Source organism: Collinsella aerofaciens, from assembly GCF_001404695.1.
In the GTDB taxonomy this organism is placed as follows: Bacteria; Actinomycetota; Coriobacteriia; order Coriobacteriales; family Coriobacteriaceae; genus Collinsella; species Collinsella aerofaciens_E.
In genome coordinates this window covers 8,881-66,551 of sequence record NZ_CZAQ01000004.1, presented here as the reverse complement: position 1 = coordinate 66,551, position 57,671 = coordinate 8,881, and the positions used below count along the sequence as shown (strand labels likewise).

General features: G+C 60.2%; 49 protein-coding genes and 6 tRNA genes (1 of these 55 running past the window's edge). 52 read left to right on the top strand and 3 right to left on the bottom strand.

Annotated features, from left to right (window positions below):
- From pheT to AQ996_RS01990, 5 genes are all read left to right on the top strand, one after another.
- Positions 1-1,211, top strand: the final stretch of a protein-coding gene (gene pheT, locus AQ996_RS02010; protein ID WP_055250564.1) for a phenylalanine--tRNA ligase subunit beta. 1,243 nt of this gene lie to the left of the window's left edge; 1,211 of the gene's 2,454 nt are visible here — the last part of the coding sequence; the start codon falls outside the window, past its left edge; it ends in the stop codon at positions 1,209-1,211.
- Between the two features lie 326 nt (positions 1,212-1,537).
- Positions 1,538-2,623 (top strand): cobalt transporter CbiM, encoded by a 1,086-nt coding sequence (cbiM, locus tag AQ996_RS02005; RefSeq protein ID WP_055250562.1) that lies wholly within the window; start codon positions 1,538-1,540, stop codon positions 2,621-2,623.
- The gene (locus AQ996_RS02000; RefSeq protein WP_055250559.1) at positions 2,601-3,437 is read left to right on the top strand and encodes an energy-coupling factor transporter transmembrane component T family protein; all 837 of its coding nucleotides are present in this window, start codon (positions 2,601-2,603) and stop codon (positions 3,435-3,437) included. The genes cbiM and AQ996_RS02000 overlap by 23 nt, the downstream gene beginning before the upstream one ends.
- A 44-nt stretch (positions 3,438-3,481) precedes the next feature.
- A complete protein-coding gene (locus AQ996_RS01995) occupies positions 3,482-4,252 on the top strand; it encodes an energy-coupling factor ABC transporter ATP-binding protein (protein ID WP_253274585.1) in 771 nt (256 codons plus the stop codon).
- An 80-nt stretch (positions 4,253-4,332) separates the two neighbouring features.
- Positions 4,333-5,181 (top strand): hypothetical protein, encoded by an 849-nt coding sequence (locus AQ996_RS01990; RefSeq protein WP_055250557.1) that lies wholly within the window; start codon positions 4,333-4,335, stop codon positions 5,179-5,181.
- Between the two features lie 203 nt (positions 5,182-5,384).
- Here the strand turns inward: AQ996_RS01990 and pyk are convergent, their stop codons facing one another.
- Complete coding sequence (pyk, locus tag AQ996_RS01985; RefSeq protein ID WP_055250555.1) at positions 5,385-6,845, bottom strand: pyruvate kinase; 1,461 nt, start codon at positions 6,843-6,845, stop codon at positions 5,385-5,387.
- Positions 6,846-7,287: 442 nt separating this feature from the next.
- Between pyk and AQ996_RS01980 the strand changes: the two genes are divergently transcribed.
- The 25 genes from AQ996_RS01980 to proC all read left to right on the top strand — a co-directional run bounded on the left by AQ996_RS01980 (position 7,288) and on the right by proC (position 30,841).
- The gene (locus AQ996_RS01980) at positions 7,288-9,969 is read left to right on the top strand and encodes a cation-translocating P-type ATPase (protein WP_055250552.1); all 2,682 of its coding nucleotides are present in this window, start codon (positions 7,288-7,290) and stop codon (positions 9,967-9,969) included.
- 614 nt (positions 9,970-10,583) lie between these two features.
- Entirely contained in the window at positions 10,584-11,537 is a 954-nt protein-coding gene (gene rsgA, locus AQ996_RS01975) for a ribosome small subunit-dependent GTPase A (protein WP_172674589.1), read from the top strand.
- Positions 11,538-11,789: 252 nt separating this feature from the next.
- Positions 11,790-12,449 (top strand): Flp pilus assembly protein CpaB, encoded by a 660-nt coding sequence (cpaB, locus tag AQ996_RS01970; RefSeq protein WP_253274584.1) that lies wholly within the window; start codon positions 11,790-11,792, stop codon positions 12,447-12,449.
- Positions 12,449-14,098 carry a nucleotide-binding protein gene (locus AQ996_RS01965; protein ID WP_055250546.1) on the top strand — a complete coding sequence of 550 codons (1,650 nt, stop codon included), beginning with the start codon at positions 12,449-12,451 and terminating at the stop codon, positions 14,096-14,098. Before cpaB ends, AQ996_RS01965 begins: the two co-directional genes overlap by 1 nt.
- Complete coding sequence (locus AQ996_RS01960) at positions 14,095-15,423, top strand: TadA family conjugal transfer-associated ATPase (RefSeq protein ID WP_148315801.1); 1,329 nt, start codon at positions 14,095-14,097, stop codon at positions 15,421-15,423. Before AQ996_RS01965 ends, AQ996_RS01960 begins: the two co-directional genes overlap by 4 nt.
- On the top strand, positions 15,396-16,322 hold the full coding sequence (locus tag AQ996_RS01955) for a type II secretion system F family protein (protein ID WP_055250544.1): 927 nt from the start codon (positions 15,396-15,398) through the stop codon (positions 16,320-16,322). Before AQ996_RS01960 ends, AQ996_RS01955 begins: the two co-directional genes overlap by 28 nt.
- The gene (locus tag AQ996_RS01950; protein ID WP_055250542.1) at positions 16,319-16,960 is read left to right on the top strand and encodes a type II secretion system F family protein; all 642 of its coding nucleotides are present in this window, start codon (positions 16,319-16,321) and stop codon (positions 16,958-16,960) included. The genes AQ996_RS01955 and AQ996_RS01950 overlap by 4 nt, the downstream gene beginning before the upstream one ends.
- A 10-nt stretch (positions 16,961-16,970) precedes the next feature.
- Entirely contained in the window at positions 16,971-17,204 is a 234-nt protein-coding gene (locus AQ996_RS01945) for a hypothetical protein (RefSeq protein WP_117628991.1), read from the top strand.
- On the top strand, positions 17,168-17,731 hold the full coding sequence (locus tag AQ996_RS09735) for a hypothetical protein (RefSeq protein WP_148315800.1): 564 nt from the start codon (positions 17,168-17,170) through the stop codon (positions 17,729-17,731). The genes AQ996_RS01945 and AQ996_RS09735 overlap by 37 nt, the downstream gene beginning before the upstream one ends.
- A gap of 1 nt (position 17,732) precedes the next feature.
- The gene (locus AQ996_RS09905; protein WP_055250538.1) at positions 17,733-17,951 is read left to right on the top strand and encodes a hypothetical protein; all 219 of its coding nucleotides are present in this window, start codon (positions 17,733-17,735) and stop codon (positions 17,949-17,951) included.
- The gene (locus AQ996_RS01930) at positions 17,926-18,423 is read left to right on the top strand and encodes a TadE/TadG family type IV pilus assembly protein (RefSeq protein ID WP_231501542.1); all 498 of its coding nucleotides are present in this window, start codon (positions 17,926-17,928) and stop codon (positions 18,421-18,423) included. Before AQ996_RS09905 ends, AQ996_RS01930 begins: the two co-directional genes overlap by 26 nt.
- Positions 18,424-18,487: 64 nt before the next feature.
- Positions 18,488-20,548 (top strand): hypothetical protein, encoded by a 2,061-nt coding sequence (locus AQ996_RS01925; protein WP_055250536.1) that lies wholly within the window; start codon positions 18,488-18,490, stop codon positions 20,546-20,548.
- Positions 20,548-21,024, top strand: coding sequence for a TadE/TadG family type IV pilus assembly protein (locus AQ996_RS01920; RefSeq protein ID WP_055250534.1), 477 nt, complete (start codon positions 20,548-20,550; stop codon positions 21,022-21,024). Before AQ996_RS01925 ends, AQ996_RS01920 begins: the two co-directional genes overlap by 1 nt.
- Positions 21,021-21,380: a DUF192 domain-containing protein gene (locus AQ996_RS01915; RefSeq protein WP_055250533.1), complete on the top strand. Its 360-nt coding sequence runs from the start codon at positions 21,021-21,023 to the stop codon at positions 21,378-21,380. The genes AQ996_RS01920 and AQ996_RS01915 overlap by 4 nt, the downstream gene beginning before the upstream one ends.
- Positions 21,381-21,704: 324 nt before the next feature.
- Complete coding sequence (locus AQ996_RS01905) at positions 21,705-21,989, top strand: ATP-binding protein (RefSeq protein ID WP_035137167.1); 285 nt, start codon at positions 21,705-21,707, stop codon at positions 21,987-21,989.
- Between the two features lie 123 nt (positions 21,990-22,112).
- Positions 22,113-22,185: transfer RNA gene (locus tag AQ996_RS01900), tRNA-Phe, on the top strand.
- Positions 22,186-22,667: 482 nt separating this feature from the next.
- On the top strand, positions 22,668-23,729 hold the full coding sequence (locus AQ996_RS01895) for a glycoside hydrolase family 5 protein (protein WP_055250529.1): 1,062 nt from the start codon (positions 22,668-22,670) through the stop codon (positions 23,727-23,729).
- Between the two features lie 6 nt (positions 23,730-23,735).
- Complete coding sequence (gene rsmI / locus AQ996_RS01890; RefSeq protein WP_055250527.1) at positions 23,736-24,614, top strand: 16S rRNA (cytidine(1402)-2'-O)-methyltransferase; 879 nt, start codon at positions 23,736-23,738, stop codon at positions 24,612-24,614.
- A 69-nt stretch (positions 24,615-24,683) separates the two neighbouring features.
- A complete protein-coding gene (metG, locus tag AQ996_RS01885) occupies positions 24,684-26,285 on the top strand; it encodes a methionine--tRNA ligase (protein ID WP_055250526.1) in 1,602 nt (533 codons plus the stop codon).
- 110 nt (positions 26,286-26,395) lie between these two features.
- Positions 26,396-27,256, top strand: a complete 861-nt coding sequence (gene rsmA, locus AQ996_RS01880) for a 16S rRNA (adenine(1518)-N(6)/adenine(1519)-N(6))-dimethyltransferase RsmA (protein ID WP_055250524.1) — start codon at positions 26,396-26,398, stop codon at positions 27,254-27,256.
- Entirely contained in the window at positions 27,246-28,163 is a 918-nt protein-coding gene (locus tag AQ996_RS01875) for a TatD family hydrolase (RefSeq protein ID WP_055250523.1), read from the top strand. The genes rsmA and AQ996_RS01875 overlap by 11 nt, the downstream gene beginning before the upstream one ends.
- Positions 28,164-28,206: 43 nt before the next feature.
- Positions 28,207-28,293 (top strand) — tRNA-Leu (locus AQ996_RS01870).
- Between the two features lie 288 nt (positions 28,294-28,581).
- Entirely contained in the window at positions 28,582-29,520 is a 939-nt protein-coding gene (locus AQ996_RS01865; RefSeq protein ID WP_055250521.1) for an SPFH domain-containing protein, read from the top strand.
- Between the two features lie 6 nt (positions 29,521-29,526).
- Entirely contained in the window at positions 29,527-29,997 is a 471-nt protein-coding gene (gene rlmH / locus AQ996_RS01860; RefSeq protein ID WP_035136824.1) for a 23S rRNA (pseudouridine(1915)-N(3))-methyltransferase RlmH, read from the top strand.
- 73 nt (positions 29,998-30,070) lie between these two features.
- Positions 30,071-30,841, top strand: a complete 771-nt coding sequence (gene proC / locus AQ996_RS01855) for a pyrroline-5-carboxylate reductase (RefSeq protein ID WP_055250520.1) — start codon at positions 30,071-30,073, stop codon at positions 30,839-30,841.
- A gap of 157 nt (positions 30,842-30,998) precedes the next feature.
- Here the strand turns inward: proC and AQ996_RS09900 are convergent, their stop codons facing one another.
- Complete coding sequence (locus AQ996_RS09900) at positions 30,999-31,172, bottom strand: DUF6724 family protein (protein ID WP_172674585.1); 174 nt, start codon at positions 31,170-31,172, stop codon at positions 30,999-31,001.
- 111 nt (positions 31,173-31,283) lie between these two features.
- Here AQ996_RS09900 and serS point away from each other — a divergent pair, with 111 nt between their 5' ends.
- From serS to AQ996_RS01820, 7 genes are all read left to right on the top strand, one after another.
- A complete protein-coding gene (gene serS, locus AQ996_RS01850) occupies positions 31,284-32,567 on the top strand; it encodes a serine--tRNA ligase (RefSeq protein ID WP_055250518.1) in 1,284 nt (427 codons plus the stop codon).
- 170 nt (positions 32,568-32,737) lie between these two features.
- Positions 32,738-33,115 carry a hypothetical protein gene (locus AQ996_RS01845; protein WP_055250516.1) on the top strand — a complete coding sequence of 126 codons (378 nt, stop codon included), beginning with the start codon at positions 32,738-32,740 and terminating at the stop codon, positions 33,113-33,115.
- Positions 33,116-33,192: 77 nt separating this feature from the next.
- Positions 33,193-33,269 (top strand) — tRNA-Arg (locus AQ996_RS01840).
- 354 nt (positions 33,270-33,623) lie between these two features.
- Positions 33,624-33,700 (top strand) — tRNA-Arg (locus tag AQ996_RS01835).
- 188 nt (positions 33,701-33,888) lie between these two features.
- Positions 33,889-33,965, top strand: a tRNA-Arg gene (locus tag AQ996_RS01830).
- Between the two features lie 354 nt (positions 33,966-34,319).
- Positions 34,320-36,761 carry a tetratricopeptide repeat protein gene (locus AQ996_RS01825; RefSeq protein ID WP_055250514.1) on the top strand — a complete coding sequence of 814 codons (2,442 nt, stop codon included), beginning with the start codon at positions 34,320-34,322 and terminating at the stop codon, positions 36,759-36,761.
- Between the two features lie 94 nt (positions 36,762-36,855).
- Positions 36,856-36,946 (top strand) — tRNA-Ser (locus AQ996_RS01820).
- 132 nt (positions 36,947-37,078) lie between these two features.
- Here AQ996_RS01820 and AQ996_RS01815 read toward each other — a convergent pair.
- Positions 37,079-38,419 carry a D-alanyl-D-alanine carboxypeptidase family protein gene (locus tag AQ996_RS01815; protein ID WP_055250512.1) on the bottom strand — a complete coding sequence of 447 codons (1,341 nt, stop codon included), beginning with the start codon at positions 38,417-38,419 and terminating at the stop codon, positions 37,079-37,081.
- 197 nt (positions 38,420-38,616) lie between these two features.
- Between AQ996_RS01815 and AQ996_RS01810 the strand changes: the two genes are divergently transcribed.
- The 15 genes from AQ996_RS01810 to AQ996_RS01740 form a co-directional block, all read left to right on the top strand.
- Entirely contained in the window at positions 38,617-39,312 is a 696-nt protein-coding gene (locus AQ996_RS01810; protein WP_055250511.1) for a response regulator transcription factor, read from the top strand.
- A gap of 25 nt (positions 39,313-39,337) precedes the next feature.
- Entirely contained in the window at positions 39,338-40,576 is a 1,239-nt protein-coding gene (locus AQ996_RS01805) for a sensor histidine kinase (RefSeq protein WP_055250509.1), read from the top strand.
- A 103-nt stretch (positions 40,577-40,679) separates the two neighbouring features.
- Positions 40,680-41,555, top strand: a complete 876-nt coding sequence (gene pstB, locus AQ996_RS01800) for a phosphate ABC transporter ATP-binding protein PstB (protein WP_216594985.1) — start codon at positions 40,680-40,682, stop codon at positions 41,553-41,555.
- A 64-nt stretch (positions 41,556-41,619) separates the two neighbouring features.
- The gene (locus tag AQ996_RS01795; protein WP_055250507.1) at positions 41,620-42,348 is read left to right on the top strand and encodes a response regulator transcription factor; all 729 of its coding nucleotides are present in this window, start codon (positions 41,620-41,622) and stop codon (positions 42,346-42,348) included.
- Positions 42,349-42,351: 3 nt separating this feature from the next.
- Positions 42,352-43,776, top strand: coding sequence for a sensor histidine kinase (locus AQ996_RS01790; protein WP_055250505.1), 1,425 nt, complete (start codon positions 42,352-42,354; stop codon positions 43,774-43,776).
- A 195-nt stretch (positions 43,777-43,971) separates the two neighbouring features.
- On the top strand, positions 43,972-44,628 hold the full coding sequence (locus tag AQ996_RS01785) for a YveK family protein (protein ID WP_055250503.1): 657 nt from the start codon (positions 43,972-43,974) through the stop codon (positions 44,626-44,628).
- Positions 44,629-44,630: 2 nt separating this feature from the next.
- Positions 44,631-45,368, top strand: a complete 738-nt coding sequence (locus AQ996_RS01780; protein WP_055250501.1) for a CpsD/CapB family tyrosine-protein kinase — start codon at positions 44,631-44,633, stop codon at positions 45,366-45,368.
- A gap of 17 nt (positions 45,369-45,385) precedes the next feature.
- Positions 45,386-46,036 (top strand): tyrosine-protein phosphatase, encoded by a 651-nt coding sequence (locus AQ996_RS01775; RefSeq protein WP_055250497.1) that lies wholly within the window; start codon positions 45,386-45,388, stop codon positions 46,034-46,036.
- Between the two features lie 39 nt (positions 46,037-46,075).
- Complete coding sequence (locus AQ996_RS01770) at positions 46,076-46,576, top strand: GNAT family N-acetyltransferase (RefSeq protein ID WP_055250496.1); 501 nt, start codon at positions 46,076-46,078, stop codon at positions 46,574-46,576.
- 202 nt (positions 46,577-46,778) lie between these two features.
- Positions 46,779-48,803 carry a molecular chaperone HtpG gene (htpG, locus tag AQ996_RS01765; protein ID WP_055250494.1) on the top strand — a complete coding sequence of 675 codons (2,025 nt, stop codon included), beginning with the start codon at positions 46,779-46,781 and terminating at the stop codon, positions 48,801-48,803.
- Positions 48,804-49,286: 483 nt separating this feature from the next.
- On the top strand, positions 49,287-52,061 hold the full coding sequence (locus AQ996_RS01760; RefSeq protein WP_253274583.1) for a YhgE/Pip domain-containing protein: 2,775 nt from the start codon (positions 49,287-49,289) through the stop codon (positions 52,059-52,061).
- The gene (locus AQ996_RS01755; protein WP_055250490.1) at positions 52,062-54,251 is read left to right on the top strand and encodes a YhgE/Pip domain-containing protein; all 2,190 of its coding nucleotides are present in this window, start codon (positions 52,062-52,064) and stop codon (positions 54,249-54,251) included. It abuts the gene before it with no gap.
- A 333-nt stretch (positions 54,252-54,584) separates the two neighbouring features.
- Complete coding sequence (locus AQ996_RS01750) at positions 54,585-55,568, top strand: DMT family transporter (protein ID WP_055250488.1); 984 nt, start codon at positions 54,585-54,587, stop codon at positions 55,566-55,568.
- 116 nt (positions 55,569-55,684) lie between these two features.
- Complete coding sequence (locus AQ996_RS01745) at positions 55,685-56,983, top strand: M20 family metallopeptidase (RefSeq protein ID WP_082435478.1); 1,299 nt, start codon at positions 55,685-55,687, stop codon at positions 56,981-56,983.
- 92 nt (positions 56,984-57,075) lie between these two features.
- A partial coding sequence (locus tag AQ996_RS01740; protein ID WP_148315802.1) for an MFS transporter occupies positions 57,076-57,671 on the top strand: 596 nt, incomplete at its 3' end.

Below are 57,671 nucleotides of genomic sequence, written 5' to 3'. Positions count from 1 at the left end.
AGACCATCGACAGCATCAAGCTGCGCCTGGCCCGCGTGCACGCCATCTGCGGCGCCGACATCGAGCCCGACTTTATCGAGCGCTCGCTCACCCGCCTGGGCTGCACCGTCGAGCGCGACGGCGAGGACTTTATGGTTACCCCGCCGAGCTTCCGTCCCGACCTGCCGCGTGAGATCGACCTGATCGAGGAGGTCCTGCGCCTGTGGGGCATGGGTCGCGTCACGGCGACCATCCCGGCTGCCAAGAACCACATCGGCGGCCTGACCCGCGAGCAGAAGCTCACCCGCAAGGTCGGCGAGATCCTGCGCGCCTGCGGCCTCAATGAGACCACGACCTTTGGCTTTGCCGCCCCGGGCGACCTGGAGAAGATTGGCATGTCCACCGAAGGCCGCGGCTGCCCCGTGGTGCTCATGAACCCGCTGGTGGCCGAGCAGACCGAGATGCGCCGCTCGCTGCTGCCGGGTCTGCTGCAGTCTGTGGCCTACAACGAGGCCCACGGCACGCCTAACGTGCATCTGTACGAGGTCGGCAGCCTGTTCCACGGTCGCGAGAACGCCAGCCTGCCCAAGGAGACCAAGTCCGTGGCGGGTGTGCTCTCGGGCCAGTGGAGCGAGCAGTCCTGGAACATGAAGTACCGCAAGCTGCGTTTCTTCTTTGGCAAGGGCATTGTCGAGGAGCTGCTCGCCCAGCTGCGCATCGAGAAGGTTCGCTTCCGTCCCGTCGAGGGCGAGGGCTACGCCTTTTTGCAGCCGGGTCGTGCGGCCGAGGTTCTGTCCGGCGGAACCGTGCTGGGCTGGGTCGGCGAGATTCACCCCGAGGCGCGCGAGGCGATGGGCATCGATGAGGTCGTCGTTGCCTTTGAGCTCGACTTGGACAAGCTGATCAAGGGCGCCCGCAACCAGGAGAACTATCGCGAGTTCTCGCAGTACCCGGCTGTTGAGCATGACCTTGCCATTGTGGTCGACAACTCCGTGACCTGTGAGGATCTTGAGCGCCGCATTACCAGCGCCGGCGGCAAGCTGCTCGAGGGCGTGCGCCTGTTCGACGTCTACCGCGATCCGGTCCGCATCGGCAAGGGCAAGAAGTCCATGGCCTTTGCGCTTACGTATCGCTCCGACGACCACACGCTCACCAGCGAAGAGGTCGAGAAGGCGCACCAGAAGATCGTCACCAAGGTGTGCAAGGGCGTAAACGGCGAGGTCCGCTCGTAATCTTTGCTGTTCGGAACCCGCCCCCTGCGGGGTTTTCACGGCAACGTCCTCGCCACTTCGCGGCTGCGGGATGTTGCCTTAGAAAACCCCTCTCGGGGGCGGGTTCCTGCGTTAACCTTGTTGCGAGCGGATCGCACCTTCTTCCGGGTGACCGGAAAGTTGGGAGTGCATGGGCCCTTTATTGGGCGGTGCGTGGACCTGGGCTAATAACGTACGTATTGCAAGGGCGTGCTGCGTTGTGGGCGGTGCGCCTTTTTGTTAGTATGCAGAGTCGGTGTTACGGATTGTTGGAAACGTAACACACAACGTTCTGATTGAGAGGGCTCATGCATATTCCCGATAATTATCTGTCCCCGCAGACCGATGCCGTTATGGCGGTGGCGATGGTCCCCGTTTGGGTCCATTGCATCAAAAAGGTACGCGCCACGCTCGATCGCGAGCACATGGCGTTCCTGGGCATTTGCGCCGCATTCTCCTTTTTGCTCATGATGTTCAACGTGCCGCTGCCTGGCGGCACCACTGGTCACGCTGTTGGTGGCGCGCTCATCGCGCTGCTGCTAGGCCCCGAGGCTGCTGCCATTGCAGTCTCGGTCGCACTCGCACTGCAGGCGCTGCTGTTTGGCGACGGCGGCATCCTGTCCTTTGGCGCCAACTGCTTTAACATGGCTTTCGTGCTGCCGTTTGCCGCTGCTATCGTATTCCGTGCGCTCAACAGCCGTTTGCACGACAAGAGCTGGGGCACCTCGGTTTCGGCCATCGTAAGCGGCTGGGTCGGCCTGTGCCTGGCGGCCCTGTGCGCGGCGGTCGAGTTTGGTATTCAGCCCATGCTCTTTACTAACGCTTCGGGCGCGCCGTTGTACTGCCCCTTCCCGCTGTCCATTGCCATTCCGGCCATGATGATTCCGCATATGTTGGTTGCCGGCGTGGTCGAGGGCGTGGCGACGGCCGCCATCTACGGTTTCATTAAGAAGACGGCGCCGAGCGTTATCGTCGGGCCCGAGGCCGTCGATGGCCAGCTTGCTGCCGAGGGCACTGCTGCCAAGAAGACCTCGCTGATCCCCACGCTCATCCTGGTCGCCGTGCTTGTCGTGGCCACGCCGCTGGGCCTGTTGGCCACGGGTGACGCCTGGGGCGAGTGGGACGCTGAGGGCGCCGCGACCGCCGTCCAGGAGGCTGGCGACGACAGCCTGCAGGCTTCGGTCGGCCTTGACACCCCGACCTTTGCCGACGCTCTGCCCACGGGCGATTATCTGCAGGCCTATTCCGAGGAGCAGGGCCTTGGCTTTGCCGGTCAGGCTGCCATGTATATCCTGTCCGGCGTGATTGGCGTGGCGGTGCTCACCATCGCATTCCGTCTGATCTCGCTGACGGTCAAGGAAAGCGGTGCTCATGGCAATAGCCGAGCTGCCTAGCTGGCTTGCGGTCGAGCAGCGTTACGAGCCCGCGGGGGCTCGGCATCGTGTAATGCAAAAGAATGTCCTGCACCTGGCGAGCCTGCTTGAGCGGGTTCGCCTGGGTGGAGGCGCGAACGAGGGCGGGTCGATGGTCGACCGCGCCCTTTCTTGCGTTTCGGCTCCGGTGCGCCTGGTGGGGATGTTCGTCTGCGTTCTGTGCGTGTGCCTGACGCAGAGCCCGCTGTACCTCATGTTGATGGCGGCGACCGCGTTGGTGCTGGTCGCGGTGCGCCCTGTACGCGGGCTGCGCGCGACCTTTGTGCCGGCGTTGGCTACCGCGGGGTTTGCCGTGGTTCTGGCACTACCTGCCCTGCTGCTGGGCGCTTCCGCTACGGACGCCATGCTCAAAATTGCGCTCAAGACGTTCATTAACGTGTCGTTCGTGCTGGGCGTTTCGTGGACACTCACCTGGAGTCGCATGTCGGCGGCGCTTAAGATGCTGCGCCTGCCCGACGAGGTCATCTTTACCTTTGATATGGCACTCAAGCATATCGAGGTGCTGGGACGCACGGCGCACGATCTGTGCGAATCGGTCATGCTGCGCAGCGTTGGCCGTGCGCCTGAGGGGTTTTCGCGTACCGATTCGATCGCGGGTATCATGGGCATGACCTTTATAAAGGCGATGGAGTGCAGCCACGCGATGGACGAGGCTATGCTCTGCCGCGGCTTTGCCGGTGCGTACCCGGCGCCCGGGCGGAGCGGCTTTGGCTGGCGCGACGCGGTTTATGCGGCCGTCGTGGTGCTGCTCGCCGTGTTGTGCGCGGTGCTGTAGCGCGGGCGGCCGAGCCGTCGATATGGATAGGGAAGGGCGACATTTTGACGATCGATATGAATAGTGCGGCGGGCACGAACGGTGCGGGCGGCGCCGAGGTCGCGCCGCTCATCGAGCTGCGCGACGTGGTGTTCTCCTATGCTGGGCATACGGTTGTCGATGGTGTGTCGCTGCAGGTCGATCGTGGTGAACTCGTTGCCCTACTCGGTCCCAACGGCTGCGGTAAGACGACGATTATGCGCCTTATCAACGGTCTTGAACTAGCGGACGCGGGTGCGTACCTGTTTGACGGGCACGTGATCGATGCGGCATATCTCAAGGATTCCGCAGCCACTCAGCGTTTTCATCAGCGCGTGGGCTTTGTGTTCCAGAATGCCGACGCCCAGCTGTTCTGCGCTACGGTGGGCGAGGAAGTTGCTTTTGGCCCCGCGCAGATGGGGCTGCCGACAGACGAGCTCGAGCGCCGCGTCCGCGATGCTATGGAGCTGTTCCAGGTTGCCGATCTGGTCGATGCCTCGCCCTATCAGCTTTCGGGCGGGCAAAAGAAGCGCGTTGCGCTGGCTGCGGTCGTGTCGATGAACCCCGATATCCTAGTGCTCGATGAGCCCACCAACGGGCTCGATGAGGACTCGTGCGACATCGTAGTCAACTTTTTGCTGGCCTACGTTGCTGCCGGTAAGACGGTTTTGATGAGTACGCACCATCAAGATTTGGTGCGCCGCTTGGGGGCCCGTGCCATCTATATCGATCGATATCACCATGTGGTCGAGGCGCCTTCGCCGTCGTATGGAACCGAGAGCGGTGCTGCGGAATAGTTGCTGCGTAGAGGATGCGTAGCCGCCCGCGCGGCTTTGCCGTGATGGTATAGTTATCCAGGTTTTTTATGGGGGTGGCTATGCCAAGCTGGAACATTCATATCGCTCAAACGGAGCGCTTGCTGACACGTGCTAGCGTGCTTGCCGATAGCGTGCGCGACCGCAATGCCTTTTTGTTTGGCTGCGTGGTTCCGGACATCTTTGTGGGCTACATGGTTCCCGGCATTGCCGATCCCATCCCGTACCGCATCACGCACTTTGCTAAGCCCGAGCCTATCCCCAAACCACGCGAGCACGAGTTCTGGGATACCTATGTGACGCCGCTGCTTAAAGGCGCACCCGCGGGCGAACCTGCTGAGGCTACCTCGATTGTCGAGGAGCGCGAGCGACTGAACCGCGTGCACTATCCTCAGCGCTACAGGGATGCCGAGCCGGTTGTCGGTCCAGGCGCCTGTGAGTTCTCGCTTGCGTCCGAAGATGTGGCGCAGTCGCTGCTCGATTTAACGCTGGGCGTCTGGTCGCATCTGGTGGCCGATACCGTATGGAATACGCGCGTGAATCAGTACCTGGAGGCGCACGGCGGCAAGCCGTGCGAGGAATTCCGCATTAAAAAGCAAGGTGACTTTGACTGGTTTGGCAAGACGCTGGGCATTGTTTCGATTCCGCGCGCGACCGATCGCCTGTATACTGCGGCGACGCGTTTTGGGCAGTATCCCATCCATAAGGAGTATGTGCTCAAGACCATCGGCGTCATGCACGAGATCGTGCGCGAAAACCCCGGTGAGCCCGATCATCCGCCATACCGCCTTCTGACCGAGGAGTTCTTCGACGCAACGTTTACCGAGGTCATCGAGCTAACCGAGGCGGGATTTGCAGCTCGCGTTGCTGCTTCTGACGTTCCCGCAGTCCCCCTGATCGCTAGCTGCTAGCCGGCCGGCTTAACGGTGAACAGTTCATCCCAATTGACCAACAGCTCCCGTCGCAGGGCATCTTCGGTGGTACGCTCGACATCGGAAAGGTTCGCGACTGAACACAAATCGATGATGCGGCATACGAAGACGGTCTAAAAAAGGGCCCGGAAGGCAAAGCCTTCCGGGCCCTTTTTCTGTGCAAACATGCTTGCAAGTACGACTTAACGCACCTGAGCGACGTAAGCGACGTTGGTCGAGGAGACCTTGTCCTCGAGCTGGACGCTCATGCGGGGATCGCCGGCGGTAGCGACGGTCAAATCGCCGGCCTCGACGTAGCCGAGCTCCTTAGCGGTCTCGATCGCCTTGACGATCGTGCCGTTGACGGTGCCCTGGGTAATCTCGGCCTGGTGCGGGATAACGCCCCAGTACATGATCATCTGCTGGACGGCCCACTCGTGGCGGGAGAACGCGCAGATTGGCATGTTGGGACGGAAGTGCGAGATCAGGCGAGCAGTACGACCGGTGGTCGTCGGCACGGTGATGCACTTGGCGCCAACGGTGGTAGCCATGTTCACAGCGGACATACCCACAACGTTGTTGACGACGCGGGTGCCGTGAGCATCGGCCGGAACCTCGAGCGGAGCGTGGGCCGGGAGGTACTTCTCGGTCTCGAGAGCGATGCTGGCCTGCATCTTAACGGCCTCAACCGGGTACTTACCGGCAGCGGACTCGCCAGAGAGCATAACGGCGTCGGTGCCGTCGTAGATGGCGTTAGCAACGTCGGCAACCTCGGCGCGCGTCGGGCGCGGGTTCTGCTGCATGGAGTCGAGCATCTGCGTAGCGGTGATGACGGGCTTGTAGGCCGCGTTGCACTTGGCGATGATCTCCTTCTGGATGTGCGGAACGAGCTCGGGCTTGATCTCGATGCCCAGGTCGCCGCGGGCGACCATGATGCCGTCGGAAGCCTCGAGGATCTCGTCGAAGTTCTCGACGCCCAGGGCGCACTCGATCTTCGGGAAGATCGTCACGTGCTCGCCACCGTTCTCGCGGCAAAGCTCGCGGATGCCGCGGACGGACTCGCCGTCACGGATGAAGGAGGCTGCAATGTAGTCGATGTTCTCGGTCAGGCCAAAGAGGATGTCCTGACGATCGCGCTCGGTGATGGCGGGCAGCGAGATGTTGACGTTGGGCATGTTGACGCCCTTGCGCTCGCCGATCAGGCCATCGTTCTTGACGACGCAGGTCATGTCCTGGCCGTCGACGGACTCGACCTCGAGGGCAACCAGACCGTCGTCGATCAGGATGAGGGAGCCCTTCTCGACCTCGGAGGGCAGAGCCAGGTAGTCGAGGGAGATGTGCTCAGCGGTGCCGTGGAAATCCTCGGACGTGGGCTGAGCGGTGACGACAATCTTGTCGCCGGTCTTGACGGCAACCTTCTTGCCGTCGACCAGAAGGCCGGTGCGGACCTCGGGGCCCTTGGTGTCGAGCAGGATGCCGACGGGCAGACCGAGCTCCTTGGAAATACGACGGACGCGCTCGATGCGACCGTGGTGCTCGTCGTAGGAGCCGTGCGAGAAGTTAAAACGGGCGACGTTCATGCCCGCCTTGATCATCTCGCGGATGGTCTCGTCGCTATCGCAGGCGGGACCCATGGTGCATACAATCTTAGTGCGCTTGTACATTCAGACCTCCATCTGACATCGTCTTGCGCTGATAGATAAACCATAAGAAATAAAACCGTGTTGATTATAACGAAATGCCGACCGAATACCCCATAAAATCGACCGTATGCCGAATTAGAAGTTCATTTTTTGCGGTAAAAACGGTATATGCAAAAACTTTACCAACCGTTCTAACCGCTGCTATCTGGGCGATATTTCAGTTTGACGATGCGCCGAAGAAAAAACGTTTTATCAATCTTGAGCATCACACTGTCTGCACTGTTGCACCCGAGCCGTGTTTCCAATTGGAATGTTTTGGCTAGACGCGCCGCTTTGGGGTACCATAGCTCCACTATCAACTGCCGCTCAGCACGGCAGCCTTGATGAGCCCTTGCCCTTCTCCTGGGAATTATGATCGGGCATCAATCTGCTGAGTGGCCCGAATCCCAGGAGGGGACTCTATATGCAAAAGGAATACCTGTCCGCCGCGGCGGAGGTGCTCAGCGACCAAGGTGTCGATGAGAACCTCGGCCTGAGCAACGGCGAGGCGTCATCGCGCCTCGCCAAGACAGGCCCTAACAAGCTCGAGGAAGCCGAGAAGACACCGTTGTGGAAGCGCTTCTTTGAGCAGATGGCCGACCCCATGGTCATCATGCTGATCGTTGCCGCCGTTATCAGCGCGCTCACGGGCATGGTCAAGGGCGAGCCCGACTTTGCCGATGTCGCCATCATCATGTTCGTCGTTATCGTCAACTCGGTGCTGGGCGTGGTCCAGGAAGCCAAGAGCGAGGAGGCTCTCGAGGCCCTGCAGGAGATGAGCGCGGCGCAGTCCAAGGTTCTGCGCGACGGCAAGCTCGTGCATCTGCCGAGCGCCGAGCTCGTGCCCGGCGACGTGATCATGCTCGAGGCGGGCGACTCCGTTCCGGCCGACTGCCGCGTGCTCGAGAGCGCCACGATGAAGATCGAAGAGGCCGCGCTCACCGGCGAGTCCGTGCCCGTCGAGAAGCATGCCAACGTGATCGAGCTCGCCGCCGGCACCGACGACGTGCCGCTCGGCGACCGCAAGAACATGTGCTACATGGGCTCCACCGTGGTGTACGGCCGCGGTCGCGCCGTCGTGGTCGGCACCGGCATGAACACCGAGATGGGCAAGATTGCCGGCGCCCTGGCCGAGGCCAAGGAAGAGCTCACGCCGCTGCAGGTGAAGCTCGCCGAGCTCAGCCGCATCCTCACCATCATGGTTATCGTCATCTGCGTCGTGATCTTTGGTGTCGACATCGTCCGCCACGGCGTGGGCAACGTCCTTACCGACCCAACTGCCCTGCTCGACACCTTTATGGTCGCCGTCTCGCTCGCCGTCGCCGCCATCCCCGAGGGCTTGGTCGCCGTCGTGACTATCGTCCTTTCGCTCGGCGTGACCAAGATGGCCAAGCGCCAGGCGATTATCCGCAAGCTTTCTGCTGTCGAGACACTCGGCTGCACGCAGACCATCTGCTCGGACAAGACCGGCACGCTTACCCAGAACAAGATGACCGTCGTCAAGCACGAGCTCGCTGCGCCTAAGGAGAAGTTCCTGGCCGGTATGGCCCTTTGCTCCGATGCCCAGTGGGACGAGGAGCTGGGCGAGGCCGTGGGCGAGCCGACCGAGTGCGCGCTCGTCAACGACGCCGGCAAGGCTGGCCTCACCGGCCTGACTGCCGAGCATCCGCGCGTGGGCGAGGCCCCGTTCGACTCGGGCCGCAAGATGATGTCCGTGATCGTCGAGACCCTGGATGGCGAGTACGAGCAGTACACCAAGGGCGCGCCCGACGTGGTGATCGGCCTGTGCACCCATATCTACGAGGGCGAAAAGGTCGTCCCGCTGACCGAGGAGCGTCGCGCCGAGCTCGTGGCCGCCAACAAGGCCATGGCCGACGAGGCTCTGCGCGTGCTGGCGCTGGCAAGCCGCACCTACACCGAGGTCCCGAGCGACTGCAGCCCCGCTGCGCTCGAGCACGACCTGGTCTTCTGCGGCCTGTCCGGCATGATTGACCCTGTCCGCCCCGAGGTCGCCGACGCCATCCGCGAGGCGCACGATGCCGGTATCCGCACCGTCATGATCACGGGCGACCACATCGACACCGCCGTGGCCATCGCCAAGCAGCTGGGCATCGTCACCGATCGCAGCCATGCCATCACCGGTGCCGACCTCGATCGCATGAGCGACGAGGAGCTCGACGCGCACATCGAGGACTACGGCGTGTACGCCCGCGTCCAACCCGAGCACAAGACACGCATCGTCGAGGCTTGGAAGTCGCGCGACCAGATCGTGGCCATGACGGGCGACGGCGTCAACGACGCCCCGTCCATCAAGCGCGCCGACATCGGCGTGGGCATGGGCATTACTGGTACCGACGTCACCAAGAACGTCGCCGACATGGTGCTCGCCGACGATAACTTTGCCACCATCATCGGTGCCTGCGAAGAGGGCCGTCGCATCTACGACAACATCCGCAAGGTCATCCAGTTCCTGCTTTCGGCCAACCTTGCCGAGGTGTTCTCGGTGTTTATCGCCACGCTCATCGGCTTTACCATCTTCCAGCCGGTGCAGCTGCTGTGGGTGAACCTGGTCACCGACTGCTTCCCCGCGCTCGCGCTGGGCATGGAGGATGCCGAGGGCGACATCATGAAGCGCAAGCCGCGCAACGCCAAGGACGGTGTCTTTGCCGGACATATGGGTCTGGACTGTGTGGTCCAGGGCCTAATCATCACCGTGCTGGTGCTGGCGAGCTTCTTTGTGGGCGTGTACTTTGACATGGGCTACATCCATATCGCCGATATGATCGCCGGCAATGCCGACGAGGAAGGCGTGATGATGGCGTTCATCACGCTCAACATGGTTGAGATTTTCCACTGCTTCAATATGCGCAGCCGTCGTGCGTCGCTGTTCACCATGAAGAAGCAGAACAAGTGGCTGTGGGCTTCCGCCGCGCTGGCGCTGGTGCTGACGGTGATCGTAACCGTGCAGCCGACGCTTGCCGAGATGTTCTTTGGCCCCGTGACGCTTGAGCTCAAGGGCGTTCTTGCCGCGCTGGGCCTGGCCTTCCTGATCATCCCGCTGATGGAGATCTACAAGGCGATCATGCGCGCGGTCGAGAAGGAGTAAGTTAACCTGTCCGGGCCCGCCCCTGCGTGTTTTCTTCTTCGCTGGTCCTCGCGCTTCGCGCTGCGGGATCGCTCAGAAGAAAACACTCCCGGGGTGGGCCCTACGGTATCCTTACTGGCTTTTCTCCCGCGCGGATGAAAAAGGGCTGAGGGAAAGAAGGTGAGCGGCCGAGCAATTGCTCGGCCGCTCGTTTTGAATAAAGGATGTGCCCTTTGGAAACCCCTCTCGGCGGGCGGGCCCTGCGGTGACGTTGCTGACTTTTCTCCCGTGTGGATGATAAAGGCTGAGGGAAAGTGTGTGAGTCGGTCGAGCATTTGCTCGACCGACTCTTTTTTGTGGGAAAATACCTGCTCAGTTGTGATTTGTGGTGCTGGGAGGCGCTTGTGGGCAAGGCTAAGGCTAAAGCGAAGAAAAAGACGACGGGGGCGCGGGCTAAGCGCGATCGTCGTCGGAAGCTCGCGACCGAGGCTCCCGCGTCTGCCGAGGAGCTGCTGGCGAGCGTGCCGGGACTCGACGCGCTGCAGGACGTTCCGGCGTTCGATGACCTGCCGGTCGATGAAGCTCAGCAGGCTGCCTTTGATGATTTCTGCGCACATGCCGAGGAGCCCGAGCAGATGCAGCTTGGCGCCGTGGTGCGCTTGGATCGTGGGTTTCCGCTGGTGGCGACTGCCGACGATACCTTCCGCGCCGAGCATGCCGTGGGATTTGCCAAGTCGCGCGGTGGGGACGAGGTCCTGCTGCCTGCCGTGGGCGATCGTGTGGCGGTGCGCCGCGCTCCCGGGCACGATATGGGCGTGATTGAATGCGTACTGCCGCGCCGTACGAGCTTTGAGCGTTGGCGCGGCCGTGCCCGCGGAGAGCGTCAGGTGCTCTGCTCCAACGTGGATAGCGTGCTAATCGTGCAGGCGCTCGGTGCCGGCGAGGTGCTGCTCGACCGTGTGGCGCGCTCGCTGGTGTTGGCGCTCGACTGCGATGCCGAGCCGGTGGTGGTGCTCACCAAGGCTGACCGCTGCGATGCCGGGGAGCTCGAGCGCGATCTGGACCGCGTGCGCCGTCTGGTGGGTCCGGACGTGCGCGTGATCGTGACGTCTTCTGCCGAGGGCCGCGGTCTGGACGAGGTCCGTGCCTGCGTGCCTGCCGGGAGCTGCGCCATGATTCTGGGCGAGTCGGGTGCCGGCAAGTCGACGCTGCTCAATGCACTGCTGGGCCACGATACGTTGGCGACCGGCGGTGTGCGCGAACGCGACGATCAGGGTCGTCACACTACCGTCGCGCGCGTGATGGTGGCACTGCCGGGCGACGCCGGCGTGATCGCCGATGCCCCGGGCCTGCGCAGCCTGCCGCTCGTGGGTCACGAGCGGGGTCTAGCGCGCGCTTTCCCCGAGATTGTCGAGGCATCGCGCGCGTGCCGGTTTGGCGATTGCACGCATACCCATGAGCCGGGCTGCGCCGTTCGCGAGGCCGAGGACGCCGGGCAGATCGATAGCCTGCGTCTGGAAACGTTCCAAAACCTGGCGTCATCCATGCGCGTGAGCGCTCAAATGCTCGATCCCGATGTCCATCTGTAATTGATTTTTCCTATGACAGCCGTCTCCCAACTGTTCGGGAGACGGCTTTTTTGCTGCGGAAAAGCTTCGAAACATACAGTTTGCTGACGTGCTGACCAAAACCTTGCCACGAGCTTGACGGGCTGGTCAGTTTTTGGTCAGCGATTGGTTTGACATCGAAAACCAAGATCGCGATTGCGCCGCTTTGCACTCTGACCGCCCAGACAATGGTGGTACGGGCATTCGCCCGGCACTGCCATGAGAGGAGCGGCCGTGAACAAGAGCAAGCGCATCGCCATCAGTCTGGTCGCGGGCGTGCTCGCTGCTCTGCTCTGCATGGTTTACGGCTCGTCGATCCGCTCGCAAGCCGAACAGGTCCAGGCTGAGACCTTGGCCAAGTACGGTGGCGATCGCGTCGAGGTATGCGTCGCGGCGCGCGATATCGATGTGGGCGAGACCCTCGATGAGACCAATGTCATAACCCAGGAATGGCTGACGAGCCTGCTGCCGCGTGATGCGGCGACCGAGCTGCGCCAGGTGCGCGGCGACGTGACGACTTCGCGTATTCCCAAAAACGCCGTGATCTGCAATGTCTACACCAAGGCCGAGAGCCACAAGCTTGAGGTGCCTAAGGGCAAGGTTGCCGTTTCGGTGGCGGTCGATGCCGAGCACTCGGTCGGCGGTGCTACGGGCGTGGGCAGCTACGTGGATGTGTATGTGCAAAAAGACGGCGTAACCGATCGACTGTGCGGCGCGCACGTGATCGATACCAGTGAGGATTCCGGTGCCACGCGCGAGGGCAGGATCGAATGGGTGACGCTGGCGGCTGACCCCGAAGACGTCAAGGAACTGCTGGGCGCCTCGGGCAAGGGAACGGTCAGCTTGACGATTCCCGCCACGGCGCGCGGCAAAAAGAGCGGAGGCGACGAGTGATGAAGGCGATCTGGCTTGCGTGCTGCGCGTGCGGCGATTACGGGCTGTTGCAGCGGGAAGTCGAGGGCCGTGACGCGGGTGCACAGGTGCTTCGCGTTGGTGACCTGGACGGGCTGGTTTCCATGGCGCGGGCGTTTCCGTCGCGCCGCGGGGCTGCCATCATCGCGGCGTCTCTGTTTGATACCGAAGATGTGCGCAAGACTGTTGCGCGCCTGACGGCCGAAGGCCGCGTGAGTCGCGTGGTCGTGTTGATAGAAGCGCTCGATCCGTCGGATATCGAGGGGCTGTTTCGCGCGGGGGCGACCGAGGTCATCGCTGCGCACAGTATATGCGGCAACGGGCGCGCGGGCGAGGGAGCGGTTGATTCCGATCGGCGCATGACGATTGAGCCCGATGCTTTTGTTGATAGGGAACCCGGGGCGCCTCGCGCTACAAGAGGCCCGCGTGTTGATGATTATGGAAAAGCGGAAGCCGAGCATGGTCGGCGCCCCCGGAACCCCCTTGTATACGATGACGCTGGAGGGCCGGCGCAGCATGCTGGCGACTCCCCGGCTGTAGATATGGGATACGTGCACGGCGTGAATCTGGCGGATGAACTCGACGAAGTTGAGGGCTTTGCCGGGTGCGGCGAGTTGTCGCTGATGCAGCATGAGCAGATTGCACAGAACGAGCCTGCCTCGCAGACCGAACAAGCTGCCATGTCGGCTTGGACGCAGCGTGTGGTTGCGGCGGGGGAGACGGGGACGCTGTCACCGACGCCCGCCCCGCCGCCTCCGATGCCGCCGGCAGACGCTGCCGCTCCGCCGCATCGAGCTCCGGTCATCTGCGCCATTTCGGGTTCGGGCGGTTGCGGCAAGTCGACGATCGTTGCCACCATGGCACACGCATCGTCGCTGTTGGGCTTGCGTGCCGCCGTGCTCGACCTGGACCTGATGTTTGGAAACCTTTACGACTTGTTAGGCGTCGATGCCCCGCGCGATATGGCGACACTTATCGAGCCGTCGGCGGCGGGCGCGCTCACCGAGCCGGATATCGTAGCCACATCGATGCGCGTGGCGCCGGGCGTTACGCTCTGGGGTCCCGTTGCGGCTCCCGAGCAAGCCGAGCTCATGGCACGTCCGGTGGAGCTACTGCTTGATGTTCTGCGTCGCGAATCCGACGTGGTCTTTATCGATACCTCGGTCTTTTGGGGCGACGCCGTGGCGGCTGCGGTGGCAGCGAGCGACCGTTGCCTGGTCGTTGGCGATGCGGCGGTGTCGTCCGCGACATCGGCGTCGCGCGTCATTGAACTGGCAAGTCGAGTAGGTGTGCCGCGCACGCGCATGAGCGCCGTGTTCAACCGGTTCGGTGCGCGCGGGGCAGACGAGGACGTCGCCATGCGCTTTGAGATTGCCTGTGCGTTGAGCTCCAAGATTCGTATCGCCGATGGCGGGCAGGATCTCGCCGCGCTCATGGCGTTTGGGCGCGCTGACGAGGCGGTGGGGCAGACCAGCGCTTTTGCGACCAGCATGCGCGAGGCCACGCGCGAGATGCTCGTGGAACTGGGGTGCGCCGTCGGCCCTTGGAGCGATATGGTCGCCGACCGTGCAACGCGTACTGAACGCCCGCGTATCCGCCTTCCCTGGTCGCGCGAGGGTGATCAGCGATGAGCCTGCAAACGAGGATTAAGGCTGCCGGCGCTGCAGCGGCGGCAGCGCCTGTAGATGCGGGGCGTCGCCGCGCGGTGAAACGACGCACCAAGCGCGCCGTGATGGACCGCATAGGTTACGACGAAGTGGCGCGTATCAGCGCCTATATCGACCCGGCACTTGCCCGCTCGGAATTGCGTCCTGCGGTGGAGGCGGCGCTCAATGTTGAGGAGTCGACCGATCTCGCGACGCCCGAGCGCGAGACCATCATCGACGAGATCTTGGATGACGTGGTGGGCTTGGGGCCGTTGCAGCCGCTCATCGAGGACGACACCGTTACCGAGATCATGATCAACGGCTGCCGCTCGGCTTTCTTTGAACGCGGCGGCGTCTTGTACCCCATCAAGCATGCGTTTGAGGATGATGAGCAGATCCGTGTGCTTATCGACCGCATTATCTCGCCACTTGGCCGCCGTATCGACGAGCGCAGCCCCATCGTCAACGCCCGCCTCAAAACGGGCTATCGCGTCAACGCGGTGATTCCGCCTGTGGCGATTGACGGACCGATTCTCACCATCCGAAAGTTCTCGGACCGTATCTGCTCGCTGGACGAGCTCGTGGGGTTGGGATCGCTGCCGCTTTGGTATGCGCAGCTGCTGTCGTGTGCGGTGTCGCTGCGACAGGACCTGGCGGTTGCGGGAGGCACGGGATCTGGTAAGACCACCCTGCTCAACGCGTTGTCATGTGAGATTTCCACCGGCGAGCGCATCGTGACGATCGAGGACTCTGCCGAGCTCAAGTTTGCGCATCATCCGCACGTGGTGCGCTTAGAGGCGCGCGAGGCTTCAATTGAGGGCGAGGGCGCGGTGACGATCCGCGACCTGGTAACTAATGCCCTACGCATGCGCCCCGACCGCATCGTGGTGGGCGAGGTGCGCGGTGCCGAGTGCTGCGACATGTTGCAGGCCATGAACACGGGCCACGACGGGTCGCTCACCACACTTCATGCGGGTTCAGAACAGGAGACCGTGGTGCGTCTGACGTTGCTTGCACGTTATGGCATCGATCTGCCGAGCGAGCTCATCGAGGAGCAGATTGCCATGGCGCTCGACGGCATCGTGATGTCCGAGCGCCACGCCGATGGCAGGCGTTTCGTCTCCTCGTATTCGGGGGTGCGACGCGCCGCATCGGGTGGCGTAGAGCTCGAGCGCTATGTGACGTTCGATGCCGCCGAGCGCACCTGGACGCTTGACCGCGAGCCGCCGTTTATTGCAGAAGGCCTGCGGTCGGGGACGCTCACACAAGAGGAGGTGGACGAATGGAGATCACTGTGCCCCTCGTCGTAGGGGGCTTGGCAGGGCTTTCTGTCGCGACGGCGTGCGGTGTGGAACCTCGTGTGCCGCAGGTACCGCCGGCGGAGCTGGCACGTCAGGCGCTCGAGACGGTGGCAGAGAAGCTGCCGCGTGAGCTGGTGGAAAACGATCTGCTGAAAAAGATCGCCCGTTCGTGGGCATCGCTGGCTCCGGCGCATCGCCTTGGCCTCGTGATCGAAGATGCTTCGGGATGTTTGGCGTTTCTGCTGCTATCGAGCGGTGTCTGCTGCGTTTTACTAACGATGGTGTCGTTATCGCCCCTCGGATTTGCCTTGGGACTTGTTGCTCCGTTTGCCGTTGGTGCCGCTTGGGATGGCTTTGAGAGCCGGCGCGAGCAACACGATGCAGAAGAGGCAATGCCCGAGGCGTTTACCGCACTTTCCATGTCGCTTGCCTCGGGACATTCGCTGGCCCAGGGCATGCGCTTTGTGGGCGCTCATGCGCAAGAGCCAGTGCATACCGAGTTTTTGCGGGTGGCGGCGGCGATCGATTGCGGCATCTCGGCGACCGACGCGCTCGATGACTTGCTCGTGCGTATCGACGCCCCCGGTCTTTCGCTTGTGACCTTGGCGCTTAAGGTGTCTCAGCGCACCGGCGCTCCGCTTGCCGACTTACTGTCCGAGGCGTCGAGCATGGTGGGGGAGCGCATCGAGCTCAAGCGCCGCCTGGATGTTAAGACGTCGCAGGCTCGCATGTCTGCGCATATGGTCGCGGCGATGCCGGCGGGCATGTGCGCGGTGTTGGCGCTGCTTTCGGCAGATTTTCGTCGCGGTCTTGCGACGCCCGCCGGCGCGGGCGCTGTGGTGCTGGGTCTTGCCCTCAACGCCGTTGCCCTGGTGGTTATCCGGCGCATTATGCGGGTGGAGCTATGAGCGCCCCGGTTGCAGTTGCGGCTTGCCTGTGCGCCCTGAGTGTATTTGTCGCGACGGGTTTGGATCGGGCGGATGCACGCAAGATCGCAGGGGCCTGCAAGCGCGAGGCGGTGCTGGTCGCTGCCGCGGGTCGCTCGGTGGTCGATGCTCTGACCGCGCGAGTGAAGGGCGCGGTTGGAGCGGGCGGCCCGGCGCGAGTGTCGCTCGGCGAAGTTTCCGAGATGATCGATGTTGTGCGCTTGGGTCTTTCGGCCGGTCTTTCGTTTGATGCGGCGCTTGAGATTTTCTGCGCCAACCGCCGGTCAGTGCTGGCTCTTCGCCTTGAGCGCGCCTGCATGGCGTGGCAGGTGGGCGTGGGCACGCGTGAGGACGAGTTGTTGGCCGCCGCGCGCGACCTGGACGTGCGAGCGCTCGAGACCTTTGCCATCACGGTGGGGCAGGCGCTCGCCCTGGGTGCCCCACTTGCCGAGACGCTGGCCGCTCAAAGTCGCGAGATCCGTGCGGCTCATCGCGCCGCGGTCGAGCGCGAGATCGAGCGTGCGCCCGTCAAGCTGCTGATTCCCACCGGCACGCTCATCTTGCCGGCGTTGCTTCTGTCCATATTGGGCCCGCTGCTGGGAGCAGGCGGGATGATGTAGGGAGGAATACATGAACACGATGACTGACACTGCTGGCAAGGTGCAGGGCTGGGCGTTTTGCCGGGCGGCACATGTTCGTCAGCGCGCCAAGGAACTATTGCAGGAGGAGAGTGCGCAGGGTACCACCGAGTATGCCATCTTGGTCGGCGTGCTCGTGGTGATCGCGATTATCGCCATCGTCGCATTTAAGGGCAAGGTCCAAGATCTATGGAACGCTATCAGCGAGGGCATCAACAGCCTGTAGAGGGCGAGCGCCCCGTCGGGGTGCTGCTGGTGTTTGCTTGCCTGACCGTGGCGATAGCGGCGGTGCTTTGGGGGCTTAACGCCGCGCGGCAGCAGCGTCCTGGGACCGCCTCCGATTTGGGCTCAGATTCGGCGGTGGCGTCTCAAAAAGATGAGATGCGAGATGCGGACGATTCGGATGTCGCTGTCACGGCGCAAACCTTTCTGCGGACGCTCGACAAGCGGTCTGGCACTGCGACGGATTCGCCTGGGGGCAACGCGATTGTGGTCCGGCTTGCATGGTCCGAGGACCGACCGATGACCGAAGCGGCGGCGGATATGCTGCGTTCCTATCGCGAGGTACCCACGGCGCAACTTGCTCTGAGCGGCTATCTCGACATCAAGGGAAACGTGTGGGGCGCCATCGTGCGTGACGGACGCGGCTGGGTCGATATGGTGACGGTTGCTGTGGATACTGGCGATGCTTCGTGTCGTCTGCGCGCCGTGCGCCTGGTCCCGCAAACAATAAGCTCAAAGGAGGGGTCGTGAAATGCATGGCGTTCTGCGTGAGGAGGTTGCCCAAGCGACTGTGGAATACGCCATCGTCACGGTGGCGCTGTTATCGATCGTGCTGGCGATTGCGGGGCTTTGGCGTGCTGGCACCGATGGGCGCTTGGCGGCGCTGGTCGAGCGGGCGGCGTCTCACGGCGTCACCTCGACATCGGTTGTCGACGCTGCTGCGGGTGCTGAGGACATCGCGCTGTATTGATATCGCGCGCGAGGACCGGGCGCAGTCTACGGTCGAGGCCGCTTTTTTGCTGCCGACGTTTCTGACGCTCATCCTTCTCGCACTGCAACCGGTGTGTCTGCTCTATACGCGCGCGGTCATGGAGTCTGCCGCCGCCGAGACCGCGCGGCTCATGACCACGACGACGGCGGAGGACGACGATCTTAAGGAGTTCACCCGCCGCCGACTTGCCGCAGTGCCCAACGTTTCGATCTTTCATGCCGGCGGGCCGTTGTCGTGGGATATCGAGCTTGGCCGGGTCGGTGCGGGTGGCGCCTCGTCCGTGTCCGTTTCCGGCGAGGTCAAGCCGTTGCCTGTGATCGGTGCGTTTGTGCAGGCTATGGGTGGTACCGCCGAGGGCGGCTACGTTGAGCTCAAGGTCGATGTCTCGTATCAATCGCGTCCCGAATGGCTGGAGGGAGATTATGATTCGTGGATTGCTGCATGGGATTAAGCGTTTCTGGTCTAGACGCGTTTTGACGCACCGTCCGAGCTGCCATCGCAAGCGAGGCGGCTTTATGGGTCGAGCCGGTGTCGATCTGTTTATCGAAGACGGTGCCTATACCACGCTTTCTTCTGCCGTGGTCATCCTAGTGGTGCTCACATTGTTGTTTTCGTCGACCGCGGCGATATGGAGCATGTCGCGTGCCGGGGACACCCAGGTGGCGGCTGATAGCGGCGCGCTGGCGGGTGCCAACGTGGTGTCGTCCTATCACACGGCTGCCACGGTGGTTGATGCGAGTATCTTGAGTCTGGGGCTGGCGGGGTTTGCCACGATCGGGACGGGCCTGGTCGCCATCCTCATCCCGGGTGCCGAGCCGGTTGCCGGCAATATGGTCGACACCGGGATCGAGATCATTAAAACGCGCAACAAGTTTGCCAAAAGCGCATCGGAAGGCTTACAGAAAATCGAGACGGCTCTGCCGTATCTGATCGCCGCGCGTGCCACGCAGGCGGTGTCGGCGCAGGATACCGATAGTGTGACCTATACCGGTACGGCGCTTGCCGTGCCCAGGACATCCGAGTCGGACTTCGCTGCGATCAAAGGGTCAGAGATCTCGACCGATACCATTAAAGACACATCAGATGATTTAGAGCGTGCGGCCGAGGAGCTGCGGAAGGCTTCTGAGGACACGGCGAAGGCTAAAGAGCGTGCTTGGCTGGCGGATTGTGGTGGGTCTGACAAGGGCTCGGTCGGCAGCTGTTCTTGCATGTGGGAGCGCGCGAAAAGCCTAACGGATCTTTCCGGTGTTCAAAATCCGCATTACTCATCGAGCGTTACGTGGGAGCCTCAAGTTGCCCTTGATCGCGCGAAGGACTACTACCATTGGCGTCTGACAAATGAGAAGCCCCAGGGCTCGAGTGTCGAGATGAAGGCAGAGTCTGCGGCGCGTAAGGCGTTTTATACCTATGCGAACGCGGAGGTCGATCGGGCATATATAACCGAGAACGGAGACAGGGTTTCCTCCTATATTCCGCTGCTGCCGCGCAACTCTGATGAGGTTCGGGCGACGGAACTCTATACCGATGCGGTGTGGCCGACTAGCGTGAACGATGACAAGGCGTATCTGCATTACGGGACGACCTGCCCTAACTATAAGAAAGGGACGCCGAGCGGATTTGCTTCGGTTGCCGATTACGATGGACAGGATAAATGCAGCAAATGCCATTTTGGCGTTTTGTCGCTTGGTGCTGTTGCGGCGCCTTCAACCTCTATCGAAAACGGCTTCGAGTATCACTTTGACAAGTTTAAAGACGCCCTGGAGGACTACGTCGACTGTCGCAACAAGGAGCTCGAGCTCGAGCGTCAGACCGAGGACGAAGCCGACCGTGCGGGCAATGCGTTTGACCAGGCCATTAAAGCGCTTTCGGGCGAGCGTCCGCGTATCGCTCCGCCCGGTCGCAACGGCGTGGTTGCCTTTGCGGTTTCGGGTGCCATCTCGAGCCCCGATGAGCTCAACTCTTCGTTTAACACGGCAGTCAGGCTTGGCGATCGCGGTGCCATCTCTGCCGCGGTGCTGGCGCCCGATGAGGCGACGGCGCAAAACAACGTGCTTTCGCGATTTTTCTCGACATTGAAGGAACGCTCGGGCGGCGTTGCCGGCGTGCTCGACGGCGTCATGGATGTTTGGGGACGGCTGCTCGTAGGATACGGTGATATCCAAGGTTCGGCCGACGAACTTATGGACGAGATGATTGAAGGCCTAGGAGGGGGCAGCGGCGCGTTGGGCTCCATTGCATCGTGGCTCGGCGATACCGTTTCGGCATCCGTGGCGGCGCTGGGTTTGGAACCGTGCGACTTGCGCCTGCGAAAGCCGGTGCTGACCGATTCCGCCAACGTCATTAAGAGTCCGGGGTCTGACATTGCTGGTCTCTCTCAAGCGCAAGACAAGCTGCGAAGTATTCCGTTGGGCGTGACCGATCCCAAGGCGCTTTGCGAGGCGTTGGAATATCAAGTCGAACGCACCATCAGCGGTACGGTGCTCACACTTGCGGAGATTCCTCTGCCCGGCGGCGGCTCCATCCCGCTTACCGTCGATGTCGCCACGCTGGTTGGCGCTCTGGGCGGTGGGTCGTAATGAGTATCCGCATGCGTCTGCGCGAGGAGCGCGCCCAAGCGACGGTGGAGATGGCAGTGGTTACGCCCGTTTTGCTGGTGCTGGCACTCATCGTATACAACGTCATGATCTTTGCCAGCGCTGTCGCGCGCTTCGACCGCGTGGTGCCCGACATCGTGTTGGCGCACGCCGTGGCGTCGGAGGGGGAGGGCGACGAAAGCTCTGCCGATGCCTCGGCGACGGTTCAGACTCAAATTCTGAATGCCATGAAAGGCTATGACTTGCAGATCGAAGTGTCGAGCGAGCAAGGCGCGGAGGCATCGGATGGTGGCCTGCTCTCCCTATCCGGTACGTTTAGGACCTACACCTGCACCATGCACTATGAGCCGTGGCCGACTTCTCTCAGCATCGCTGGCGTTCCGCTGGGGGCGCCGACAACGTTGTCGCACGAGCGCGCGGTGACGGTCGATCCATGGCGCCCGGGGGTGGTCATGTGACCGCGGTCTCGTCCTACATCGCCTACGCGCGGGCACTCAATAGGCTGGGCTGGACGCCGGCCGAGTTTGCGGTGGCGGAGTCGTTTGTCATGCGCCTGCGCGGCATGCTGGGACGGCGTCCGGTTGCCGCCAACGGCCTGCCGCTCGTCATGGCGTTTCCACGCTGCTCTTCGGTCCACACGTGTTTTATGGCCTATCCCATCGACATCGCCTTCATCGATCGCGACGGCAATATCCTCGCGCGCTACGAAAACGTATGTCCCTGGCGTATGTGTTCCTACCCCGGCGCCTGGGCCGCACTAGAACGCTCTTCAATCATTGTTTCGACCCCTGCTCTCCAACGCGTGCCGACTTAAGAATTGGCGACAGCGGACTTTCGTCATACGAAATTGGGTAAGATGGAGGAGAAGATGCATGGATGTTGAGATCCAACCCAACGCTAAAAAGCACCTGACAGAAAAGCAGGTGCTTAGCGCTCGGCTTGCGGTTACTGAGCGAATTCGTCGCGAGTCGAAGGACGAGCCGCCGAGATGGCTTGCGATTGGATGGCTCCCAGACGGACGAAGCGTGGAGCTTGTCGCGGTCGAGCTTGTCCGTGGGTGGCTTATCATTCATGCCTTGTCTCCAGTCCAGAAGAAATTTTGGCAGGAGATTGAATGGGCTCGGCAAAGGGGTCGATGATGGGCAAGACGTATACGGCCGCTAATGGTCAGGTTGTAACGGATGAAATGATTGACGCGTGGTGCGAGTCGTACGAGCGCGGAGAGTTTCCGGATGGCGAACACACCGTTGGTGGGATCGTGCATGGACGGCCCCCACTCTCAGGTGAGGGGACGGCAACGCTGTCGGTCAAGATTCCTCTGGGAATGAAGGAGGCCATTCGTCGACGGGCGGCTGCCGAGGGGATGACTCCAAGTGAGTTTGCCCGTGCGGCTCTGAGCGAAAAACTTCTTGCTGCCGGCTGATGCCTCTGACGTGCCGATTTAAAGAACCGAGGCTGTGCTCAAAAACTTTTTTAAAATTCTCGGTTGACCGGAACGCGTCCTTGGTTATACTAATCAAGCCTTGAAACAAGGCGCACCTCAAATGGCTGGGTAGCTCAGTTGGTAGAGCAGAGGACTGAAAATCCTCGTGTCAGGGGTTCGATTCCCTTCCCCGCCACCTTGAATTGACTAGGACCTCTGCAAAGGGGTCCTTTTCTTTTATGCAGCCCCCACATGGAATCGAACCCCGTGAGGGCGCGGAGCTGAGTAAACGCGTAAGCGTTTGCCAGCGCAGCTCGCAAGGCGCGTAAGCGCCGCAGCGGTCCGTCCGCGCAGCGCGCGGACGCGATTCCCTTCCCCGCCACCTTGAATTGACTAGGACCTCTGCAAAGGGGTCCTTTTCTTTTATGTAGGGTTCTGCGGAAACTGCGTCCCAGAATAAGGGCTCAGAACGGGACACACTTTCCGGTGCCTGCCTCCGGCGCGCGTACACACCTCGTCGCACCATTCCGAGCCCGCTCGCCCCAGACATTCCTCCCACTTTCGCGTCACTTTACAGACCGTTCGGTCGCCTGTCCGCACACGCGGGTATACTCAAAACGATACTTATCCTATGCAATACGATGCGGGTTCGACCTGCATGATCCGAAGGGGGCAGTGATGGAGAGGATACTCGGCGTTAATCTCTCTGGCTGGTTTATTCCCGAGCCTTGGGTGACCCCGTCGCTGTACGCGGCGACCGGTGCATCCAACGCGGCCGAGCTACAGGAGGCCATGGGTACCGCCGCCTATAACGAGCGCATGCGCCGCCATTACGAGACGTTTGTGAGCGAGGACGATTTTCGCCGCATGGCGCAGATTGGCCTCAATGCCGTGCGTCTGCCGGTGCCCTGGTATGCCTTTGGCTCACAGGGGTCCGATGCGTCCTACATCTCGGTTGTCGACTACATTGACCGTGCAATTGAGTGGGCTGCCAAGTACGACATCCGCGTGCTGCTCGATCTGGCAACCGTGCCCGGTGGCCAGGGCGATTCCAACGATTCGCCCACCACGCCGGAGGCTGTTGCCGAGTGGCATTCGTCCACCAACGGCCGTCATGTCGCACTCGACGTGCTCGAGCGCTTGGCCGATCGCTATGGCGAGGCCGAGAGCCTGCTGGGCATTGAGCTGCTGGACACGCCGCAGATGAGCGTTCGCAAGAGCCTCTTCACCATGACGGATGGCATTCCCGCTCACTACCTGCGCAATTTCTATCGCGATGCCTACGAGCTCGTCCGTTCGTATATGCCCGAGGATAAGATCGTCGTCTTCTCGTCGTCGGGGCATCCCAGCGAGTGGAAGCATTTTATGCGCGGCGCCAAGTACAAGAACGTCTACATGGACCTTCACCTGTACCATTACCGCGACGAGTATGCGCTCGACATCACGAGCCCTCGCGGGCTGACGACGGCGATTTCGCGTAACAAGCGCGAGCTTAAAGAAGCGATTTCGACTGGGTTCCCCGTGCTGGTGGGCGAATGGTCGGGCGCGGCGATCTTTGCCAACTCGTCGGTTACGCCCGAGGGCCGCAATGCCTACGAGCGCGTGTTTATCGCCAACCAGCTGGCTTCGTTTGCGCCGGCTGCCGGTTGGTTCTTCCAAACGTGGAAGACCGAGAAGCGCATTGCAGCATGGGACGCCCGCGCGGCGCTCGGTACGCTCGAGCGCGGCATGATTGAATAGGTTGATATGACGCAAAACAGCGCCCATACGGGCAAACTCTATGTGGTCGGCACGCCCATCGGCAACCTGGGTGACCTGTCCCCGCGCGTTGGCGAGGCCTTTGCCGCTGCCGATGTCATCTGCTGCGAAGACACGCGTGTGACGTCAAAGCTGCTGATGCACCTGGGCATTTCCAAGCCGCTTGTCCGTTGCGACGAGAATGTGATCGCTAGCCGCGCTGCCGGCCTGGTCGACCGTCTGCTGGCGGGGGAGACCCTCGCCTTTGCCTCGGACGCCGGCATGCCGAGCGTGTCCGATCCCGGCCAGGCGCTGGTCGAGGCGGCGCGTGAGGCCGATTTGCCCGTCGAAGTTATTCCCGGGCCCTCTGCTTGCGTCACGGCGCTTGTTTCGTCCGGCATTCCCTGCGAGCATTTTTTCTTCGAGGGCTTTTTGGGCCGAAAGCACGGCGACCGTGTGCGCCGTTTGCAGCGCCTTGCCGTGGTGCCCGGCGCACTCATCTTCTACGAGTCTCCACATCGCATCGTGGCGACGCTCGAGGCCGTGGCGGAGGTCTTTCCCCAGCGTGAGGTTGCCGTCTGCCGCGAACTCACCAAGCTGCACGAGGAGGTCTTGCGCGGGCCCGCTGACCAGCTTGCCGAGGAGCTGCGTGCTCGCGGCGAGGTAAAGGGCGAGATTGCGCTGGTCATCGCGCCGCCGAGCGAGGATGAGGAGGCCGGCATCGCGCCGGTTGGCGCTGCGGTAGCGGATCCCGACGAGGCCCTGCGCGAGGATATCCGCGCCGCGCTCGAGGAGGGGGAGCCCGCGTCTGCGGTGGCCAAGCGCCTGTCTCAGAAGTATTCGCGCCGCAAGCGCGATGTCTATGCCATGGTGCTCGATATGCAATAGATGGAGGATATCCAGCCCTTGCGCTAGAATCATCCCCTGTATGCAACGTTTTTCTGGAGGACAAACCCCATGGATCAAAGCAAGCCTTCGTTCTTTATCACGACGCCCATCTACTACGTCAACGCCGATCCGCACCTGGGAACGGCTTATTCCACCATCATCGCCGACGTTCAGGCTCGCTATCGCCGCTCCGCCGGCTATAACGTCAAGTTCCTGACTGGCATGGACGAGCACGGCGAGAAGGTCGCCGAGGCCGCGGCCAAGCACGGCATGACGCCGCAGGAATGGACCGACAGCCAGGCCCCGCACTTCAAGGAGCTTTGGAGCAAGCTCGAGATTTCCAACGACGACTTCATCCGCACCACTGAGCCGCGCCAGCATCATGCCGTGCAGTACCTGTGGGAGCGCATGAAGGAGTCCGGTTACCTGTATAAGGGCAGCTACGACGGCTGGTATTGCGTGCCTGACGAGACCTACTTCACCGATACACAGGTTCAGAAGGGCGACGAGGAGTACGGCAGCGTCGGCCAGCACCTGTGCCCCGACTGCCACCGTCCGCTTGAGCGCGTGCAGGAGGAGTCCTACTTCTTTAAGCTTTCCGCCTTCCAGGACAAGCTGCTCAAGCTCTATGACGAGCACCCCGACTTTGTCGAGCCTGCGTTCCGCATGAACGAGGTGCGCAGCTTTGTCGAGGGCGGCCTTAACGACCTTTCCGTGAGCCGCACGAGCTTTGACTGGGGCATTCAGGTCCCGTTTGACGAGGGCCACGTGACCTACGTGTGGTTCGATGCGCTGCTCAACTATATGACGGCCGTCGGCTACGGTGTCGACACCGACGAGGCGCGTGCCGAGCTGGCCTATCGCTGGCCCGCGCAGTTCCACATCGTGGGTAAGGACATCATCCGCTTCCACTGCGTCATTTGGCCCGCCATGCTCATGGCCATCGGCGAGGCCCTGCCCGAGCACGTCTTTGCCCACGGCTTCCTGACCGTGCGCAATGCCGAGACCGGCAAGGCCGAGAAGATGTCCAAGAGCCGCGGCAACGCCATCGCTCCGCAGGACGTTATCGACATGCTAGGCGTCGAGGGCTATCGCTACTACTTTATGACCGACGTCGTCCCCGGCACCGACGGCGCCATCAGCTTCGATCGCATGGAGCAGGTCTACAACGCCGACCTGGCCAACAGCTGGGGCAACCTTATCTCGCGTTCGCTCAACATGAGCGGCAAGTACTTTGACGGTTGCGCGCCCGCTAAGCCCGCATCGTTCGATGCGTTCGATAACCCGCTGGCAAAGATCGCCGATGGCCTGGTCGAGCGCTACATGGCCAAGATGGACGTGCTCGATTACGGTGGAGCCAAGGACGAGGTCATGGAGCTCATCCATGCCGCCAACCACTACATCGAGGACTCCGAGCCCTGGGCGCTTGCCAAGGACGAGGCCAAGGCTGACGAGCTGGCGTTTGTGATCTACAACCTGCTCGAGGCCATCCGCATCGCCGCTCACCTGCTGATGCCGCTCATGCCCCAGACCTCTGCCGAGGCCCTGCGCCGCCTGTCCTGCGAGGACGAGGCCGCGAGCGACGACCTCAAGGGCATTTGCGCTTGGGGTCTGCTTGCCGGCGGTCAGCCCGTCGAGAAGGGCGAGCCGCTGTTCCCGCGTCTGGCGTAGAGACCGCGCGAGCGCCATATCGGCAATTTGCTGTTTAGCTGTAAGGGCATGGCCGCCACGGTCCATGCCCTTTTGTTTCAAGACGCCGCTATCATGCTAAGGAGGCAACCATGACAACTTCGCCTTTGGCAAACCCCACGGCCACCAGGGAGCTGCTGGAGGAGTTTGGCCTTGCGACCAAGCATCGCCTGGGCCAGAACTTTCTAATCGACAACCATGTGATCGAGCGTATCTGCGAGCTTGCCGAGCTTGCAGGTGACGAGCGCGTACTCGAGGTGGGTCCGGGTTGCGGTACGTTGACACTTGCGTTGCTGCAGGAAGCGGCGTGCGTTACGTCCATTGAGGCCGATCCTGAGCTCGAACCGGTGCTCGACGCCCACGCCGCCGACTATGCCAACTTCCGCTTTATCATGGGCGACGCGCTTAAGGTTGGCCCGGAGCAGATTGAGCAGGCCGCCGGCGGCGAGCCCACGGTATTTGTCGCGAACTTGCCCTATAACGTGGCGGCGACGATCATTTTGCAATTTTTCCAGACGATGCCGGCGCTCAAGCGCGCCGTCGTCATGGTGCAAAAGGAGGTTGCCGATCGCATTGCCGCAGTGCCGGGCAACAAGACCTATGGCGGCTATACGGCAAAGCTTGGCCTGTATGCGCAGGTGACGGGTCGCTTTGAGGTGCCGCCGCGTTGCTTTATGCCGGCGCCGCACGTGGACTCGGCCGTCGTGCGCATCGACCGCGTTGACGGCGTGGTGCCCGAGGGACTCGATCGCGAATTTGTGGCCCGCGTGATTGATGCTGCATTTGCTCAGCGTCGCAAGACCATCCGCAATTCCATGAGCGCCAACGGCTTTGCCAAGGACGTGCTCGATGCCGCCTTTGAGGCTTGCGGTATCGCGCCGACCACGCGCGCCGAGACGCTCGGCGTCGCCGACTTTGTGTGCCTGGCTCGGGAGCTTTCCCATGACGCTTAATGCCGAACGTGTGACGTTTACCAAGAAAAAGAAGACGGTTGCTTGTCCCGTGCCCTTGGCACCGCTTGCCGACACACATGCGCATCTGCTTTCGTTCTGGGGCAAGGATGTGCCCGAGACACTCGTGCGTGCCAAGGCGGCGGGCATCGACCTGTTGGTGACGGTCTTCGACCCCATTGCCGATAAGCGCAGCGTGACGGACTATAGCGACTGGCTGACGCGCGAGATTCTGCCGATGCAGGATATCCCGCAGATTAAATATCTTGCCGGCGTGCATCCGTATGGTGCGCCGGACTATACCGATGACATTCACGCGCAGGTCGTTGCCGCACTCGATGATCCCTTATGCGCCGGTATTGGCGAAATCGGCCTGGACTACCACATGGACTATGACGACGACATCGCGCCGGCGCCCCACAGCGTGCAGATTGATTGCATGGCACGTCAGCTCGAAGTCGCCGTGCGCTGCAATGTGCCGGTGGAGTTGCACCTGCGGCACGAGGACTCGGATGGGGAGCGCACCTCGCATATGGATGCGTACAACGTGCTTCGTGAGGTGGGCGTGCCCCAGGCCGGTTGTGTGCTGCACTGTTTTGGTGAGGACCGCGCCACGATGGAGCGCTTTGTGGAGCTGGGCTGCTATATCGCCTATGGTGGTGCGGCCACCTTTAAGCGCAACGACGACGTGCGCGAGGCATTTGCGGCGACCCCGCTCGACCGCATTTTGTTCGAGACGGATTGCCCGTATATGGCTCCGGAGCCCATCCGCGGTCTTGAATGCGAGCCCGCAATGATCTCCATTACGGCAAACGCGCTGGTTAACGACCGTGTCGATCGCACTGGTGAGGACGCCGAGACAATCGCGCAAGCCGCTTGGGAAAATGCCTGCAAACTTTTTCAAAAATAGTTCTTGCGTTCGTGGTGGCGCTCCGTTATTCTAATTTCTGCACGCGGGCGTGGCGGAATTGGCAGACGCGTACGGTTCAGGTCCGTATGGGGGCAACCCCATGAAGGTTCAAGTCCTTTCGCCCGCACCATTGATTGAAAGAGCTCCCAGCAATGGGAGCTTTTTTGTTATGGGCTCACCGCAGGGACTTGAACCTGTGAAGGAGCGAGCGTCAAGAAAACGCGGAGCGTTTTTAGCGAGCTGGCGAGTCCGCCGGCAGGCGGGCGAAGCCGGTGCGGATCCGCGAAGCGGATACGCGGACGTCCTTTCGCCCGCACCATTGATTGAAAGAGCTCCCAGCAATGGGAGCTTTTTTGTTATGCACGATCTCCTTGGACGGGTATCCTAATGCCAACGTGTGCCTATCAGAGGAGAGACCATGCTATTTTCCGGTATCATCGCCGCCCTTACCAGCCTTTTGATTCCCATCATCATCCTGTTGTTGCTGCTCCCCAACGCCTGCTACGTCGTTGAGCAGCAGCACGCTGTGATCATCGAGCGCTTGGGTAAGTTCAATCGTATCGTCAACGCGGGCTTCCACGTGAAGGTGCCCGTGATTGACCGCAAGGCCGCCACGGTGAGTCTGCGCACCATGAAAAATGGTTTTGGCATCGACGTTAAGACCCAGGACAACGTGACCATTGGCCTTGAGGTCTCCGCTCAGTACCACGTGAGCTATGACATGGGCGCCGGCCCGGCAGATTCGGGCATCTACAAGAGCTACTATATGCTGCAGGAGCCCGTCGACCAGATGCGCGACTTCATCACCGACGCCCTGCGCTCCTCCATCCCCGTCTACACACTCGATGAGGTCTTTGCCAAGAAGGATGACATCGCCAAGGATGTCAACGCTACCGTTTCCGAGCAGATGGCCGCCTACGGCTTCACCCTCGTGTCGACGCTCATCACTAAAATCGCACTGCCGACCGAGGTCGAGAACTCCATGAACGACATCAATGCCGCCCAGCGCAAGCGCGCTGCGGCACAGGAGCTCGCCGAGGCCGACCGCATCAAGCGCGTCACCGAGGCGACCGCCGAGGCCGAGGCTATGGAAAAGGCGGGCGAGGGCATCGCCAACCAGCGCAAGGCCATCGCGCTGGGTATCAAAGATTCGCTCGAGATCATCCAGGAGACGGGTGTCGGCAATGACGAGGCCAACCAACTGTTCATGTTTACGCAGTGGTCCGAGATGATGACGGAGTTCGCTCGCACGGGTAAAACCTCGACGGTCGTGCTGCCGAGCGACTTTTCGCAGTCGGCCTCGATGTTCGAGCAGATGCTGGCCGCCGGCAAAGTTCAAAACGATTCGAAGGAGTAGACGCGCGTGAAATACACCGTCGTTTGCGTCGGTAAGCTCAAGGAGCGCTTTTGGAAGGACGCGTGCGCTGAGTACACCAAGCGCCTAGGTGCCTATGCCAAGGTGGATATCCGCGAGGTAGCCGATATCGATCCGGCTAAGGCAGGCGGCGTGGATGCCGCGCGCGACAAGGAGGGCGCGGCGATTCTTGCGGCCTTGCCGTCTCGAGCGCATGTGATCCTGCTGGCTATCGAGGGCAAGGAGCGTTCGAGTGAGGAGCTCTCGGCGAGGCTCGACGATCTTATGCTGCGAGGCAGCAGCGACATTGCCTTTGTAATCGGCGGTTCGGACGGCGTGAGTGATGAGGTGCGCGCCCGCGCCGACGAGATGCTCAGCTTTGGACGCATTACCTTGCCGCATAACCTGGCGCGTGTGGTGCTGCTAGAGCAGATTTACCGCGCCTGCAAGATCAGCCGCGGCGAGCCGTATCACAAATAGGTCGGCAATACGAAACAATGACGTGGGACAATACCTTTCGTTTTGAGGAATGTGGCTGAAAGGACTATGTGATATGAAGATTGGATTTGTCGGTTTTGGCAATATGGCGAGCGCTATGGCAGATGGCTGGATCGCTGCCGGTGTAGCTGCGAGCGATATGTGCGCCTGTGCGGGTCGCTACGACGCGCTGGTTGAGCGCTGTGAGGTGCGTGGGATGGCCGCTTGCCACGGTGCCGCTGAGGTTGTCGCCGCATCCGATATCGTGGTTGCTGCGGTCAAGCCGTACATGATCGAGAAGGTATTCGCCCCGCTCAAGGATGCTCTTGCCAAAAAGGTCGTTCTGTCGGTTGCCTGGACCTGGGACAGTGCCAAGTGGGAGCAGGTCCTGCCGGGCGTCGCGCATATCTCGACGGTGCCCAACACGCCGGTTTCGGTGGGCGAGGGTGTCATCGCCTGCGAGAAGTCCTCTACGCTCAACGGCGAGCAGCGTGCTGTTGTGCTCGACCTGCTCGGTAAGCTTGGCGCTGTCGTCGAGCTCGATACGAGCCTGCTGTTTGTGGGCGGCACCGTGGGCGGTTGCGCTCCGGCATTCGTCGCCATGGCGATCGAGGCCCTGGGCGATGCGGCGGTCAAGCACGGTATCCCGCGTGCCGATGCCTATCGCATTGTGAGCCAGATGGTGCTGGGTACGGCAAAGCTGCAGCTTGCAACTGGCCAGCATCCTGCGGCGATGAAGGATGCCGTGTGCTCGCCCGGCGGTGCCACCATCAAGGGCGTCGTTGCGCTCGAGGACGCCGGCATGCGCAGCGCCCTAGTCAAGGCAATCGACGCAACTCTCCAGTAAAACCTGCTATTTAGGGACAGGTCTATTTTGACAGGTTTTTCCTGCGGTTTTGTCCTTTTAGCGAAAAGCGCCCCGCAACTGGTTCAATTCCAGTTGGGGGGCGCTTGCGTTTGCCCAGATAAAACCGACCAAAATAAACCTGTCCCTTTTTGGCGAGTTAGTCCCAGAAGCTGTCTTCATCGTCCTCGGACTTGGGGCCGCGGTCGACATACATCTTATGGGTGCGCTTCTCCATTACAAAGGCAAGAATCGCAAACAGCAGGATGCCGCCGGCGAAAAGGATGGCAAAACCGGTGCGGGTGCCAAACAAAAAGGAAAAAACTGCGTCCATTGGGTGCCTTCTTGCGTAGTTGAGTTGGGTCGTAAACGCTCATAAGTATATACTTGCCCATACATGTACAAGGTTGCAACCTAAATGGAATGTATATCGCCGGAGGATCTAATGCTTGATATCAAGTTTGTTCGCGAGAACCCCGATGCCATCGATGTCGCCATGGCTAACCGCCAGACGTCTTGGGATCGCGAGAAGTTCTTTGAGCTCGATGACGAGCGCCGTGCCGTCATCACCGAGGTCGAGGAGCTTCAAGCCACGCGCAACGCCGAGTCCAAGAAGATCGGCGCCCTGATGAAGGAGGGCAAGAAGGACGAGGCCGAGGCTGCCAAGGAGGCCGTGCGCGCCGTCAACGAAAAGATTGATGGTCTGGCCGAGCGCCGTACCGCTCTTGAGCAGGAGCAGTACGACTTTATGGCTCACCTGCCCAACATCCCTTGCGAGGCCACGCCGTACGGCAAGGACGAGGACGAGAACATCGAGCGCCGCCGCTGGGGCACCCCGCGTGAGTTCGACTTTGACTTTAAGCCGCACTGGGATCTGGGCACTGATCTGGACATCCTCGACTTCGAGCGTGGCAACAAGCTCTCCGGCAGCCGCTTCACCGTTCTCGGTGGCGCCGGCGCCCGCCTGGAGCGCGCTCTTATCAACTTCTTCCTGGACACGCACACGAGCCGTGGCTTCAAGGAGTGGTGGCCGCCCATCGTCGTCAAGCGTCAGACCATGTTCGGCACGGGCCAGCTGCCCAAGTTCGAGGACGACGCCTATCACGTCTCGGGCGACAACTTCCTGATCCCCACCGCCGAGGTCGTGCTCACCAACCTGCACGCCGGTGAGGTCCTCGACGCCGACACCCTGCCACGCCGCTACACCGCCTTCACCCCCTGCTTCCGCGAGGAGGCCGGTTCCGCCGGTCGCGACACCCGCGGCATCATCCGTCAGCACGAGTTCGACAAGGTCGAGATGGTCAAGTTTGCCAAGCCGGAGGAGTCCGACGAGGAGCTCGAGAGCATGACCGCCGAGGCCGAGTACCTGCTGCAGCAGCTGGGCCTTCCGTATCGCGTGATTAGCCTGTGCACCGGCGACTTGGGCTTCTCCGCCCGTCAGACCTACGACGTCGAGGTCTGGCTGCCGAGCTACAACGCCTACAAGGAGATCAGCTCCTGCTCCAACTGCGGCGACTTCCAGGCCCGTCGCGCCAACATCAAGTATCGCGACCCCGAGAACTTCAAGGGCACGCGCTACCTGCACACCCTCAATGGTTCCGGTCTGCCGGCTGGCCGCACCATGGCCGCCATTCTGGAGAACTACCAGAACGCTGACGGCACCATCACGATCCCCGAGGTTCTGCGTCCTTACATGGGCGGCCTCGAGAAGATCGAGCCGGTCGCGTAGCTTGGCTGCATAAGCGATTTGCAAGGGCGCTCCTTTCGGGGCGCCCTTTTTGCGCACGGCCATACCATGCCATGCGGACAGCTCGACAGAAAACACACGAACATGCGTTCTGTATACAGTCATCTACCTGCTATGCTTTTACTAGATACGAGCGAGAGAAAGGGGATGCGATGGAACTGTTTGACGAACGGGTGGTTCTGTTTGAGAGCGATGAAGGTGGGGAGCGCCTGACAGTAACGTGTGAGCCATCGGGTATGGGCGGTTTGGTGGTGCGGCAGACGAGCGAGGGGCCGTTGACCCAATGGTGCTTTGAGGAATCGCCACATGTAGTCGAGACCTTTGTGACGCACGAGGGGCTTGTGGCCCTGGAGCATTTCTATGGGGTCCGGACATCTAACCAGGTTGCTCGCATGTTGAGCATCTCGTTTGCCGATTATGATTGTGCCCAGCGGGTGAGATCGCTCCTGAGGGAACTTGATGCTAAGTTTGACGTGATCGAAAAGCCAATCGATCGTACGGGGAACGGCGGTATATGCGGAGCAGCATGACAAAACTGCGTTCCACAAAAAAGTTTGAGATTGTGCTTGACTCCAATAAGCTAAAGTGGTTTTATATGTCTTGCGCTGCGGCGTTACCTCAGCTGGATAGAGGGTCTGACTACGAATCAGAACGTCATAGGTTCGAATCCTATACGCCGCACCAATTGAACTTGAAGCCTCCGGCAACGGGGGCTTTTCTTTTTTGGAGACCAGACAGGGATTCGAACCTCGGTCGAGGCGCGAGCGTGAAGCGGACGCGGAGCGTCCGTAGCGAGCGGGCGAGCACGCCGGCAGGCGGGCGAAGCCGGCGCGGATCCGCGGAGCGGATGCGCGGAATCCTATACGCCGCACCAATTGAAATTGAAAGCCTCCGGCAACGGGGGCTTTTCTTTTATGGAAACCTGGCATGGATTCGAACCTCGGTCGAGGCGCGAACAGCTTAATTATCACTTCATAAAATTTTTTCTAATTGTCGCTTGACCCATCGGGGGCTCGCGTGCATAATAATCCGTGCGTTGCGGCGTTACCTCAGCTGGATAGAGGGTCTGACTACGAATCAGAACGTCATAGGTTCGAATCCTATACGCCGCACCAACTGAGTTTTAAAGCCTCCGGTAACGGAGGCTTTTCTTATATGTCGACATACTTGAGAAGTTGCTTTTGCCGTGTTTGAAAGTATCGAGTCGATCGACTGCGTCAAATGAGTAAAAATCAAATTCAATAACTTTTTTTGAAAAATGCTTGACGATTATTCAGTCCATGTGCATAATAAACAACAAGTCGCGGCGTTACCTCAGCTGGATAGAGGGTCTGACTACGAATCAGAACGTCATAGGTTCGAATCCTATACGCCGCACCATTTGAGCTTAAAGCCTCCGGTAACGGGGGCTTTTCTTTTATGGAAACCTGGCATGGATTCGAACCTCGGCCGAGGCGCGAGCGTCAAGAAAACGCGGAGCGTTTTTAGCGAGCGGGCGAGCGCGCCGGCAGGCGGGCGAAGCCGGTGCGGATCCGCGCAGCGGATGCGCGGAATCCTATACGCCGCACCAATTGAAATTGAAAGCCTCCGGCAACGGGGGCTTTTCTTTTGCGCCAGCTTGAGTGCTTTCGTCCAAAGGGACGATTTCCTGTCGACTCGTGTAAGATTCCGAGTAGATGTCGCGACTTATTCGCGACCACTCCTTCTCTCAACGACTGATCAGGGTGATATTTCGTGGCAGAGCGTCCGACATACAAGCTCAGGTTTCTCGATCCCAAGAAGCGCTTTCCGGCGATGCCCGAGCAGCCAGCGGGACGCTCGTATGGCGTGGTCTGGAAGCTCTTTGGCGAGGATCAGCATGAATCTTGTTATGTCGTCGAATTCGTTGGCAAAAGTCATGTGTCGCTTTTGGGCTACGTAAGCGTTTCGGGTGAGGTGTACAAGGTGGACCGCCCCGTTAGCGAGGCTCCGCTGCCCAACGATCCCGACATGGAACTCGTCCTTGACGAGTCGGACTCCGGTATTGGTGAGATTGTGGTTCGGGGAGCCAACGGCACAATGCGCGCGTGCGCGCGAACCGTCGGCTCTCCCGAAGGTCCCATGCGCGAACAGTCCGATCACGAGACATGGAATTCGGCCCGCTCCCTTCCTTACGGCGAGTTCATGGCATCGATGTTCCTGCGCTACGTGATATTCGCTGACTCCGAAAATACCATTGCGAGCACGGTGGACGCCGACGGACTCGACGAGGGTATGCAAAACGTTGCCGACAAGATCAAGCTCGTAAAGTTGCCCGAGCCGGTCGAGGTGTTTTTGGGCTTTAACACGGCGCCGCTCCCCGATGCTATCGAGACGCTGCTTTACCGCGTTGACCATGCCGAGAATCCGAGCGGTATCGAGCGCTATGCCGCCGCCCTTATGAGCGAAATTGACTTGCCCCGCCTGCGCACCATCGCCGCCAAGTCCGAGATGAGCCTGGCTCGCATCGATCGCTCAAAGCTTTTCTATCTCAATTTTGATCGCAGTCTGCTGGACCAGGACGAGATTGACACGCTGCTCGCCATCGAGTGCCGTCTCAACCGCCTCTCCGGCATCCTTGAGCACATCGGGGCTGGATTGGTCCCCGCGGCCTCGTCGCCGAGCCTTGAGGGCTGCGCGCTCTTTGATTCGTGGCATATCGCTAAGACGACCAACGATGTTCCCCGACTGCTCGATACGGCCTCGAGCGATAACCCGTGGGCAAAGCCGGGAACGGTTTCGTGCCAGCCGGGCGGAGAGTGGGACGTGCGCACCCGCTTCGCGCGTATTGTCGAGGCGCTCAACGTGGTCACGCGGCTCGACTATACCTATCGGGCAAACGTTGCCGAGGGGATTATGCTCGTTCGGTTTGGGCAGTCTGTCGTTGATGCCATGCCGCAACGTGAATACGACGCTCAAGATGACGCCTGGCACGAGCTGGACGAGGACACGCGCACGATCTGGGCCGCGGAGCACGATGCGCGCGTGGCGCTCACGCTTGCGGCAGCGTGTTTTGCCGCGGGCACCCGCATCACGCGCTGCTATGTGCAGATTGCTGCTCCCGACAGTGAGCAGGGCGAGTGCGTTGTCGCAACGTATTTCTTTGGGCGCGCGGCCTATCTGGCCGATTGCGTGCCTGTCGCCAAGGATCTTGAGAGCATGGACATGGACGATATGCCGTGCAAGCGTGTGCTTGAGGCGTATGAGTCAACCGCTCCGGAGACGATTGAGCCGGCGGAGGTTCATGCTCGTCCGCGTGATGACCATCGCATGCTGCCGCCGGCGCTGCGCGATCTGCTGCTTGCCGATACGGCTGACGAGCTGGAGGTCATGGAAGAGGACGACGACCCATACGTGGCCCGTGTTGTTGAATTGCGCGAGCAGGCAAAAGTCGACCGTACAGGTGCTTTTGAAGGCTTTTCCCGTCTTGTCGAGGAGTTGGAGGCCAAGTGCGCCGTCGCCGAGCTTTTGGCGACAGGTCCGGTTCAAACGCAGTTTTGCGATAACCAGCTGGTGCGCATGGTGCTACCGGTGTTGGAAGAAGACCGCTCTGTGCGAATCCTTCGTGCGCCCGATGCGCTGTACTTTGCCCAGCACGAGATCTGCAGCTTTTACGCCGAGCAAGAGGACTTTGAACGAGCACTGCCCGAGGTGCGCCATCTTTACGATCTGGCGCGCTCGTCCATGCAGTCGCACTTTGCGCTCATCAACGTGCTTGCGCGTCTGGAGCGCTTTGACGAGATTATCGAGGTGGCGCGCCACGGCCTACGTATTGCCAGCGATCGTTCTGCAATCGGCTACCTGTTCTATCGCTTGGCGTTTGCCTATTGGAATTGCGATCAGCTCGACATGGCGCTGGCTTGTTACCGTCTGGTGCCGCGCGGCGAGGAGTCGGGCAGCAGCGCGCTGGAAGAAATGCAGGGCCTTATGAACGAGATGGGTGTCAGCGAGCCTCCGACGTTCGAGGAAGCGATCGAGACCATCCGCAAGGCCGGGCTCGAGCTACCGCCGGTGCCCGCTGTGACCAACCAGCTGGCGGATGCTGCCGTGCAGCTGGTCGACAACGGCTTCTTTTTCCTGGCGCGTGGCTGCATCTTCCAAATGTGGCGCACCATGGGCAACGATGAGCTCGGCTCCCTCAATCGCTCGCTGGGGTAGTAGCGAAAACTGCAAGGAGGAAAGGCCACTGGACAATTAGAAAATTCCCTCTTGCCCAACTTCGACTGTTTGGTTACTATAGAACGGCTGTTACGGAGAGCTGACCGAGAGGCCGAAGGTGCTCGCCTGCTAAGCGAGTATGCCCCAAAAGGGCATCTGGGGTTCGAATCCCCAGCTCTCCGCCAGTACGAATTTGAAGAAGGGTCCCATTTGGGGCCCTTTTTATTATCAAGAATGGCGGCTGGGGATTCGAACCCTCAAAAAAAAGAGGCATCCTTTCGGACGCCTCCTTTTAATGGGCTTATTATTCTTGCGCACTACACCTTGGGCGCCTTGGCGACGGTCTCGCTTTCTGCCGTGAGCGGGCGGTTGTCGATGCGACGGCCCAAGCGATCGAGCTTTACGAGTAGCCATTCAATGGGATTCGGCCCTGCGCCTTCCTCGTCGGCAACCAGGTCCATGACGGCGATCTTGGTGCCGTCCTGCTTGAGCGTAACGCTGCCCACCTTGTCGCCCACATGCACCGTGCCCGAAAGATCGTCGTAGCTAACCTTTTCGGTCACCTCGCCGGCAAGGGAAAACACGGTCGCTTGCGCCGTAGGATCGGCGAGTGTGGCGTCGATCGTCTTGTCCGTCCAGTCGGTTTGGCCAATGCGCGCCATAAGCGGGTTGCCGTTGGCGGTCTTTTCCTGCGTGTTGGCGATTGCGACCGTCACCTTGTGACCGTAGTACCAATTGGCAAGGGTTGCGGTATCGGTAAAGCGCTGGTCGGTGGTGGTGGAGTTCAAAACGACGGTGTAGATCTCGTCGCCGTCGCGGTTGTAGGCGCTCGTAAAGCAATAGCCCGCGTCGTCGGTGGTGCCGGTCTTGCCACCGATGTTGCCATCTTGGCCCAGCAAATAGTTATGCGTGTCCATGGAATGCGAATGGTCGGCGCCGTCGGCGCCCGTGACCTCGATCCAGGAATCCTCGCTCGCTACGACCTCGCGGATCGTGTCGTTTTTCATGGCCTCCTGCATCATCAGCGCTACGTCGTGTGCGGTTGAGTGCATATCGCCAGCCCACTCATCAAAGTCCAGACCATGCGGGTTTTCAAAAAGCGTGCCGGTGCAACCGAGCTTCTTAGCGCGCTCGTTCATGGCTTTCACAAATGTTGCCTCGGCGTCTTTGGTCTTAGGGTCGATCTTCTTGCCCACATATTCGGCGAGCACGATGGCGGCGTCGTTGCCCGAGGGAATCATCAGGCCGCGCAGTGCCTGCTTCACGGTGAGCTCGTCGCCTTCGAGTAGGCCGGCTGTTGAATTGCCCACGGTGGCTGCGGCGTTGCTCACCGTGACCTTCTCGTCCATCTTGCAATTCTCGACGGTTAGGATTGCGGTCATGACCTTGGTGATCGAGGCAATCTTGACCTGCTCATCGGCGCCGCGGGCATAGTAGACGGTGCCGTCTTTGCCCATGACGAGGGCATTGGTCGCATCGATATCGGGCAGGTTTTCGGCCGTGATGCCGCGCGCATCGGCGGTTTTGCCGCAAACATTGTCGGTCGTGAGTACTTGGGCGCCGGCGACGGTGGGCACGCCAGCGGCAAGGGCGATAGCGCAGACAAAGCCGGCGGCAAGCTGGGCTGAGCGCTTTGCAAAAGAGGTGAGGGACTTCACGGATTTCGCTTTCGACGGGATGGTCTCTTCTGGAACTAGAGTATATCGTTTGCCGGCGTCGGCGATCATCGCGTGCGTGCGTGGCCCACATCCGCGCCCGAACGGGCACAAGGGTGCTTAAGGCCGACTTAATCACCCACGCTTGTTGTGTGTGGCGTGCGTCGCCTCGGGCATAATGGAGCGCGAGAGGAGCACGCATGAACGAGCGCATTTTGGTAGTTGATGACGAGAAGGCCATCGCCGACTTGGTTGGTATCTACCTTACAAAAGAGGGCTTTGATGTCCAGATTGCCTATAGCGGGGCCGATGCTGCCAAGGCAATCCTGGAGCAGGAGTTCGATCTGGCACTGTTGGATGTCATGCTGCCCGATATCGATGGCTTTGAGCTACTGCGTACGATCCGTTCCAGCCATACCTATCCTGTGATCATGCTGACGGCGCGCGATGCCCAGCAAGACAAGATCGAGGGCCTTTCGCTTGGCGCGGACGATTACGTGGTTAAGCCGTTCCGTCCGCTGGAGCTCATCGCGCGCGTGCACGCTCAGCTTCGCCGCTACACCAGCTACGGTAGCCGCGCGCAGGCGGCCGAGTCGCCGACCATCCAGCTCGACGGCCTGGAGATCAACCGCGATGCTCGTTCCGTAACGGTGGACGGTGCACCGGTGCGCTTCACGCCCATCGAGTATTCCATCTTGCTGTATCTGGTTGAGCATCGCGGCAGCGTGGTAGCCGTGGAGGATCTGTTCCGCGCGGTGTGGAACGAGGATTTTATGCCCGGCTCCAACAATACGGTGATGGTGCACATTCGCCACCTGCGCGAAAAGATTGGCGACGACGCTCAAAAGCCGCGCTTTATCAAAAACGTCTGGGGCGTCGGCTACATAATCGAATAGCGCCTTTGATGGTGGGGAAGTGGATATGACAAAAGACGATAGGCAGGCATTCGAGGTGCCCGATCGACTCTTTGAATACGTACGGGCAGTCGTCGACAACCGCGCGCTTGCGACGGTGCTGCTCTTTTTGCTGAGCCTGCTGCTGATTGGCATCGACAACATCGCCGGAGTCTTAGCGGTGCTGCTTGTCGGCTTTTTGCTGATCGATCGATTCGAAATCGTGCGCCGTTGCGTGGTGATTGGCGGTGCCGCGTGGGCCATGATGTTGGCGATTGGCGCCATGGCGCTCGGCGGCATCGAAGGGCCAGTGCTGTTCGATGCCGGCTTTGTATTCAACATGCTTGGCTTTGTGCTGGCGCTTGCCGTGTGCGTGCTGTTCTTTTGCGGCCGCGCCCTGTACTACCATGGCTACGAGCAGGGCGAGCAGCATGCCGATTGTGTGCTGGCCGCTCGTATTCAAGATCGCCTGATCGATCACCCCGACACCTGGGACAACATCGACGGCGACTTCCTGGAGGTCGAGGGCGCACTCAACCGTGTGCGCGATCGCGAGCGCAAGGTGCAGCAGGCCTTGCGTGACGAGTCTCATCGCAAGGACGATCTGGTCACGTACTTGGCACATGACCTACGCACCCCGCTTGCCAGTGTGGTGGGCTATCTTTCGCTGCTTCAAGAGGCTCCTGAGCTGCCGGTTGAGCAACGTGCGCACTTTACGGGCGTGGCGCTCGACAAGGCGCGCCGGCTCGATGCGCTCATCGAAGAGTTCTTCGATATCACGCGCTTTGACTTCCACGATATCGTGCTCACGCGCGGCTATGTTGATCTGGGGTTGCTGCTGGCTCAGGTGGCTGACGAGTTCTATCCCATCCTCAACGAGCAGCATAAGGAAGCCCAGGTTGATATTCGCGAGGACCTGACGGTGCTCGTGGATGGCGACAAGATGGCCCGCGTGTTCAACAACATCATGAAAAACGCCGTCGCCTATAGCTATGAGGGCTCGACTATCACGATTGAGGCCAGGCGCCAAGACGATGGCGGCGTGCGCGTGCACTTTATCAATCAGGGCGATCCTATCCCTGCGGCTAAGCTCAAGGTGATCTTTGAGAAGTTCTATCGCCTGGATGCGGCGCGTGCGACCAATCGCGGTGGTGCCGGCCTGGGCCTTGCTATTGCCAAGGAGATCATCGCGGCACACGGCGGTACCGTTGCATGTGAATCGACGCCCGAACACACGATATTCACCATCGAGCTGCCCGCCGCATAGCCAGTGTGCCCTTACAAACACTTGACAATGTGCTCACGTGCGTATGAGCCGCGATTCCTACTATCGATACTGCTGAATTGATATCGATATGGAGGTGTGCGGTATGACGGCTGCTGCGGCTGTGGAGCCCACGGAGCTTGAAGAACTCATGGAAGCGCAGGCCGAGGCCGCGCATGAGCGCGAGGTTGGGGATGCGACTCGCCCCACGGCAGAGGATCTTGCCGCCTCGCCGACGCGCATCGACGTCGAGGGCCTCGACCTGTTCTATGGCGATCACCATGCGCTCAAGGACGTGAATATCAAGATCCGCGACAAGCAGATCACTTCGTTCATCGGGCCTTCGGGCTGCGGAAAGTCCACGTTGCTGCGCTGCTTTAACCGCATGAACGACGGCATCAAGGATTGCCGCATCGAGGGCAAGATTGCGCTCGATGGTCAAGATATCCTGGGCGATTGCGACATCTGCCGTTTGCGCCAGCGCGTGGGCATGGTGTTCCAACGCCCCAACCCATTTCCCATGAGCATCTACGACAACGTCGCCTACGGTCCTCGCGGTATGGGTGTGCGCGACCGCGCCGTGCTCGATGAGCTGGTCGAGGACTCCCTGCGTCGCGCTGCCCTGTGGGACGAGGTCAAGGACAAGCTCAAAGAGTCGGGCCTGGGTCTTTCGGGTGGACAGCAGCAGCGCCTGTGCATCGCCCGCGCACTTGCCGTGCAGCCCGACATTCTGCTGATGGACGAGCCGACCTCGGCACTCGACCCTGTGTCGACGTTGGTGGTGGAGCAGCTGGCCTGCGAGCTCAAGGAGACCTGCACGCTGGTGGTCGTTACGCACAACATGCAGCAGGCTGCGCGCATCTCCGACTCGGTCGCGTTCTTTTTGCTGGGCGAGCTGGTGGAGCATGCGCCCACCGCTCAGCTCTTCAAAAACCCGACCGATCCGCGCACGGCGGATTATTTGACGGGCCGTTTTGGCTGATACCATCTAGTGCAGGTGCCTTTAGGGTTAAGATGCGGTCATGCCGGCCGCAGAGGGGTTCAACATGATCTATTACGTCGAGGACGATGACAACATCAGGGATTTGACGGTCTACGCGCTGCGCAAGCAGGGGATCGAGGCCGAGGGCTTTTCGTGTGATGGCGAGTTTAAGGCTGCTGTGGCGCGACGGGTGCCCGATGCTGTCCTGCTCGACATCATGCTGCCCGATACCGATGGCCTGGCAATTATGCGTCGCCTGCGTGCCGATCGCCTGACGGCGACGGTGCCCATCATGATGCTTACCGCCAAGGACACCGAGCTCGACAAGGTGATGGCGCTCGATGGCGGTGCCGACGATTACCTGACTAAGCCGTTTTCGCTCATGGAGCTTGCGAGCCGTTGCCGCGCACTGCTGCGTCGCGGCGGCATGGTCAAACAGGCGAGCGATGTGCTCAGTGTGGGCGACATCGTGCTCTCGCCCAGCCATCGCGAGGTGACCGTTGCCGGCGAGCCGCTTAAGCTCACCCTGCGCGAGTTCGACCTGCTTGAGTATCTCATGCGCAAGCCCGGCGTGGTCTTTACCCGCGAGTCGTTGCTGCAGAGCGTGTGGGGCTGGGACTTCGACGGCGGTTCGCGCACCGTTGACGTGCACGTGCAGACGCTTCGCCAAAAACTGGGCGAGCATGCCAGCGCCATCGAGACCGTGCGCGGCGTGGGCTACCGCTTGGCTGAGCCTTCTGCCGGTGATGGTGCCGAAGGTGACGACACCGCGTCCACCGCATCGGAGGAGTAACCCGTGGTCTTCGCCCCCCAGGGAAAACAAACGCTGTCGCACCGCGTTTTTGTGACGATCTTTGTTTGCGCCATGGCGGTTATCGTGGCGTTTACGGTGCTGGGTGCGTTCTTTGTGCAAAACACCTTGGCGGATGCCACGAGTGCCAATCTGGCGCAGGAAACCGAGCTCATTGCTGCCGCCCTCGACGAGCAGCAGGAGCCCATCCCGTTCTTGCGTAGCCTCGATCGCGAGGACTTACGCATCACGCTGATTAACAAGGATGGATCGGTTGCCTACGACAACGAGGCGTCGCCTTCCACACTGCCCAACCATGGCGATCGCCCCGAGGTCATCGAGGCCTTTGAGAGTGGTTCGGGTTCCGCGGAGCGCGCAAGCTCTACGCTCGACGAGATTATGCTGTATCGCGCCGTCGCCCTTGATAACGGCCAGGTTGTCCGCTTGGCGCAGGCCCAGCCTGGCGTTGCGGCGATTTTGCTGTCGATGGTGGCGCCGATGCTGCTTATCGCAGCAGCGGGTGCGGTACTCTCGTTTTTCATGGCGCGCCGCGAGTCCCGTGCCATCATCGCGCCGTTACAAGAGGTGGATTTGGACCACCCGCGCCGTAGCTATGAGCACGCTTATGCCGAGATGGTCCCCATGCTTGAGCGTATCGAGTCGCAGCGCCAGGAACTCAAGCGCCAAATGGCGGTGCTAGCGGACAACGACCGTATGCGCCGCGAGTTCACGGCGAATATCACCCATGAGCTCAAGACGCCACTTACGGCGATTTCGGGCTATGCCGAGCTCATCGCAAACGGCATGGTTGAGGGCGAGGATGACCTGCGCAACTTTGGCGGTCGCATCTATCGTGAGGCGGGCCGCTTGGCAGCGCTTGTCAACGATATCCTTACGCTGTCTAACTTGGACGAGGCCGAGCGTGCAACTGAGGGCGAGGCGGTGCCCATTGGGTCCACGGAGCCTATTGAGCTCTCGCGTGCCATCTACACGGTTGAGCAGCGTCTTGAACAGGTTGCCCGTCAGGCGAATGTGACGATAAGTCATGAGACCAAGCCTGTGGTCATCGAAGGCGTGTCGCGCTTGGTCGACGAGCTCATCTATAATCTGGCAAGCAACGCCATCCGCTACAATCGGCCCGGCGGTACGGTTACGCTGCAGTGCGGCACTAACGACGAAGGCCATCCGTTCCTCGCTGTCGCCGACACGGGAATCGGTATCGCGCCTGAAGAACAGGGCAAGGTATTTGAGCGGTTCTATCGCGTGGACAAGAGTAGGTCCAAGGCACGCGGCGGAACCGGCCTGGGGCTTGCCATTGTCAAGCATGCGGCCCTGTATCATCACGCCACGCTTGATCTGTCGAGCGAGTTGGGCGTGGGAACCACCATTACGGTGACGTTTCCCATACAGCAGGACGAGCCATTCGCATAGCGATACAACACAGATATTGATGTAGACGCCGCATTTGACTTTCGGGTGCGGCGTTGTTGTGCAATTTTACGATTGCTTCCGACATTTTTACAGGAGAGCCTGTTTCTTATGTATAGAGTTTGGTCTCGGTAAAAAGATGCGATAACATACGGACAGTTTTGTCAATCCGAACTGGGGAAATGAAAGGCAAGCTGCATGACCCTTCTCGAACTGTTCCAGCTGCTGAAGAAGCACCTCAAGCTGGTCATCACCCTTCCGGTGGTCTGCGCGATCGCCATGGGCATCGTGTCCTTCGTTGCGATGGACAACACCTATACCGCGACGACGAGCATGTACATTCTCGCCAAGACCGACGATAGCGGTCAGATGAGCTACAACGATCTCTCGGCGAGCCAGATGCTTTCCAACGATATCGCCACGCTGCTGGATAGCGATAGCGTTAAGAGCGGCGCCGCCAAAGAACTGGGCCTCACCGATTTGGATGACTACAAGGTGTCTGTTTCCTCCGAGACCACCACGCGTGTCATTACGCTTTCGGTTACCGGCACCGATGCCAAGGAGACGGCTGAGGTCGCAAAGGCCATTGCCAGCTCGGTGAGTACGGTCGCTCAGAACGTCGGCGCTGCCCAGAGCATCAACGTTATCGACGAGGCTAAGACCCCCGAAGCCCCCAGCGGCCCCAAGCGCACGCTGTATATTGCCGTCGCGTTCCTCGCCGGTATCTTTATCGCAGTTGCCTATGTCGTTTTGGCGGACATGCTCAATACCCGCATCCGCGGTGCCGAAGAGGCAGAAGAGCTCCTGGGTATTCCCGTTGTTGGCCGAATTCCGGCTATGAAAGGTGGTAAATAGGCATGGCTAAGGCAAAGAACACCGATAAGCTCGTTGTGCAGAATGCCGCCAAGACCCTTCTGGCCAACATCCGCTTTGCGAGCGTGGATGACCCCATTCGCACCATCACCGTTACCTCCTCGATTCCCAACGAGGGCAAGTCTACGGTTTCCATTAACCTTGCTCAGGCAATCGCCACGAGCGGCAAGTCCGTGCTCCTGGTCGAGGCCGATATGCGCCGCAGGTCCCTTTCCGATATGCTCGGCGTTCGTTCGCGCGGCGGACTCTATGCGGTCCTTTCCGAGCAGATCTCCATTGACCAGGCAATTGTCGAGACGGGTCAGAAGAACTTCTACTTCCTCGATGCTGAGCCGCATATTCCCAATCCTGCCGACATCATCGTCTCCCATCGCTTTGCCAAGCTGGTCAAGGCACTGTCTGCTAAGTTCCAGTACGTCATCTTCGATGCTCCTCCGGTCGGCACCTTCATCGATGCTGCCGAGATTGCCAGCCTGACCGACGGCGCGCTGTTCGTGGTGCGCGAGGACTTTACCAAGCGCGAAGAGGCGCTCAACGCTATCGCCCAGCTTAAGAAGTCCGAGAAGGTCAAGCTCATCGGTACCGTCATGAATTACTGTGAGACCGAGACCAGCGAGTACTATTATTCTTACTACACCAAGGACGGTAAGAAGGTTAAGAAGGGCTCCGACGATCAGGGCACTTCCAAAAAGGGCATTTTCACCAACCGAGCAAACGTTTAGTTGATTAAGGCTGACCTATGCGTGACATTCATTGCCATATCTTGCCGGGTGTAGACGACGGCGCCGCCGATCTCGAAGAGAGCTTGGCGATGCTCGAGGCTGCCAAGCGGGCCGGTGTAACCAGAATCGTTTGCACTCCTCACTGCCGTGATCCCTATTTTGATTACGACAAGATGTGGGATGCCTTTGAGCTGCTGCGCGATAACGCTGACGGTTTTCCGCTCCAGATGGGCTTCGAGGTCAACCATCGAAAGCTCGTTGAGCTTGGTATCGATGCCGCGGATCACTTGCATTTCGATGGGACCAACGAGTTTCTGCTCGAGCTTTCGACGCATGCCGATGCGTATGCGTTTAGAGAGTACGAGAACACGATTTACGATTTGCAGTGCCGTGGCTATCAGGTGATCATCGCTCATCCTGAGCGCTATCGTGCGGTTCAAAAGGATGTAAGCGTGGCGGAGCGCCTGGTCGATATGGGCTGCAAGCTGCAGGCTTCGGCGGACTTTATTGCCGGCGGTCGCTTTGGTCGCGAGAAAAAGCCGGCACAGCGCCTGTTCGATCAGAACCTGTACAGCTTCATCGCGAGCGATGCCCATAACGTGGGTCATTACGACTGTCTGGCGAAGGCTCGCGCGAAGTTTAGCGTGCGCGGAGCTCATTTTCGCTAAAATCTGTCCCTAACGTTCGCGTTGAATGAAAGGGCAGCTATGGATATCCAACTTAAGACGGGATGCTTTGATGACGCGGCGTTGGTGCGCCGCGTCGTTTTTATGGACGAGCAGGGCTACGAGAATGAGTTTGACGCTATCGACGAGGATCCGAACTGCATCCATGTGACGCTCTATGTAGACGGTGAGCTTGCCGGTTGCTCGCGCGTGTTTCCCGAAGAACTCGAGCGCGCAGCTGACGCAGAGGCTCCGGTGTCGCCGGCGTGCGACTTGGACGAAGGCGTCGCGGCGGGGGAGACCTACATTATGGGGCGCGTGGCCGTGCTGCCGAGCATGCGCCGTCGCGGTTTGGCGAGCAAGATTGTCGAGGCCAGTGATACGTGCGCGCGTGATGCCGGCGCCAAGCTCATTAAGCTGCACGCGCAGGAATACGTGCTGCCGCTCTATGCCAAGGCGGGTTACACGCAGATTGCCCCGGTGGACTACGAAGACGAGGGCCAGCCCCATGTTTGGATGGCCAAGCGCGTAGATGGCAGATAGGGACGTTCCTTTCCTGCCGGCAGTCGGGGACACTCCTTGGCAATTGGCGCATCAGAGCGTTTGGACATACAGTTTTTCGATTCCGTATGTATATATGCGCGCTAATGGGTTATAAAATCTAAGTCTGGACATAGCAGGTCTGCGATGCGGCTCGGGCAACCGGGCCGTTTTTGCGGACGGGGGTAGCGCGAAAGGACTGCACATGCGTCAATTTAAGACCGAGAGCAAAAAACTGCTCGACCTCATGATCAACTCCATCTACACCAATAAGGAAATCTTCCTGCGCGAGCTTATCTCCAACGCGAGCGACGCCGTCGACAAGCTCAACTTTAAGAGCCTGCAGGACCCGAGTGTCAAGCTCGACCAGGGCGACCTGGCTATTCGCGTCTCTTTTGATAAAGACGCCCGCACCATTACCATCTCGGATAACGGCATTGGCATGACCGCCGAGGAGCTCGAGCGCAATCTGGGCACCATCGCCCATTCCGGCTCCGAGGAGTTTAAGACCGAGAACGCCGAGCAACAGGGCTCCGATGTCGACATCATCGGCCAGTTTGGCGTGGGCTTCTACTCTGCCTTTATGGTTGCCAGCCACGTAAAGGTTGTCAGCCGCGCCTATGGCGAGGACACCGCTCACGTGTGGGAGTCTGATGGTCTTGAGGGTTACACCATCGAAGACGGCGAGCGCGCCGAGCACGGCACCGATGTCATCCTGACGCTGCGCGAGAACGAGAAGCTCGACGCCGACGGCGAGGCCGAGACCTACGATCGCTTCCTGACCGAGTGGGGCCTCAAGAGCCTGATTCAGCAGTACAGCAACTATGTGCGCTACCCGATTCAGATGATGGTGAGCAAGAGCCGCCAGAAACCCAAGCCCGAGGACGCCGGCGACGACTACAAGCCCGAGTACGAGGACTACCAGGAGCTCGAGACCATCAACTCCATGACGCCGATCTGGAAAAAGCGCAGCTCCGACGTTGAGCAGAAGGATTACAACGAGTTCTACAAGTCCACGTTCCACGACTTTGACGATCCCGCGCGCACTATCAGCTTCCATGCCGAGGGTACGCTTGAGTACGATGCGCTGCTGTTTGTGCCGGGTCGCGCCCCGTTCGATCTGTACAGCAAGGACTACGAGAAGGGCCTGGCGCTCTACAGTTCCAACGTGCTGATTATGGAGAAGTGCGACGACCTGCTGCCCGACTACTACAACTTTGTGCGCGGTGTCGTGGACTCTGCCGACGTGACGCTCAACATCTCGCGTGAGACGCTGCAACAGAACCGTCAGCTCAAGGCCATTGCCAAGCGTGTCGAGAAGAAGATCACTGCCGATCTTGAGGACATGCGCGACAACGACCGCGAGGCATACGAGAAGTTCTTTGAGAACTTTGGTCGCGGTCTGAAGTACGGCATCTACTCGAGCTACGGCATGAAGGCCGACGAGCTCGCCGACCTGCTGCTGTTCTGGTCTGCCAAGGAGCAGAAGATGATCACCCTGGCCGAGTATGCCAAGGGCATGCCCGAGGATCAGAAGGCCATCTACTACGCCGCCGGCGACTCGCGTGAGCGCTTGGCCAAGATGCCCGTGGTAAAGGGCGTGCTCGAGCGCGGCTATGACGTGCTGTTGCTGACGCAGGATGTGGATGAGTTCACGTTCCAGGCTATGCGTGAGTACGTGGCCGCCGATATGCCCAAGATCTACGAGGACGACGCCGCCCGCGAGGCTGCCGAAAAGGCCGTTGCCGACGGTGCCGAGCCCGAGGTCGAGGATCGTCACCTGGAGCTCAAGAACGTTGCGACTGGCGATCTTGATCTGGCGACCGAGGACGAGAAGAAGGAGGCCGAGGACGCCACCAAGGAAAACGAGGACCTCTTTAGCGCTATGAAGGAGGCGCTCGGTGACAAGGTCGAGAAAGTTGCCGTCTCCGCGCGCCTGACCGATGCCCCCGCTTGCATCACCACCGAGGGTCCGCTTTCGCTCGAGATGGAGAAGGTGCTCCAGAAGGGGCCCGAGGGCGCGCCCGACGGCATGCCCAAGAGCCAGCGCGTGCTCGAGCTCAACGCCAAGCACCCGGTCTTTGACAAGCTTGTCGCTGCCCAGAAGGCAGGTGACGCCGACAAGATCAAGCAGTACTCCGGCCTGCTCTACGATCAGGCCCTGCTGGTCGAGGGTATCCTCCCCGAGGACCCCGTTGCCTTCGCGGCGGCTGTTTGCAACTTGATGTAGTTAAGTAGTTACGCCTTTGGGTCCGCCGTTCTAACGAACCTATTGGTTCCGTCGTTCTAACGAACGACGGACCGGTCGACGCTGCAAACGCCCCTAAGCGGCAATCTGACGTTCAATCGTCGGTCGCGTACCAAAGTACGCTTCCCTCCTCTTTCACGTCACCTTGCTCGCTCAGGGGCGTTTTCGCTGACTTATGCTCAACCTGCGACGCTTTCGTGGCCCTAAGTAGTCATCGGGGACGTTCTTGTTTGACTAGTCGTTTAAGAACGTTCCCAATGACTATTCGGATTGCTAATTTGTGCGGGCTGTGGTTTTGTGACCTGCTGAAATTAAAGATACTGTACAACTGTACACTAACTCATCTTCGTAGTATATTGCTACCCGCAAAACTCAGCACCATTGTGCCGCGAGGCACTAAAGCGCCTACGTACAATGGTTGTCGATAGTACGATTCGATTCAACGACAGGATGGATGGTCCAAGCGTGAGTCTCGGCAGCAAACTATCCAACGCAAAGGTCTCCTTTGCGATATTCAAGCGCGACATTAAGCGACTGCTTGTGAACCCCGTCGCCTTGGTGGTTACCCTGGGCGTGTGCGTTATCCCCTCGCTGTATGCCTGGTACAACATCGTGGCAAACTGGGATCCGTACGGAAACACCCAAGGCATTAAAATCGCTATCGCCAACAACGATCAGGGCACCCAGAACGACCTAGTGGGCGAGCTTAATGCGGGCGATAAGGTGGTCGATCAGCTCAAGGAAAACGATCGGCTGGGCTGGACCTTCGTCGATTCGGCCGCCGATGCCAAAGAGGGCGTCGAGAGCGGGGAATACTACGCGGCGATCGTAATCCCCAAGAACTTCTCCGACAATCTGGTCTCGATGCTCGACGGCAACTACCATCAGCCGAAGCTCACCTATTACGTCAACGAGAAAAAGAGCGCCATTGCGCCCAAGGTCACCGATACCGGTGCCAACACCATCGAGGAGCAGATCAACTCGGAGTTTGTCTCCACGGTGGGCGAGACTGTTGCCAGTATCGCCAAGGATGCCGGTGTCGATTTAAAGGACAAGGCAACCCAGACTCAGGACTCGCTGACAAGTTCGGTGTCCGAGGCATCCGACACCTTGGGTGAGGTGCGCGATTCGATTGGCGATATGAATGCCGCCATCGATAAGACGAGTGGCGCTATCGCCTCGGCTGATGCGGCGCTTGCCGGCTTGCAAGGTCAGGCACCGTCGCTGACGCAGGCAATCTCCCAGGGCAACGACCTGCTGGGCGAGGCTCGCGCCACGGCGGGCAACTCTATCACCTCGCTCTCCAAGGCACTCTCGGAAGGTAGCCTTGCACTCACCAAGACGTCAGCCTCCGCGAACGCTGCGATTGGCAAGCTAACGGGTACGGTCACATCTACGACCACCCGCATCGACAACTCGCTCGAGTCTCTCCAAGCGACGATCGATCACAATAAGGCCGTTATCGGGCACTTGGAGATTCTCGTTAATGACACGTCGACAGGTTCCGAGGAAATTGACGCGCGCATTGTATCGACCATCGATTCGCTTCGCGAGCAAAACCAGAAGCTGCAGAGCATCAAGGATGGCCTTTCTGCACAGTCGAGCGCCATGGCAAACGACGCTACGGCAATCTCGAACGCGAGCAACGCACTCAACGCGGCAATTCAGACCGGTACGGCTAACCTCGGTCAGGCTCAGACCGATCTGGGTCAGAACGCACTTCCGAAGGCTTCGAGCGCGCTTGACTCCTTTGCCGCCGTTTCGGGCGATTTGACCGGCATTGTGTCGGGTATGACCCCCACGATAGCGAGCGCGCGCGGCACGCTGGCGCAGCTCGATGCCACGCTCAAGCAGGCAAAGACCACGCTGTCCCAAACCGACGCCTCCCTTGCCAAGGTTCAGGACAAGCTCGCGACCGCCGCCAATGACATTGCGGCGCTGCAGACCTCTGAGTCTATGGGCGAGTTAGCCGACCTCATGGACGTCGACGTCAATGACGTGGCAGATTTCATGGCATCTCCGGTTGAGCTGACGTCCAAGTCAATCTATCCGGTCAAGAGCTTTGGCTCGGGCATCGCGCCCTTCTACACCAATCTGGCGCTGTGGGTAGGCGGCTATGTGCTCATCGCTATCTATAAACTCGAGGTCGACCGCGAGGGCATCGGTAGCTTTACGGCGCGTCAGGGCTACTTTGGCCGCTGGCTGCTGCTGGTGATCCTGGGCGCGTTCCAGGCCATTATCGTTACGGTGGGCGACCTGGTCATTGGCGTTCAGTGCGTCAATCCGCTGCTCTTTGTACTGGGCGGCATCGCTATTTCGTTCACCTACGTCAACATCATCTATGCGCTGTCCACCACGTTTAAGCATATCGGTAAAGCCATTGGCGTCATCCTCGTCATTGTGCAGATCCCCGGCTCGTCGGGCATGTATCCCATCGAGATGATGCCCGGCTTCTTCCAATGGCTGCATCCGCTGCTGCCCTTCACCTATGGCATCAACCTGCTGCGCGAGACCGTCGGTGGCATGTATTCGTTCAACTACCTGTTCAACCTGTGCATCCTGGGCGTGTTCCTTGCCATCGCACTCTTTATTGGCTTGCAGCTGCGTCCGCTGCTGCTCAACCTCAACCTGCTCTTTGACAAGCAGCTTTCCACGACGGGCCTCATGATCTGCGAGTCCAACGACCTGCCGCGCCAGCGCTATTCGCTGCGCACGGCCATGCGCGTCATGCTCGATTCGGATTCGTACCGTCGCGAGCTGCTCGATCATGCCGTGGCGTTTGAGCATCGCTACCCGTACTACATCAAGGGCGGTTTTGCCGCCGTGGTAGGCGTGCAGGTTCTGCTCTTTGTGCTTTCGACGGTGCTCGATATCGACAATAACGGCAAGATCATCCTGCTCGTTATCTGGATCATTTCGGTTATCGCCATCTGCGGCTGGCTCATCAACATCGAATACATCCGTGCGAGCCTCAATACCCAGATGCGTATCTCGGCGCTTTCGGACGAGGACCTTCGCCGCGAGATGCGCGAGCACACGGCTGCCATCCCTGCCGCCCGTCGCATGTTTGGTCTCAACGCCAGCGAGTGTGGCGCCAAGGGAGGCGAACAGCCTACGAGCCGTCTGTCGCATATCGGTGCGCATCGTAAGGCTCAAGATGCCGACGGCGCTGACAACGTAAACGGAAACGACGGGGACACCACCTCGCTTGGCAAGCACTCTAAAGGAGGTGAGGCATAAATGAAAAACATCCTGCACCTGTTTAAGCGCGATGTCCAAAACGTGTCTCGCTCCGTGATCGGCATGGTCGTCGTGATGGGCCTGATCATCGTGCCATGTCTCTATGCATGGTTTAACATCGCCGGAAGCTGGGATCCCTACGGCAATACCGGCAACCTTAAGATTGCAGTGGTCAACACCGATGAGGGTTACGAGAGCGATCTGATTCCCGTCGAGGTCAACGTGGGCGAAAACGTAACCGCCACCCTGCGCGGCAACGAGAACTTCGACTGGGTCGTCCTCAACGACCGCGATAAGGCGATTGAGGGCGTTAAGTCGGGCGCGTACTACGCTGCCGTCGTTATCCCTAAAACGTTTAGCGCTGACATGATGACGCTTTTCTCGACCGAGGTGAAGCACGCCGATATCGAGTTCTATGAGAACCAGAAGGCCAACGCCATCGCACAGATCGTGACTGAAAAGGGTTCGAGCGCCGTCCAGAGTCAGGTCAACGAGACCTTTACCAAGACCATCACGACCATCGGCCTTAAGACCGTGTCCAGCCTGCTCGACTATATGAGTACCGACCAGGTGAGCAACTTTATCGCCAATCTGTCCTCGACGCTGGGCGATTCGGTCGAGGACCTGCAGGACGTTCAGGCGAGTGCGACGTCGCTCGCGGGCATTTTGAGCTCCACGTCCGATTCACTGACATCGGCGGGCGGCATGCTCAAGCAGACGGGCACCGTTGATGAGTCGACGAAGCAGCTGATGGAGCACGCCAAGAGCGGCATCAATGATTCCAAGGAAGCGCTCAAGGCCGCCAACGATGCCGTTGACGCAGCGATTGACGGAAGCGCGGGCTCGTTCGACAACGTGTCCGCCGAGCTTGCGAAGGCATTCGATGCCGCGAATCAGCATGTTGACCTTACGGTGTCTCAGCTCAACGAAGCCGCAGCGGCGCTCAATACGCGTGCTGACGATATCGATGCGATGGCCGATCAGCTCCGCAACCTTGCCGACCAGGTGAGTGATGACAAGCTCAAAGACGGTCTCGAGTCCGCTGCGACGTCGCTGGGCAGAATTGCCGTGGAGTACCGCAACAATGCGAAGGACCTGACGGCGACCGCAAAGTCCCTTTCGGACGGCATGGCGGAGGTCAACAACTCGCGTGCCGAGGTCGACCAGGCCATCGCCGATGCCAAGGCGGGTATCTCGGGAGCCAAGTCCGACTACGATTCCACGTTCTCGGTTAAGGCCAAGGAGCTCAAGAAGACCATTTCGGGCGTTCTGGATTCCCTGAACGGTATCTCGGGTGACTTGGATAGCGCCGTGAGCGGTCTGACCGACGCCTCTGGTTCGCTCGCGAAGGGTCTCTCCAAGGCTGCAGGGCTCGTCAACAAGGCTTCTGACCAGCTGGGTGAGGCATCGGACAAGATCAGCGCGTTCAAGGACGAGCTCGACGGCGCCCTGATGTCGGGTGACCTGGCGACGATCAAGACGATGATCGGCAACGACCCCGAGGGTTTGGCCGTGTCGCTTTCCGGTCCCGTCGCGCTCGATCGTAAGCCGGTCTATCCAATCCGCAATTACGGTTCGGCCATGGCGCCGTTCTATACGATCCTGTCGCTGTGGGTGGGCTCGATCGTGCTGGCAGCCATGATGAAGGTCTCGGTTGACGACGAACTCATCAACGAGCTGATCCCCGTGCGCCTGCACGAGATCTACCTGGGCCGCTACCTGTTCTTTGGAGGTCTGGCCCTGCTGCAGGCGACACTCGTGTGCGCGGGCGACATCCTGTTCTTTGGCATCCAATGCGACAACCCGCTGCAGTTTGTACTTGCCGGCTGGGTCGCGAGTCTCGTGTTCTCCAATATCGTCTACACGCTCACCGTGTCGTTTGGTGATATCGGTAAGGCGCTCGCCGTCGTGCTGTTGGTTATGCAGGTCGGCGGTTCGGGCGGTACGTTCCCCATCGAGATGACCGGCCCTGTGTTCCAGGCGATCTATCCGTTCCTGCCGTTCACCCACGGCATCAACGCCATGCATGCCGCCATGGCTGGCGCCTACCATATGGAGTACTGGGTTGAACTTGGCATTCTGGCGAGCTATCTGATTCCGTCGCTGGCACTGGGCGTCGTCTTCCGCCGCCCGGTCATCAAAGCCAACGACTGGATTATCGAAAAGCTGGAGTCAACAAAGCTTATTTAGTTACGCGGTTTTACCAAACCGCGTAACGGCTCGACGCTGCAAACGTCCCTAAGCGGCAATCTGACGTTCAATTTCAAGGGCGCGACCAGAAGGTCAGCGCCCTTTCATTTCACGTCACCTTGCTCGCTTAGGGGCGTTTTCGCTGACGTTGCCGGAACATCGAGGTTTTCTGTACCGACGCTTTAGCGTAGTGAATTGCGTGGGTTGCTTGGTTGTTGCTACAGTAGCGGGGCGTGCCGGGGGTCCGGCGCGTCCCGTTTTTATTTGACCATGAGGCGGCACGCAGCCATACGCGTGCGGACACCACGCCCAGATTGAGTGCGAGGATGTTCCATGGCCCAATACGCTGCCAACGAAATCGAAAACATGCCCGATAGCCCTGTAGCCCGTGAGGATTTGGGCGCGGGTGGTATTCCCCGGGGTGCCGGCGCACGCTCGCCGTTGTTCTGGAAAGTTCTACTGCTTTCGGTGGCGATTATCTGGGGCTACTCCTTTACCACTATGAAGGACGCACTCGACACCATTCCGGTGTTCGAGCTGGTCTATGTTCGCTTTCTCCCGGCATCACTGGTTATGTTTGCAATTTTCCATAAGCGCATCATCGCTCATTTCAATGCCCGCAACCTGATCGTCGGGCTTGGCATGGGCGCGCTCATGTGGGGTGCCTACGGTTTGCAGACGATCGGCCTGGCACAGACCACGGCGGGCAAGAGCGCTTTTTTGACCGGCACGTATTGCATCCTTGTGCCGTTTGCAAGCTATGTCCTGAGCGGTGAAAAGCTTACCCGGTATAACCTGGGTGCAGCGTTGTTGTGCCTGGCGGGTATTGGCCTGGTAGCGCTCGATAGCGTCGAGTTCAATGCCGGCGATGTTATTACCTTGGGCGGCGCGATCTTCTTCGCCATCCAGATGGCGGTGACTGCCAAGTACGGTCGCAAGATGGACATCAACGTCATCACGTTTTGGATGTTTGTGGGCAATGGCGTTTTGAGTTTAATCACGTCGCTGCTATTCGAGACTCAGGCGCCCCTCTCTGCATGGACGCCTGAGTTTATCGGTGTGGCTGTTTTCCTCTCGGTGGGCTGCACATGCGTGGCGCTGCTCGTCCAAAACGTCGGTTTGGCGCATGTCCCCGCCTCGACGGGCTCACTGCTTCTTTCGATGGAGTCGCCTTCGGGCGTGTTGTTTTCGGTGCTGCTGATGGGGGAGGCGCTCACCTCGCGCCTGCTCGCCGGCTTCGTGCTTATCTTCCTGTCGATTATCTTGAGCGAGACTCACTTCGATTTTTTGCGCAAAAAGCCGCGCCCGCAATTGTAAACAACTTGTTGCGCCGCCCTCTCGGGGCGGCATTTTTTATGCATCGCCCTTAAAGTTGTACCTTGCACTTTACGCTATCAAAGTGCTTGCTGCAAAAACGTTACTGGAGGGCATTTATGGCACCAGCTCTGTCCGATCTTCAACCGCAATCAGCGCCCAAGGCCACCGCAGCGGCGCAGGCCGCTATCGGTGACGGTCTCGTTGCAGAAGCTCAGGCTTTTGCAGACGAGACCGCTGTGTGGCGACACGATTTACACCAGATGCCCGAGCTGGGTAATAGTCTCCCGCAGACCTCTGCGTATATTCAAGCGCGCCTGACCGAGATGGAAATCCCATTTGCCACGCTCGTCGATGGTTCCTGTGTTGTGGGCCTTGTCGGCGCCGGTGCCGCCGCGGCCCAGGGCAATGGCGTCTGCACGGACGAACAGGCCGGTACGGTCATCATGCTTCGCGGCGACATGGATGCCCTGCCCGTTGTCGAGGAATCGGGCGAGCCTTTCGCTTCCACCAACGGCTGCATGCACGCTTGTGGCCACGATATGCATGCGACGGCGCTGCTCGGCGCGGCCCGTTTGCTCAAGGCCCGCGAGGCCGAGCTTGTCGACGCCAATGCCACCGTCAAACTGCTGTTCCAGCCGGGTGAGGAGACCTTTGAGGGAGCCCGCGCTGCCATCGCCGATGGCCTGCTGCAGAACCCGCGCCCCCAGGCTGCCTTTGCCATGCACGTCAACAGCCAATCGCCGCTCGGCCTGGTGCTCTATGGGAGCCCGGCGCTTTCGGGCGTGTACGGTTTCCGCATCACGCTGCAGGGCAAGGGCGGCCATGGCTCGAGCCCCGAGATCTGCATCGACCCCATCACGGCCGGCGTCCATGTGCACCTGGCGCTCCAGGAGCTTATCTCCCGCGAGGTGCCAGCGGCCAAGGAAGTCGCACTTACCGTTGGTAAGTTCGCTGGCGGCTTGGCGGCCAACGTCATCCCCGACACCTGTGTGCTCGAGGGAACGCTGCGCGGCTTCGATGTCGAGCTCATGACTCATCTCAAGGAGCGTATCGCGGAGGTCGTCAACGGCGTTGCCGCAACATATCGTACGCCGGCAACCATCGAGACGCTCTCGGACGTTCCGCCGCTCGTGCTCGACAGCGATATGACCCAGGCCTCGCTTGGTTACGTGGGCGCGGTGCTGCCCAAGGCTGCCTTCCTGCCGCTATTCCACGCCATGGCGAGCGAGGACTTCGCGCTTATCTCGAGCGAGATTCCGAGTGCGTACTTTACCGTGGGCGCGGCCGTGACCGATACGGACGAGCATTTTGCCCAGCATCATCCCAAGGCGCGCTTTAACGATGCCGAGCTTCCTCTCGGCGCCGCGGCTTATGCCGCCGTCGCTCTCGGATACATTGCGGACCACAAGGAGTAATCCATGTCCCAGCAAAGTAAATATTTCCCCGGCTGGCTCGTGGTGGCCTCCGGCTTTGTCATCATGGCCACGTGCTACACCATTTTCGTTAACTGCATGACTATTCCTTCCGCACCAAACCTTCCGAGATTGGCCTGAAGCCGCTCGGCGAGAACCCGGGCGATCCGTCTGTTTCCACCGCGGGCGATAAGGACGAGCATACGGCCCCCGAGGTTAGCGTCGGCTGGTCTCGTATCAAGAAGAGCCCGGCATTTTGGCTGCTTGTCGTCGCCTTCCTCTTTATGGGCTTGGTCAATGGCGCCATCCTGCCCAACCAGGTTACCAACATGACGAGTGTTACCGTCAACGGTGCCAAGATCGTCACGGGCGGCCACGACCCCATGTGGGCAGGCACCGTGCTTTCGGCCTACATGGTTACCGTCGTTATCGCCAAGATTTCGCTCGGTGCGATCTATGACCGCTTTGGCAATATCCTTGGCTCCGTTGCGTGCATTATCGCCTGCGTGGCGCTGTGTTTCCCGACGACGGACCTCGGTCCTATTGTCGCTGCTGTGAGCTTTGGTGTTGGAACGTGCATGGGCACCATCACGCCTACCATCGCCGCGTCCAAGCAGTTTGGCATGGCCGACCTCGGTAAGGTCACGGGCACCATCACCTCGCTCGAGATGGTCGGCGGCACCGTGGGCGC

Excerpts from the sequence above, each read along its gene's own strand:
- AQ996_RS01950 (WP_055250542.1), top strand. The coding sequence starts at position 16,319 with ATGAGCGCCCCGGTTGCAGTTGCGGCTTGCCTGTGCGCCCTGAGTGTA.
- pyk (WP_055250555.1), bottom strand. The coding sequence starts at position 6,845 with ATGTACAAGCGCACTAAGATTGTATGCACCATGGGTCCCGCCTGCGAT.
- AQ996_RS01810 (WP_055250511.1), top strand. The coding sequence starts at position 38,617 with ATGAACGAGCGCATTTTGGTAGTTGATGACGAGAAGGCCATCGCCGAC.
- AQ996_RS01905 (WP_035137167.1), top strand. The coding sequence starts at position 21,705 with ATGGGCAAGACGTATACGGCCGCTAATGGTCAGGTTGTAACGGATGAA.
- cbiM (WP_055250562.1), top strand. The coding sequence starts at position 1,538 with ATGCATATTCCCGATAATTATCTGTCCCCGCAGACCGATGCCGTTATG.
- proC (WP_055250520.1), top strand. The coding sequence starts at position 30,071 with ATGAAGATTGGATTTGTCGGTTTTGGCAATATGGCGAGCGCTATGGCA.
- AQ996_RS09735 (WP_148315800.1), top strand. The coding sequence starts at position 17,168 with ATGGAACGCTATCAGCGAGGGCATCAACAGCCTGTAGAGGGCGAGCGC.
- pstB (WP_216594985.1), top strand. The coding sequence starts at position 40,680 with ATGACGGCTGCTGCGGCTGTGGAGCCCACGGAGCTTGAAGAACTCATG.
- AQ996_RS01895 (WP_055250529.1), top strand. The coding sequence starts at position 22,668 with ATGGAGAGGATACTCGGCGTTAATCTCTCTGGCTGGTTTATTCCCGAG.
- AQ996_RS09905 (WP_055250538.1), top strand. The coding sequence starts at position 17,733 with ATGCATGGCGTTCTGCGTGAGGAGGTTGCCCAAGCGACTGTGGAATAC.
- AQ996_RS01795 (WP_055250507.1), top strand. The coding sequence starts at position 41,620 with ATGATCTATTACGTCGAGGACGATGACAACATCAGGGATTTGACGGTC.
- rsmI (WP_055250527.1), top strand. The coding sequence starts at position 23,736 with ATGACGCAAAACAGCGCCCATACGGGCAAACTCTATGTGGTCGGCACG.
- AQ996_RS01955 (WP_055250544.1), top strand. The coding sequence starts at position 15,396 with ATGGAGATCACTGTGCCCCTCGTCGTAGGGGGCTTGGCAGGGCTTTCT.
- rsgA (WP_172674589.1), top strand. The coding sequence starts at position 10,584 with ATGCAGCTTGGCGCCGTGGTGCGCTTGGATCGTGGGTTTCCGCTGGTG.
- AQ996_RS01785 (WP_055250503.1), top strand. The coding sequence starts at position 43,972 with ATGACCCTTCTCGAACTGTTCCAGCTGCTGAAGAAGCACCTCAAGCTG.
- AQ996_RS01775 (WP_055250497.1), top strand. The coding sequence starts at position 45,386 with ATGCGTGACATTCATTGCCATATCTTGCCGGGTGTAGACGACGGCGCC.
- AQ996_RS01925 (WP_055250536.1), top strand. The coding sequence starts at position 18,488 with ATGGGTCGAGCCGGTGTCGATCTGTTTATCGAAGACGGTGCCTATACC.
- AQ996_RS01750 (WP_055250488.1), top strand. The coding sequence starts at position 54,585 with ATGGCCCAATACGCTGCCAACGAAATCGAAAACATGCCCGATAGCCCT.
- AQ996_RS09900 (WP_172674585.1), bottom strand. The coding sequence starts at position 31,172 with ATGGACGCAGTTTTTTCCTTTTTGTTTGGCACCCGCACCGGTTTTGCC.
- serS (WP_055250518.1), top strand. The coding sequence starts at position 31,284 with ATGCTTGATATCAAGTTTGTTCGCGAGAACCCCGATGCCATCGATGTC.
- AQ996_RS01980 (WP_055250552.1), top strand. The coding sequence starts at position 7,288 with ATGCAAAAGGAATACCTGTCCGCCGCGGCGGAGGTGCTCAGCGACCAA.
- AQ996_RS01770 (WP_055250496.1), top strand. The coding sequence starts at position 46,076 with ATGGATATCCAACTTAAGACGGGATGCTTTGATGACGCGGCGTTGGTG.
- AQ996_RS01865 (WP_055250521.1), top strand. The coding sequence starts at position 28,582 with ATGCTATTTTCCGGTATCATCGCCGCCCTTACCAGCCTTTTGATTCCC.
- AQ996_RS01920 (WP_055250534.1), top strand. The coding sequence starts at position 20,548 with ATGAGTATCCGCATGCGTCTGCGCGAGGAGCGCGCCCAAGCGACGGTG.
- AQ996_RS01990 (WP_055250557.1), top strand. The coding sequence starts at position 4,333 with ATGCCAAGCTGGAACATTCATATCGCTCAAACGGAGCGCTTGCTGACA.
- AQ996_RS01945 (WP_117628991.1), top strand. The coding sequence starts at position 16,971 with ATGAACACGATGACTGACACTGCTGGCAAGGTGCAGGGCTGGGCGTTT.
- AQ996_RS01960 (WP_148315801.1), top strand. The coding sequence starts at position 14,095 with ATGAGCCTGCAAACGAGGATTAAGGCTGCCGGCGCTGCAGCGGCGGCA.
- rsmA (WP_055250524.1), top strand. The coding sequence starts at position 26,396 with ATGACAACTTCGCCTTTGGCAAACCCCACGGCCACCAGGGAGCTGCTG.
- AQ996_RS02000 (WP_055250559.1), top strand. The coding sequence starts at position 2,601 with ATGGCAATAGCCGAGCTGCCTAGCTGGCTTGCGGTCGAGCAGCGTTAC.
- AQ996_RS01875 (WP_055250523.1), top strand. The coding sequence starts at position 27,246 with ATGACGCTTAATGCCGAACGTGTGACGTTTACCAAGAAAAAGAAGACG.
- htpG (WP_055250494.1), top strand. The coding sequence starts at position 46,779 with ATGCGTCAATTTAAGACCGAGAGCAAAAAACTGCTCGACCTCATGATC.
- AQ996_RS01965 (WP_055250546.1), top strand. The coding sequence starts at position 12,449 with ATGAAGGCGATCTGGCTTGCGTGCTGCGCGTGCGGCGATTACGGGCTG.
- AQ996_RS01745 (WP_082435478.1), top strand. The coding sequence starts at position 55,685 with ATGGCACCAGCTCTGTCCGATCTTCAACCGCAATCAGCGCCCAAGGCC.
- AQ996_RS01845 (WP_055250516.1), top strand. The coding sequence starts at position 32,738 with ATGGAACTGTTTGACGAACGGGTGGTTCTGTTTGAGAGCGATGAAGGT.
- AQ996_RS01755 (WP_055250490.1), top strand. The coding sequence starts at position 52,062 with ATGAAAAACATCCTGCACCTGTTTAAGCGCGATGTCCAAAACGTGTCT.
- metG (WP_055250526.1), top strand. The coding sequence starts at position 24,684 with ATGGATCAAAGCAAGCCTTCGTTCTTTATCACGACGCCCATCTACTAC.
- AQ996_RS01780 (WP_055250501.1), top strand. The coding sequence starts at position 44,631 with ATGGCTAAGGCAAAGAACACCGATAAGCTCGTTGTGCAGAATGCCGCC.
- AQ996_RS01805 (WP_055250509.1), top strand. The coding sequence starts at position 39,338 with ATGACAAAAGACGATAGGCAGGCATTCGAGGTGCCCGATCGACTCTTT.